This window comes from uncultured Parasphingopyxis sp. (genome assembly GCF_937129435.1).
GTDB lineage: Bacteria > Pseudomonadota > Alphaproteobacteria > Sphingomonadales > Sphingomonadaceae > Parasphingopyxis.
Window position 1 is genome coordinate 1 of the sequence record NZ_CAKZNF010000074.1, and the last position, 52,859, is coordinate 52,859.

Annotated in this window: 49 protein-coding genes, 2 tRNA genes and 1 pseudogene; 24 read left to right on the plus strand and 28 right to left on the minus strand. The window is 63.6% G+C overall.

Annotated features, from left to right (window positions below; translation table 11 throughout):
* A pseudogene (locus Q0139_RS11700) lies at positions 1 to 2,805 on the plus strand (DNA-directed RNA polymerase subunit beta'); the annotation flags it as partial.
* A 172-nt stretch (positions 2,806 to 2,977) separates the two neighbouring features.
* Positions 2,978 to 3,598, plus strand: a complete 621-nt coding sequence (locus Q0139_RS11705) for a LysE family translocator (RefSeq protein WP_298021996.1) — start codon at positions 2,978 to 2,980, stop codon at positions 3,596 to 3,598.
* Positions 3,599 to 3,605: 7 nt separating this feature from the next.
* Here the strand turns inward: Q0139_RS11705 and Q0139_RS11710 are convergent, their stop codons facing one another.
* Positions 3,606 to 3,929 (minus strand): zf-TFIIB domain-containing protein, encoded by a 324-nt coding sequence (locus Q0139_RS11710; protein ID WP_298021997.1) that lies wholly within the window; start codon positions 3,927 to 3,929, stop codon positions 3,606 to 3,608.
* A 14-nt stretch (positions 3,930 to 3,943) separates the two neighbouring features.
* Complete coding sequence (locus tag Q0139_RS11715) at positions 3,944 to 4,177, minus strand: DUF2945 domain-containing protein (RefSeq protein ID WP_298021999.1); 234 nt, start codon at positions 4,175 to 4,177, stop codon at positions 3,944 to 3,946.
* Between the two features lie 86 nt (positions 4,178 to 4,263).
* Here Q0139_RS11715 and Q0139_RS11720 point away from each other — a divergent pair, with 86 nt between their 5' ends.
* From Q0139_RS11720 to Q0139_RS11750, 7 genes are all read left to right on the plus strand, one after another.
* Positions 4,264 to 5,445, plus strand: a complete 1,182-nt coding sequence (locus Q0139_RS11720; protein ID WP_298022136.1) for a glycosyltransferase family 1 protein — start codon at positions 4,264 to 4,266, stop codon at positions 5,443 to 5,445.
* A gap of 7 nt (positions 5,446 to 5,452) precedes the next feature.
* Positions 5,453 to 6,763, plus strand: coding sequence for a replication-associated recombination protein A (locus tag Q0139_RS11725; RefSeq protein ID WP_298022001.1), 1,311 nt, complete (start codon positions 5,453 to 5,455; stop codon positions 6,761 to 6,763).
* Positions 6,764 to 6,835: 72 nt separating this feature from the next.
* Entirely contained in the window at positions 6,836 to 8,092 is a 1,257-nt protein-coding gene (locus Q0139_RS11730; protein WP_298022004.1) for a mechanosensitive ion channel, read from the plus strand.
* Complete coding sequence (locus Q0139_RS11735; RefSeq protein ID WP_298022006.1) at positions 8,092 to 8,982, plus strand: hypothetical protein; 891 nt, start codon at positions 8,092 to 8,094, stop codon at positions 8,980 to 8,982. The genes Q0139_RS11730 and Q0139_RS11735 overlap by 1 nt, the downstream gene beginning before the upstream one ends.
* 32 nt (positions 8,983 to 9,014) lie before the next feature.
* On the plus strand, positions 9,015 to 9,590 hold the full coding sequence (locus Q0139_RS11740; protein ID WP_298022009.1) for a cupin domain-containing protein: 576 nt from the start codon (positions 9,015 to 9,017) through the stop codon (positions 9,588 to 9,590).
* 54 nt (positions 9,591 to 9,644) lie between these two features.
* A tRNA-Thr gene (locus Q0139_RS11745) sits at positions 9,645 to 9,720 on the plus strand.
* A gap of 205 nt (positions 9,721 to 9,925) precedes the next feature.
* A complete protein-coding gene (locus Q0139_RS11750) occupies positions 9,926 to 11,752 on the plus strand; it encodes a gamma-glutamyltransferase family protein (protein WP_298022012.1) in 1,827 nt (608 codons plus the stop codon).
* A gap of 88 nt (positions 11,753 to 11,840) precedes the next feature.
* Here Q0139_RS11750 and Q0139_RS11755 read toward each other — a convergent pair whose 3' ends face one another.
* Positions 11,841 to 14,192 carry a serine/threonine-protein kinase gene (locus Q0139_RS11755; protein ID WP_298022015.1) on the minus strand — a complete coding sequence of 784 codons (2,352 nt, stop codon included), beginning with the start codon at positions 14,190 to 14,192 and terminating at the stop codon, positions 11,841 to 11,843.
* Between the two features lie 2 nt (positions 14,193 to 14,194).
* Positions 14,195 to 14,749, minus strand: coding sequence for an ECF-type sigma factor (locus Q0139_RS11760; RefSeq protein WP_298022018.1), 555 nt, complete (start codon positions 14,747 to 14,749; stop codon positions 14,195 to 14,197).
* Between the two features lie 253 nt (positions 14,750 to 15,002).
* Here Q0139_RS11760 and fghA point away from each other — a divergent pair, with 253 nt between their 5' ends.
* The 4 genes from fghA (at position 15,003) to Q0139_RS11780 (ending at position 18,483) form a co-directional block, all read left to right on the plus strand.
* A complete protein-coding gene (gene fghA, locus Q0139_RS11765) occupies positions 15,003 to 15,854 on the plus strand; it encodes an S-formylglutathione hydrolase (protein ID WP_298022021.1) in 852 nt (283 codons plus the stop codon).
* Positions 15,855 to 16,047: 193 nt separating this feature from the next.
* Entirely contained in the window at positions 16,048 to 16,962 is a 915-nt protein-coding gene (locus tag Q0139_RS11770) for an NADPH:quinone oxidoreductase family protein (protein ID WP_298022023.1), read from the plus strand.
* 60 nt (positions 16,963 to 17,022) lie between these two features.
* Positions 17,023 to 18,075, plus strand: coding sequence for an AI-2E family transporter (locus Q0139_RS11775; RefSeq protein WP_298022026.1), 1,053 nt, complete (start codon positions 17,023 to 17,025; stop codon positions 18,073 to 18,075).
* 27 nt (positions 18,076 to 18,102) lie between these two features.
* A complete protein-coding gene (locus Q0139_RS11780; protein ID WP_298022029.1) occupies positions 18,103 to 18,483 on the plus strand; it encodes a VOC family protein in 381 nt (126 codons plus the stop codon).
* A 10-nt stretch (positions 18,484 to 18,493) separates the two neighbouring features.
* Here Q0139_RS11780 and speD read toward each other — a convergent pair whose 3' ends face one another.
* From speD to Q0139_RS11830, 10 genes are all read right to left on the minus strand, one after another.
* Positions 18,494 to 18,916 (minus strand): adenosylmethionine decarboxylase, encoded by a 423-nt coding sequence (gene speD, locus Q0139_RS11785; protein ID WP_298022032.1) that lies wholly within the window; start codon positions 18,914 to 18,916, stop codon positions 18,494 to 18,496.
* On the minus strand, positions 18,909 to 20,447 hold the full coding sequence (locus Q0139_RS11790; RefSeq protein ID WP_298022035.1) for a polyamine aminopropyltransferase: 1,539 nt from the start codon (positions 20,445 to 20,447) through the stop codon (positions 18,909 to 18,911). The genes speD and Q0139_RS11790 overlap by 8 nt, the downstream gene beginning before the upstream one ends.
* Positions 20,448 to 20,519: 72 nt before the next feature.
* A complete protein-coding gene (locus Q0139_RS11795; RefSeq protein WP_298022038.1) occupies positions 20,520 to 20,735 on the minus strand; it encodes a DUF350 domain-containing protein in 216 nt (71 codons plus the stop codon).
* A gap of 21 nt (positions 20,736 to 20,756) precedes the next feature.
* On the minus strand, positions 20,757 to 20,924 hold the full coding sequence (locus Q0139_RS11800; protein WP_298022041.1) for a hypothetical protein: 168 nt from the start codon (positions 20,922 to 20,924) through the stop codon (positions 20,757 to 20,759).
* A 17-nt stretch (positions 20,925 to 20,941) separates the two neighbouring features.
* Complete coding sequence (locus tag Q0139_RS11805) at positions 20,942 to 22,324, minus strand: DUF4178 domain-containing protein (RefSeq protein ID WP_298022043.1); 1,383 nt, start codon at positions 22,322 to 22,324, stop codon at positions 20,942 to 20,944.
* Positions 22,314 to 22,991, minus strand: a complete 678-nt coding sequence (locus Q0139_RS11810; protein ID WP_298022045.1) for a DUF4178 domain-containing protein — start codon at positions 22,989 to 22,991, stop codon at positions 22,314 to 22,316. The genes Q0139_RS11805 and Q0139_RS11810 overlap by 11 nt, the downstream gene beginning before the upstream one ends.
* Positions 22,992 to 23,018: 27 nt before the next feature.
* The gene (locus tag Q0139_RS11815) at positions 23,019 to 24,035 is read right to left on the minus strand and encodes an SPFH domain-containing protein (RefSeq protein WP_298022048.1); all 1,017 of its coding nucleotides are present in this window, start codon (positions 24,033 to 24,035) and stop codon (positions 23,019 to 23,021) included.
* 172 nt (positions 24,036 to 24,207) lie between these two features.
* Entirely contained in the window at positions 24,208 to 26,937 is a 2,730-nt protein-coding gene (locus Q0139_RS11820; protein ID WP_298022051.1) for a TonB-dependent receptor, read from the minus strand.
* Positions 26,938 to 27,015: 78 nt separating this feature from the next.
* Positions 27,016 to 28,593: a hypothetical protein gene (locus Q0139_RS11825; protein ID WP_298022054.1), complete on the minus strand. Its 1,578-nt coding sequence runs from the start codon at positions 28,591 to 28,593 to the stop codon at positions 27,016 to 27,018.
* A 185-nt stretch (positions 28,594 to 28,778) separates the two neighbouring features.
* The gene (locus Q0139_RS11830; protein ID WP_298022057.1) at positions 28,779 to 29,579 is read right to left on the minus strand and encodes a type II secretion system protein N; all 801 of its coding nucleotides are present in this window, start codon (positions 29,577 to 29,579) and stop codon (positions 28,779 to 28,781) included.
* 105 nt (positions 29,580 to 29,684) lie between these two features.
* Between Q0139_RS11830 and acs the strand changes: the two genes are divergently transcribed.
* The 3 genes from acs to Q0139_RS11845 are packed head-to-tail and all read left to right on the plus strand — an operon-like array spanning position 29,685 to position 33,745.
* Complete coding sequence (gene acs, locus Q0139_RS11835; protein WP_298022060.1) at positions 29,685 to 31,625, plus strand: acetate--CoA ligase; 1,941 nt, start codon at positions 29,685 to 29,687, stop codon at positions 31,623 to 31,625.
* Positions 31,626 to 31,638: 13 nt separating this feature from the next.
* Positions 31,639 to 32,784: an FAD-binding oxidoreductase gene (locus Q0139_RS11840; RefSeq protein ID WP_298022063.1), complete on the plus strand. Its 1,146-nt coding sequence runs from the start codon at positions 31,639 to 31,641 to the stop codon at positions 32,782 to 32,784.
* 55 nt (positions 32,785 to 32,839) lie between these two features.
* Complete coding sequence (locus tag Q0139_RS11845; RefSeq protein WP_298022065.1) at positions 32,840 to 33,745, plus strand: sulfotransferase domain-containing protein; 906 nt, start codon at positions 32,840 to 32,842, stop codon at positions 33,743 to 33,745.
* Positions 33,746 to 33,748: 3 nt separating this feature from the next.
* Here the strand turns inward: Q0139_RS11845 and gorA are convergent, their stop codons facing one another.
* From gorA to Q0139_RS11880, 7 genes are all read right to left on the minus strand, one after another.
* Positions 33,749 to 35,098 carry a glutathione-disulfide reductase gene (gene gorA / locus Q0139_RS11850; protein ID WP_298022068.1) on the minus strand — a complete coding sequence of 450 codons (1,350 nt, stop codon included), beginning with the start codon at positions 35,096 to 35,098 and terminating at the stop codon, positions 33,749 to 33,751.
* A gap of 181 nt (positions 35,099 to 35,279) precedes the next feature.
* Positions 35,280 to 36,656, minus strand: coding sequence for an RcnB family protein (locus Q0139_RS11855; protein WP_298022070.1), 1,377 nt, complete (start codon positions 36,654 to 36,656; stop codon positions 35,280 to 35,282).
* A gap of 146 nt (positions 36,657 to 36,802) precedes the next feature.
* On the minus strand, positions 36,803 to 37,291 hold the full coding sequence (locus Q0139_RS11860; RefSeq protein ID WP_298022073.1) for a GAF domain-containing protein: 489 nt from the start codon (positions 37,289 to 37,291) through the stop codon (positions 36,803 to 36,805).
* Between the two features lie 43 nt (positions 37,292 to 37,334).
* Complete coding sequence (gene arfB / locus Q0139_RS11865) at positions 37,335 to 37,742, minus strand: alternative ribosome rescue aminoacyl-tRNA hydrolase ArfB (RefSeq protein WP_298022077.1); 408 nt, start codon at positions 37,740 to 37,742, stop codon at positions 37,335 to 37,337.
* A 27-nt stretch (positions 37,743 to 37,769) separates the two neighbouring features.
* Positions 37,770 to 38,279 (minus strand): DUF421 domain-containing protein, encoded by a 510-nt coding sequence (locus tag Q0139_RS11870; RefSeq protein WP_298022080.1) that lies wholly within the window; start codon positions 38,277 to 38,279, stop codon positions 37,770 to 37,772.
* A 52-nt stretch (positions 38,280 to 38,331) separates the two neighbouring features.
* Complete coding sequence (gene wrbA / locus Q0139_RS11875) at positions 38,332 to 38,931, minus strand: NAD(P)H:quinone oxidoreductase (protein ID WP_298022082.1); 600 nt, start codon at positions 38,929 to 38,931, stop codon at positions 38,332 to 38,334.
* A 69-nt stretch (positions 38,932 to 39,000) separates the two neighbouring features.
* Positions 39,001 to 39,699 (minus strand): pirin family protein, encoded by a 699-nt coding sequence (locus Q0139_RS11880; RefSeq protein WP_298022089.1) that lies wholly within the window; start codon positions 39,697 to 39,699, stop codon positions 39,001 to 39,003.
* A 103-nt stretch (positions 39,700 to 39,802) separates the two neighbouring features.
* Here Q0139_RS11880 and Q0139_RS11885 point away from each other — a divergent pair, with 103 nt between their 5' ends.
* The 3 genes from Q0139_RS11885 to Q0139_RS11895 all read left to right on the plus strand — a co-directional run bounded on the left by Q0139_RS11885 (position 39,803) and on the right by Q0139_RS11895 (position 42,927).
* On the plus strand, positions 39,803 to 40,717 hold the full coding sequence (locus Q0139_RS11885) for a LysR family transcriptional regulator (protein ID WP_298022095.1): 915 nt from the start codon (positions 39,803 to 39,805) through the stop codon (positions 40,715 to 40,717).
* Between the two features lie 141 nt (positions 40,718 to 40,858).
* On the plus strand, positions 40,859 to 41,560 hold the full coding sequence (gene ctrA / locus Q0139_RS11890; RefSeq protein ID WP_298022099.1) for a response regulator transcription factor CtrA: 702 nt from the start codon (positions 40,859 to 40,861) through the stop codon (positions 41,558 to 41,560).
* Positions 41,561 to 41,706: 146 nt separating this feature from the next.
* The gene (locus Q0139_RS11895) at positions 41,707 to 42,927 is read left to right on the plus strand and encodes a tetratricopeptide repeat protein (RefSeq protein ID WP_298022103.1); all 1,221 of its coding nucleotides are present in this window, start codon (positions 41,707 to 41,709) and stop codon (positions 42,925 to 42,927) included.
* A gap of 5 nt (positions 42,928 to 42,932) precedes the next feature.
* Here the strand turns inward: Q0139_RS11895 and Q0139_RS11900 are convergent, their stop codons facing one another.
* Positions 42,933 to 43,697, minus strand: coding sequence for a glutaredoxin (locus tag Q0139_RS11900; RefSeq protein WP_298022107.1), 765 nt, complete (start codon positions 43,695 to 43,697; stop codon positions 42,933 to 42,935).
* Between the two features lie 10 nt (positions 43,698 to 43,707).
* The gene (locus tag Q0139_RS11905) at positions 43,708 to 44,217 is read right to left on the minus strand and encodes a DUF305 domain-containing protein (RefSeq protein ID WP_298022110.1); all 510 of its coding nucleotides are present in this window, start codon (positions 44,215 to 44,217) and stop codon (positions 43,708 to 43,710) included.
* Positions 44,218 to 44,296: 79 nt separating this feature from the next.
* Here Q0139_RS11905 and Q0139_RS11910 point away from each other — a divergent pair, with 79 nt between their 5' ends.
* From Q0139_RS11910 to Q0139_RS11920, 3 genes are read left to right on the plus strand one after another with little or no spacing between them, the layout of a single operon-like run.
* Positions 44,297 to 44,569, plus strand: coding sequence for a metal-sensitive transcriptional regulator (locus Q0139_RS11910; protein ID WP_298022114.1), 273 nt, complete (start codon positions 44,297 to 44,299; stop codon positions 44,567 to 44,569).
* Positions 44,570 to 44,573: 4 nt separating this feature from the next.
* Positions 44,574 to 46,322 carry a copper resistance system multicopper oxidase gene (locus Q0139_RS11915; RefSeq protein ID WP_298022117.1) on the plus strand — a complete coding sequence of 583 codons (1,749 nt, stop codon included), beginning with the start codon at positions 44,574 to 44,576 and terminating at the stop codon, positions 46,320 to 46,322.
* Entirely contained in the window at positions 46,319 to 47,341 is a 1,023-nt protein-coding gene (locus tag Q0139_RS11920; RefSeq protein ID WP_298022120.1) for a copper resistance protein B, read from the plus strand. The genes Q0139_RS11915 and Q0139_RS11920 overlap by 4 nt, the downstream gene beginning before the upstream one ends.
* Before the next feature lie 30 nt (positions 47,342 to 47,371).
* Here Q0139_RS11920 and Q0139_RS11925 read toward each other — a convergent pair whose 3' ends face one another.
* The 4 genes from Q0139_RS11925 to Q0139_RS11940 all read right to left on the minus strand — a co-directional run bounded on the left by Q0139_RS11925 (position 47,372) and on the right by Q0139_RS11940 (position 50,103).
* Positions 47,372 to 47,938, minus strand: a complete 567-nt coding sequence (locus Q0139_RS11925; RefSeq protein WP_298022123.1) for a 2OG-Fe(II) oxygenase — start codon at positions 47,936 to 47,938, stop codon at positions 47,372 to 47,374.
* A gap of 128 nt (positions 47,939 to 48,066) precedes the next feature.
* Complete coding sequence (locus tag Q0139_RS11930) at positions 48,067 to 48,915, minus strand: methyltransferase domain-containing protein (RefSeq protein WP_298022125.1); 849 nt, start codon at positions 48,913 to 48,915, stop codon at positions 48,067 to 48,069.
* A complete protein-coding gene (locus tag Q0139_RS11935; protein ID WP_367180748.1) occupies positions 48,905 to 49,729 on the minus strand; it encodes a class I SAM-dependent methyltransferase in 825 nt (274 codons plus the stop codon). The genes Q0139_RS11930 and Q0139_RS11935 overlap by 11 nt, the downstream gene beginning before the upstream one ends.
* Positions 49,730 to 50,017: 288 nt before the next feature.
* Positions 50,018 to 50,103, minus strand: a tRNA-Tyr gene (locus tag Q0139_RS11940).
* Between the two features lie 98 nt (positions 50,104 to 50,201).
* Here Q0139_RS11940 and rlmB point away from each other — a divergent pair.
* Both rlmB and Q0139_RS11950 read left to right on the plus strand, forming a co-directional pair.
* The gene (gene rlmB / locus Q0139_RS11945; RefSeq protein ID WP_298022128.1) at positions 50,202 to 50,948 is read left to right on the plus strand and encodes a 23S rRNA (guanosine(2251)-2'-O)-methyltransferase RlmB; all 747 of its coding nucleotides are present in this window, start codon (positions 50,202 to 50,204) and stop codon (positions 50,946 to 50,948) included.
* A gap of 44 nt (positions 50,949 to 50,992) precedes the next feature.
* On the plus strand, positions 50,993 to 51,877 hold the full coding sequence (locus Q0139_RS11950; protein WP_298022131.1) for a hypothetical protein: 885 nt from the start codon (positions 50,993 to 50,995) through the stop codon (positions 51,875 to 51,877).
* A gap of 5 nt (positions 51,878 to 51,882) precedes the next feature.
* On the opposite strand, the gene Q0139_RS11955 is transcribed toward Q0139_RS11950, so the two are convergent.
* Positions 51,883 to 52,650 carry an IS5 family transposase gene (locus Q0139_RS11955; protein WP_298022133.1) on the minus strand — a complete coding sequence of 256 codons (768 nt, stop codon included), beginning with the start codon at positions 52,648 to 52,650 and terminating at the stop codon, positions 51,883 to 51,885.
* Positions 52,651 to 52,859 lie beyond the last annotated feature (209 nt).

The window sequence follows — 52,859 nt, forward strand, 5'->3', positions numbered from 1 at the left end:
CTGATGATGTCGACCAACAACATCCTCTCGCCCGCCAACGGCAAGCCGATCATCGTGCCTTCGCAGGACATGGTTCTCGGCATCTATTATCTGTCGATGGACCGCGAAGGCGAGCCCGGCGAGGGTTCGATCCTCGCCGACATCACCGAGGTGCATCAGGCGCTCGAGGTCGGCGCGGTCACGCTCCACTCGAAGATCACGACCCGGGTCCCGCAGACCGACGAGGACGGCAATGAGTATCTCATGCGCGTCGAGACGACGCCGGGCCGGATGCTGATCGCCGAGAAGCTGCCGAAGAGCCACAAGGTGCCGTTCGAAACGATCAACAAGCTTCTCACCAAGAAGGAGATCGGCGACGTTATCGATATCGTCTATCGCCACACCGGGCAGAAAGACACGGTCCTGTTCGCCGACGGCATCATGGCATTGGGCTTCCAGCATGCATGCAAGGCCGGCATCTCGTTCGGCAAGGACGACATGATCATCCCGGACGCCAAGGAAGGCCTGGTGGAGGAAACGCGTGCGCTGGTCGCCGATTACGAGCAGCAATATCAGGACGGCCTGATCACGCAGCAGGAGAAGTACAACAAGGTGATCGACGCCTGGAGCCGTTGCGGCGACCAGGTCGCGGACGCCATGATGGACGAAATCCGCGCCACGCCGAAGGACGAGGACGGCCGCGAACGCGAGATCAACTCGATCTACATGATGTCGCACTCCGGCGCCCGTGGTTCGCCCGCCCAGATGAAGCAGCTCGCCGGCATGCGCGGCCTGATGGCCAAACCGTCGGGCGAGATCATCGAGACGCCGATCCTGTCGAACTTCAAGGAAGGCCTGACCGTTCTTGAATATTTCAACTCGACCCACGGCGCCCGCAAGGGCCTTGCCGATACGGCGCTCAAGACGGCGAACTCGGGCTATCTGACCCGCCGTCTCGTCGACGTGTCGCAGGACTGCACGATCGTCGAGGAAGACTGCAAGACGAAGAAGTCGCTGGAAATGAAGGCGATCGTCCAGGGCGGTTCGACCATCGCAACGCTCGCCGAGCGTATCCTGGGCCGCACGGCGGCCGAGGACATCGCGGGCGGCAAGGACGACGAGATCATCGTCAAGGCCGGAACCCTGATCGACGAGCCGATGGCGCAGGCGATCGAGGATTCGGGCGTCCAGTCCGTCCAGATCCGCTCCCCGCTGGTCTGCGAATCCAAGGTCGGCGTCTGCGGCAAATGCTACGGTCGTGACCTCGCGCGCGGCACCCCGGTGAACATCGGCGAGTCGGTGGGCGTCATTGCCGCCCAGTCGATCGGCGAGCCGGGCACGCAGCTGACGATGCGGACCTTCCACATCGGCGGTGCGGCGCAGCTCAACGAGCAGTCGAACCTCGAAGCGCCTGCCGACGGCAAGCTCGAATATCGCGATCTCAATCCGATCAACGACAGCAAGGGCCGCAAGCTCGCCCTGTCGCGCTCGGGCGAACTCGCGATCCTCGACGAGGACGGCCGCGAAGTCGGCGTGTTCCGTATTCCCTACGGCGCGCGCCTGCTTCACGACGAAGGCCATGTCGTTTCCAAGGGCGACCGGATCGCCGAGTGGGATCCGAGCTTCGCACCGGTCATCACCGAAAAGGGTGGCGTGGTGAAGCTGCAGGACGTCGTGGACGGCCGCACGGTCAAGGAAGAGACCGACGAGGCGACGGGCATCACCCAGCGCGTCGTGACCGAGGACCAGGCCAAGTCCAAGAAGGACGACCTCAAGCCCCGCATCACGCTGCTCGACGAGGACAGCGGCGAGGCGGCGGTCTACCGCCTGATCCCCGGCGCGGTCATCTCGGTCGAGGACGGCCAGCAGCTGAACGAAGGCGATATCGTCGCCCGACTTCCTCGCGAAGCCGCCAAGACGCGTGACATCACCGGCGGTCTGCCGCGTGTCGCCGAGCTGTTCGAGGCCCGCGTGCCGAAGGACAATGCGGTGATCGCCAAGATCGACGGCCGCGTCGAGTTCGTCCGCGACTACAAGGCCAAGCGCAAGATCGCGATCGTTCCGGACGAGGGCGATCCGGTCGAATATCTGATCCCCAAGACCAAGATCATCGACGTGCAGGAAGGCGATATGGTGAAGAAGGGCGACGACCTTGTCGCCGGTTCGCCCGATCCGCACGACATTCTAGAGGTCATGGGTATCGAGGCGCTGGCCGAGTATCTCGTGGCGGAGATCCAGGAGGTCTATCGTCTGCAGGGCGTGAAGATCAACGACAAGCACATCGAGACGATCGTTCGTCAGATGCTGCAGAAGGTCGAGATCACCGAAAGCGGCGATTCCACCCTGCTTCCGGGCGAGCAGATCGACCGCGAAGAGATGGACGAGATCAACGCGGAGCTGAAGAAGTCGCGCAAGAAGCCGGCGGAGGGCAAGCCCGTTCTGCTCGGCATCACCAAGGCGTCGCTGCAGACCCGCAGCTTCATCTCGGCAGCCTCGTTCCAGGAAACGACGCGCGTGCTCACCGAAGCCGCGGTTCAGGGCAAGTCGGACACGCTCCTTGGTCTCAAGGAGAATGTGATCGTCGGCCGCCTGATCCCGGCCGGCACGGGTGCGGGCATGAACCGCATGCGTGTCACCGCCTCGTCCCGCGATGCGGCCCTTCGCGCCCAGCAGAAAAAGCTGCAGGAAGCGATAATCGCAGCCCAGACGGCCGAGGAAGAGCATGAGGCCGAAATGAAGCAGGATCCCGCCGCCTCGACCGGGGACGATCCGATCGCCGAGGTCGTGGCCGAAGGCGAGAATGCGGGCGAACAGCCGGAAGAATAGGCTCGTTCGTCAGCAACATGAAAAAGCCCCGCCGGAGCGATCCGGCGGGGCTTTTTGTTGGCATTATTGGCGCCACGCAACGTTCGCGCCGAAGCCAGGCGCGGAATATCCTCGCTTTTGCCGTCTCGTCGAGGCTAGGTCAGACGCGAGGCAATTGGGGAGCACGGCACCGATGGAAATGCATCTCTGGCTCGGCTTCGCCGCCGCTTCGTTCGTGCTCGCGATCGTTCCGGGACCCGGAGTGGCCAGTATCGTCGGTTTCGCAATGAGTTCCGGCCAACGCGTCGCATTGATCTCCGTCGCGGGCATGGCGCTCGGGAACACCATAGCTATCAGCGTATCGATGGCCGGCGCAGGAGCAATCCTTGCGACCTCGGCGATCGCCTTTACCGTCCTGAAATGGACAGGCGCGCTTTACCTGATCGCAATCGGCGTGATCGCGATCCTCCGAAGCCGGGAAACGCGGCGGGCGGAGATGCCGTCGAGGCCAATTTCTGGCCGGACGGCATTTCTCGCCAATGTCCTTGTCGGGACCTTCCATCCCAAGACAGTCCTGTTCTTCGTCGCCTTTGCCTCGCAGTTCATATCGGTCGACCGACCCTTCCTTCCCCAGGCGGCGATTCTGATCGCGACCTTTACGGCAATCGCAGCGGTGACCGACACGGCCTATGCCATCGGCGCCTCGCGCGCGGCGCATGCGATGCGAAATTCCAGATTGCGCCGCTGGTTGCAGCGTGCCGGTGGCGGCGTGTTGATCGCCGCAGGCGTCGCTACCGCCGCAACGCGGCGGTAGCCGCCGGCTAGTCGAAGAAATCCGACAGGAACGACCGCTTGCGCCGTTGGCCGTGATGGCCGCCGCCGCGATAGCCGCGATCGTCGTCGCCATAATAGCCGCGCTCCGGCCGGCGCACCGTTTCGACGCCGCGGGCGGGCATTCCGCTGCCCGGCATCTGCTGCATCTGTTCGCTGTTCCGCTCGATGATCTTGTCGAGTTCGCCTCGATCGAGCCATACGCCGCGGCATTGCGGGCAATAATCGATTTCGACCCCCTGCCGGTCGCTCAGCGCCAGCCCCGTTTTGCAGACGGGGCAGAGCATCGACGATACGGTTGCTTCATCGCGCATTGTCTTCAGTCTCCTTACTTCGATTGGGTCCCCGACAGTTCCGATCCCAGCTTCAGGACCTTGCCGCCATCCTCCTGCCTGATCAGATAGGCAGGATTTTCGGAATCGCCATCCCGCGTGATCTCTTCGCCCTTCAGCATCCGTGTGACCTTGCGTTCGAAGCGCTCCGCGACCTGCCCCCTGCCCTTGCCGCTGCCCCAGTCCCATTCGACATGCTGGTCCTTCTGAAAGCTGTTCGATCTCGCCATGATGGTCTCCTTCGGGAGAAAGAACGGCGAACGGCGCGGCCGCGTTCCCATTGGCCTTTCCCGCGCAATTCTCTATCTGCCTGCCGATGGATGTGAGCGATCTGCGCATTGCCCTCTTCAGCGGCAATTATAACTATGTCCGGGATGGCGCGAACCAGGCGCTGAACCGGCTGGTCGGCTATCTGCTGCGCCAAGGCGCGGCCGTGCGGATCTACTCGCCGACGGTCGAGGAACCCGATTTCGAGGCGACAGGCGATGTCGTCGACGTCCCCGCCCTCCCCCTGCCCGGCCGCGGCGAATATCGGGCGCCATTGCGGCTGCCCGGCAGAATAAGGCGCGACATTGCCGACTTCGCGCCGAACATCTTCCACGTCGCCAGTCCGGAAATCCTCGGCCATCGCGCCGTGACGCTGGCCCGCCGCTGGGACGTGCCGGTCGTCGCTTCGGTCCATACCCGGTTCGAGACCTATCCGCGCTATTACGGCCTGGCATTCCTCGAGCCGCTGACGCTCGCCATCCTGCGCCGGTTCTATCGCCGCTGCGATGCGATTTTCGCGCCGTCGGATTCGATGGCGCAGATCCTGCGCGAGCAGCGGATGAGCTATGATGTCGGCATCTGGACGCGCGGGATCGATCGGGAGGTGTTCAACCCAGGCCGCCGCGATCTCGAATGGCGGCGGGGCCTTGGAATCAACGACGACGAAGCCGTGATCGGGTTCGTCGGACGGCTCGTGATGGAGAAGGGCCTCGACGTGTTCTCCGACACGATCGACCATCTCAAGCAGCGCGGCGCGCCGCACCGCGTGATCGTCGTCGGCGAAGGGCCGGCGCGCGAATGGTTCGAACGGCGGCTGCCCGATGGCGTCTTCGTCGGCTTCCAGACCGGCGCCGATCTCGGCCGCGCAGTCGCGTCGATGGATATGCTCTTCAACCCCAGCGTCACCGAAACCTTCGGCAATGTAACACTGGAGGCAATGGCGGCGGGCTTGCCCGTTGTGGCAGCCCGCGCGACGGGCAGCGAGAGCCTCGTCACCGACGGTGTGACCGGCAAGCTGATCCGCCCCGGCGCGATCGATGCGTTCGCCGATGCGCTCGCCCATTATTGCGCCGATAAAGACGCGCGCGCGGCGGCGGGCCAGGCCGGGTGTGAGGCGAGCGAGCGATATGGCTGGGACCAGGTGAACCAGGCGTTGGTCGACGGCTATCTGCGGATCGTCCGCCAGCACGAGGCAGGAGGAGCGACGCCGCCCCGCAGCACGGCGCCCTGATCGATCGATGGCCGATCTCTTCGCCTCCGACGAGACCGACGACGCGACCGCCGATGCCGCGCCACTCGCTGATCGGCTTCGCCCGCGAACGCTAGGGGAAGTCGTGGGACAGGAGCATCTCACCGGCCCCGACGGCACGATCGGCCGGATGGTCGCGGCCGGAAAGCTCGCATCGCTCGTCCTCTGGGGACCGCCGGGCACGGGCAAAACCACCATCGCCCGGCTGCTCGCCGATGCGGTTGGGCTGCGCTTCGTGGCGATTTCAGCGGTCTTTTCCGGCGTTGCCGATTTGAAGAAGGCCTTTGCCGAGGCCCGGCAGATGGCGGGCACGGGCAAACGCACATTGCTCTTCGTCGACGAGATTCACCGCTTCAATCGCACGCAGCAGGACGGCTTCCTGCCCTATGTCGAGGATGGCACGGTGACGCTAGTGGGCGCGACGACGGAGAATCCGAGCTTCGAGATCAACGCCGCCTTGCTGAGCCGGGCGCAGGTCGTGATCCTGAACCGGCTCGACGCCGAAGCGCTCGGCACGTTGCTGGATCGCGCCGAAGAGCAGGAGGGAATTGCCCTCCCCCTAACCGCCGAAGCCCGACAGGCGCTGATCGCCTCGGCCGACGGAGACGGGCGCTTCCTGCTCAACCAGGCCGAAACGCTGTTTTCCATCGGCGCGGAGGAACCGCTCGATCCCGCTGCGCTGGCCGATTTCCTCCACCGCCGCGTCGCCGTCTACGACAAGGACCGCGAAGGCCATTACAACCTGATTTCCGCGCTCCACAAATCGATGCGCGGTTCGGATCCCCAGGCATCGCTCTACTATCTCGCGCGCATGCTGACGGCGGGCGAAGAGCCGCTTTACGTCCTGCGCCGGATCACCCGCTTTGCCAGCGAGGATATCGGCCTCGCCGACCCGCAGGCGCTCGTCCAGTGTCTTGCCGCCAAAGACGCTTACGAGTTTCTCGGCAGCCCCGAAGGCGAGCTTGCCATCGTGCAGGCCTGCCTCTACTGCGCCACCGCGCCCAAATCGAACGCCGCCTATGCCGCGCAAAAGGCGGCCTGGCGATCGGCGAAGGAGACGGGTTCGCTGATGCCGCCGATGAACATCGTCAACGCGCCGACCAAGCTGATGAAGGATGTCGGCTACGGCAAGGGCTATGCCTATGACCATGACGACCCCGAGGGCTTCTCCGGCGCAGACTACTGGCCGGACGAGATGGACCCGCAAAACTATTACCGGCCCCGAGAGCGCGGATTCGAGGCGAAGGTCGCCGAACGAATTGCCTATTGGGAACGACTTAGGGCGGAACGAAACGATTGATTCGCGCTTTTCTCCTGTAGGGTTTAGGATGCGCGTCGCGACATTCGAATCTGTTAAACAGGGGAACGCACCATGAATTTCGATCTCGAGAGAGACATTAACTGGGAGCTTGTGTGGGAATGGGGATTCAAGATCCTCGCCGCCCTCGCGATTCTGCTCATCACCCATTTCATCGCCAAGGGCGTCAAATGGGCCATCGCCAAGATGGTCGACCGCGTGCCGGCCTTGCAGAAACACAGCACTGCCGAGCCGGGGGAGACCGTCGGTAGCCAGATCGGCACCCTCGCCTACTGGATCGTCTGGCTCGTCGGTCTTGTGGTTGCGCTGCAGCCGCTCGAACTTTCCGGCGTGCTCGATCCCGTCCGCGAACTGACCACGGGCATCTTCGGTTTCCTGCCGAACATCCTCGCCGCAGGCCTGATCCTGTTCTTCGGCGTGATCGTCGCGACCATCGTGCGCCGCATCGTAGAAACCGCGCTGGCCGCGATCAATGCCGACGGGTGGTTCGCCAAGGCCGGTGCTGGCAACATCACCGGGGCCGACGCCGTCCCGGCCTCCGATGCCTCCGGCGCCGCGCATACGACGCTCAGCAAGGCGATTGGTATCATCGTGTTCGTCCTGATCATCATTCCGGTCGCGACGGCAGCGCTTGAAGCGTTGCAGCTCGACTCGATCTCGACGCCGCTGATCGCGATCCTGCAGGATGTCGCCTATTTCATCCCGCGCGCCATCGCCGCGACGCTGATCCTCGGCGTGGCCTATTTCATCGGCCGCTGGGTGAAGGGCTGGCTGCAGCAGGTGCTCGAGGCGCTCGGTCTCGACAATGCCGCTTCGGGCTCGGGTCTGCTTCCCGGTTCGGTAAGGCTGACCCGCGTCATCGGCACGGTTGCGTTGACCGCGATCATGCTCGTTGCCGCCATGGCCGCGATCGAGGTGCTGGAAATCCGCACGCTCGAAGCCATGGTTGCCGAAGTCGTCGCACTGGGCGGCCGGGTGATCTTCGGCCTGGTGATCATCGCCGTGGGCATCGTGCTCTCGCGCGTGCTCGTCAGCATCATGTCGAGCGGCACCGGCGAGACCGGCATGCTGGCGACGCTGCTGAAGTATCTGATCATCGCGCTGTTCGTCGCCATGGGCCTCAAGTTCATGGAGATTGCCGACGAGATCGTCGTGATCGCCTTCGGATCGATCGTGATTTCGGCAGCCGTGGCCGCCGCGATCGCCTTCGGCCTTGGCGGTCGCCCGACGGCCCACAAGCTCCTCGAGCGGTGGACCGACGGCGAAGCCACGAAGAAGAACCCGGGCGACACCACGCCTCCCGGGATCTAGTGCGGACGTTTCGCCGCTTCGCCTGTTTCGACTGGTCGGGACAGGCGGTGGCGAGACCGGCCGGCATCCAGCTGGCCATGACGAGGGCGGGAGCCGATGCTCCCGCCCTTGTTGCGTCGGGGCATGTGTCGGGCCGATGGTCCCGTGCGAAAGCGCTGGGCTGGCTTCACGAATGCGCGGCCGAAAAGGCCGACATGCTGATCGGTTTCGATTTCTCGACCGCCCTGCCCTTCGCCGATGCCGATGCCTATTTCCCGGGCCTGAAGGACAATCCGGGAGACGCCAAGGCGCTCTGGGCGATGGTCGACCGGCTCTGTCTTGACGAACCGCACCTCGCCGCCAATGCCATTCCCGCCCATCCCGAATTGTCCGCGCATTTTCGCCAGCGCGAAGCCGGTGCGACGCTGACCGGCGATCGCTTCGAAGCCGGGCTGGGCCGGCTTCACATCACCGAGCGGGCCTGCCGCGAGCAGGGCAAGGGCAATGCCGCTTCCTGTTTCAACCTGATCGGCGCCTCGCAGGTCGGCAAATCGAGCCTGACCGGCATGCGCGTACTCCATCGCCTCGCCGGCGCCATTCCGGTCTGGCCGTTCGATCCCGTGCCCGAACGCGGCCCGATGCTGGTCGAAATCTATACCGGCATCGCGGCTCGGGCGGCGGGGCTGACCGGAACGACCAAGGTGCGCGATGGTCAAGCGCTCGACCGCGCCTTATCTTCGCTGGGCAGCGCGCCCCACACGCCCCTCCCTCGCTATGACGACCATGCAACTGATGCGATGCTGGGCGCGGCCTGGCTGCGGCAAGCAGCGGAAGAGGCGGCGCTATGGTCGCCCGCCGGGATGACAGCGGAGCTCCGCCGCACCGAAGGCTGGACTTTCGGCGTCGCCTGACGGACTGCTGATAGGCGAGAGGAGAGCCCGCCATGCCCGAAACCCTACCCCCGGTCCGCCGCATCGTCACCGGCCACGATGCCGATGGCCGTGCGATCATCCAGGAAGACGGCGCCCCGCCCCGCGCGCAACGTTTCGGCGACGACGACCGCGCAACGCAGTTCGTCGAACTGTGGAACACCCGCGCGACGCCCGCACCCATCGACGCGGCATCGGGCGAGCCCTCCGAGGACGGCATCAACCTCCATCCGCCCGCCAATGGCACCCGCATCAGGATCGTCGATTTCGCGCCCGAGGATCCCGACGCGATCGTCCCGCCGGAAGCGGCAAAGGCGGCTTTCACCGCGATCGGCGCGGCCGACGCCCTTCGCCATGAAGGCGAAGCGCCGCGTCACCCCTTCATGCATCGTACCGAATCGATCGACTACGGGATCGTTCTGGAAGGCGAGATCACGTTGCTCGTCGAAAATGGCGAAACCGTCGTCCGCGCCGGCGATATCGTGATCCAGCGCGGCACCAGCCATGCCTGGTCGAACCGGTCGGGCAAGCCGTGCCGCGTCTGCTTCGTGCTGATCGATGGCGAATTCGATCCCGCGCTTGGCTTCTGAAACGCTCTGGATTTCACCGCCGCTTTGCCGCATAGGCGCGGCGCATGGCCCCGGGCCGGATTAGCTCAGCTGGTAGAGCAACCGCCTTGTAAGCGGTAGGTCGTCCGTTCGAGTCGGACATCCGGCACCATACAGTCTTCAAATGCGAAAGCGTGATCGAGCGCTCATCGGTCGCGTTGACGCGGGCGAAACAGACAGCCGCGAAGGTCATCTGCGAGGTTCCGTACGATTCTGCGCGGCCCAAAGAGGAATGCGATCCCTGCCCGACGTCGCCTGGGCCTTTGCAGGCGGTTTTCGCTCGCCTACGCTCAAGGCTCACCAAAGGGACAAGCAATATGCGATCGATCACGACATTGGCCGCGGCCATCTTACTCTTTGGCAGTCCTGCGCTGGCGCAGCCATCGGACAATGTTGCCGATACGACGGCCGAGGCGACGCAGGGTATCGGCCCCGGTGCGCGGCCGGTCGGTGCGCAATGGAGCCGCAGTCCGGTCGTCGCACCCAATGGCATGGCGGCCACCGCACATCCGCTGGCGACCCAGGTCGCGCTCAATATCCTGCAGGACGGCGGAAGTGCGGTCGATGCGGCGATCGCGGCCAATGCCGCGCTCGGCCTGATGGAACCGACGGGGAACGGCATCGGCGGCGACCTGTTCGCGATCGTCTATGACCCTGAAACCGAACAGCTTTACGGCATCAACGGTTCCGGCCGATCGCCCGCCGGGCAGACGCTGGATCAGCTACGCGAGCGGCTCGGCCCCGACGCGACGTCGATTCCGCCGGTCGGGCCGCTTCCGGTCACAGTGCCGGGTACCGTCGATGCATGGTTCGCACTGCACGAGCGTTTCGGCCGGTTGCCGATGGCGCAGAACCTAGCCCCGACGATCCGCTACGCGCGAGAGGGCCATCCGCTCGCCCCCGTCATCGCCATGTATTTCGGCCGCAACCTCACCCGCTTTGAGGAGAACCAGCAACGGTACGGCTTCGATTTCGACAATGGCCGCGCAACCTATTTCGCGGGTGGCGCACCGGAACCCGGCGACACGTTCCGCAACCCGGATCTGGCGGACACGCTCGAGAGAATCGGCGCGAACGGCCGGGACGAGTTCTACGAAGGCGAGACCGCGCGGACGATGGTCGATTATCTGCGCCGTCAGGGCAGCGCCTTCACGCTCGACGATTTTGCCACCCACGAAAGCGAATGGGTCGACGTCGCCTGCGTGGCCTATCGCCGGGGTTACGAACTGTGCGAGTTGCCGCCGAATTCGCAAGGCTTCGCGGCCCTGCAGATGGTCAACATCCTGCGCAACGTCGATCTGTCGCAATGGGAGCGCGGCTCTCCGGAGGTGCTGCACTACATCACCGAAGCGAAGCGGCTGGCGTTCGAGGACGTGGCGCGCTTCTACGCCGACCCCGCCTTCTCGGCCGCACCCGAAGGCCTGCTGACGCCAGAATACGGCCGCGCCCGCTTTTCCGAAATCGATCCGGCGCGCGCCACACCCGCCTTCTCCCCCGGCACGCCGGACGCCCCCGAACTCGAAGGGCCGGGCGATACCACCTATCTCACCGTCGCCGATTCGAGCGGCATGATGGTGAGCCTGATCCAGTCCAATTATCGCGGCATGGGCAGCGGGCTCGTCGCCGACGGGCTGGGCTTCATGTTCCAGGATCGCGGCGAACTCTTCAGCCTCGATCCAGACCACCCCAATGCCTATGAGCCGGGCAAACGGCCGTTCCACACGATCATTCCGGCCTTCGTCATGCACGACGGCGAACCCTTTATGAGCTTCGGGCTGATGGGTGGCGGGATGCAGCCGCAGGGCCATGTCCAGATCCTCGTCAACCTGGTCGATTATGGCATGAACCTTCAGGAAGCGGGCGATGCGGCGCGGCTGATGCACGACGGCGGCCGCCAGCCGACCGATGCGTTGAGCGGCAGCGCCGCGGACACCGTCCCGATCGACGATCTCGGCACGCTCTATGTCGAACCCGGCGTGCCGGCCGAGACCATCGAGGCGCTGCGCGCGATGGGGCACAATGTCGAGGTCGAGGAGACGGGCATGCCCTTTGGCGGCTATCAGGCCATCGCCCGCCATCCCGAGACCGGCGTCTATATCGGAGCCACTGAGATGCGAAAGGACGGGCAGGCTGCCGGGTGGTAGGCTGATCACGGCCCATTCCGGAGGAAAACAGTCGGGCAGAAACTCTCTTGGTACCGGCGCGGCGGCCGGGGATCGGTCGCTGGAGGCCCTAGCAGGAGCGCAACGCTTCGTTCGCCCGGGCATAGGTGTCGCCGCGATCGAAATCGGACATTTCGCCTCGCGCGTCCAGAGCGTCGAAACGTTCGATCGTCTGGCGAAAATAACGACAGGCAGCGGCCTGGTTGCCGGCACGAACATGAATGTCGCCCAGACCGTTCAGCTGGATCGCAACGTCACGGAAGTATCCCTGCTGGTCCGGCTGCATACGCGACAGTCTTTGCCGAATGGCGAGCGATGCTTCCGCCGATGCAATCGCCTCGGGAAATCGGCCGGCCGACGAGAGGGTAAGGCCGCGCTGGCCGCCGATCACCGCGAGCAATCTGAGCGTGCCCTCGTCGTCGGGATCGGCTTCGACCAGTCGTTCCACGATCGCATAAGCCTCATCGAGTGCGGCGACCGCGTCGTCGACACGATCGAGTTCGTCGAGCGTCCCACCACGCGACCAGTGGACCAAGGCGAGGTCGCGCCGAATATTGGGATCGTTCATACCGGCGCGCCTCGCGGACTGGAGGATCGAGATAGCGCGTTCGTAATCCTCGTTGGCCGCCGATAACTCATCCAGATAATAGCGCGTGTCTCCACGAAGACGCAGCGCAAGCGCGCGCAGCCGCGTAACGTCGCGCGTGCGCCGCCTGTCAGGCGACATCGATTCCAACGCCGCGATCGCGCCGCTAAATGCGTCGAACGCAGTATCGAGATTATCGAGCCAGTATTGACTGTTCGCCTGTGCGATAAGTGCCTGTGCACGGCGCTGGATACAGTCGTCGCCCTCTCCGCAAACCCTCTCCAATATGGGCGCAATGCTGTTGGCGATTTCCAGGCCCCGCTCCATGTCGTCGCTCGTCTGAACGACAAAGATCGACCGTGCATATCGAAGATCCGCGAGCGCGAGCGCCACCTCCCGATCGTCCGGTATCTCCTGGTGAAGCGCCGTGAGGATGGTGTCGGAACGCTCATAGTTTCGCTCGGCGGCTTCGCGCAGCCCGAGATTGCCCCCACCGGCGCCGCCCATCACATCGGCGAGCCGCATGAATCCGCGCCCGGCATCCAGCCGGACGCTGGGCGGTGCGTCCGGATCCGACGCAAGCGCATTGAGATATTCCTGCGCGGTCGATGCCAGCATGCGCCTCGCCGAAGTCGACCCCGGGATCGCGTCAACCTCGTCATATATGTCGAACAACAATCTGTTCGACAGGGAGCGTATCTGGTCGAATCGCTCTTCGGCCTGCGCCTGCGCGACCCGGGCGCGCTGGAAACCGATCGATGTCGCTATGAGCCCGCCAACGAGGAGAACGAGCATCGCTGCGGCGACCGCGACCGCCAATTTGCGCCGCTTCAGGAATTTGACAATGTGATAGCCGCGCCCGCCCTCGCGCGCAGCCACCGGGCGGCCGTCGCGCAATCGCTGAACGTCGTCGATCAGCGCATCGGCGGAACGGTAGCGCTGTTCGGGGTCCTCCGCCGCCGCCCGGCCGATCACGGCGGCGATGTCGCTATCGCCCTCGTCCGGTTCCATGAGAAGCGCCAGCACCTTGCCGAGCGAATAGATGTCGGTCAGCGTCGTCGCGGGTGCTCCGTATTTCCGCTCGGGCGCGGCAAAGCCGGGGGTCATGCTCAGCGCGATGACCTCCTGTTCGGGCTCGGCATCGACCTGTTCCAGTTCGGTCGGCTTGGCGATGCCGAAATCGATGAGCTTGGGCTGCCCGTCGGGCGTCACGAGAATGTTGGCCGGCGTAATATCGCGATGGATGACGAGATTCTGGTGTGCGAAGCGGACGGCGCCGCAAACCTGTTCGAACAGCGCAAGCCGTGCGTCGCGATCGAGGTCTTGCTCGGCGGCCCAGCGATCGATCGGCATGCCATCGATCAGCTCCATGACGATATAGGGACTGCCGCCCTCCATCGTGCCGCCGTCGTAGAGCCGCGCGATATGGGGGTGCGAGAGGTTCGCGAGCAATTGCCGCTCGCGCTCGAACCGGTCCTTCAGCGCGCCGCCAAGTATGCCGGGCCGGACGATCTTGATCGCGACTTCATGATCGAAATCGCCGCTGTCGCGTACCGCGCGATAAACCGCGCCCATACCGCCTTCGCCCAGCGCCTCGACGATACGATAGGCGCCGACTTGCTCGGGCGCGGGCGCGTCGGTGACGACATGGGCGACGCCGCCAGTCGGCAGCCAGTCGCCCTGCTCGTCCACCGCGCCAAGTAGCCTGAGCGTGCGTTGCCGCAGCGCGTCATCGCCATCCGTTTCGCGCCGGACAAAGGGTTCGCGTTCCTCCGGGTCGAACCGAAGCGCTTCTTCGAGAAGAGCCAGCGCGCGCTCTTCGACGCCGGCATCCATGGTTACGCCGCCGCGTCGATCGCGTCGACGAGCCAGGCCCGCGCCGCGTTCCAGCGCCGCTTGACGGTCGGTTCGGACAGGCCGGTGACGATCGAAACATCGGCCACCGTCATCCCGCCGAAATAGCGCATCTCGACGATATAGGCCTTTTCCGTGTCGATCGCCGACAGCCGCTGCAGCGCGTGGCTCAATTGCAGCAAATCCTCACGCGGACGTTCGGCGATGTTGGTCACCAGCGTGACGCGCCGGTGCGCGCGCTTGTTCGCCTGCTTGGCCCGCGCGTGGTCGATCAGGATACGGCGCATCAGCCGCGCCGACAGCGCCTTCACATGGGCCCGGTCCTGCAACTCCAGGCCATCGATGCCGATCAGGCGCACCACCGCCTCGTTGACGAGATCGCCGATCGTCAGGGTTACATGGCCCTCGCCGCGCAGAATCTCCGAGGCTGTCCGCTCCAGCCAGCCGTGCAGCTGCTCTATCAGCGTGTTGCGCGCCTCTTCGTCACCGCGGCGCCACAGCGCTACCAGCGTTCCATTTTGCGTCTGAGACTCGATCACATCGTCCCCCCAAACGTTTCCTTGCATATCGAGAGCCATAGGCAAATTCCCCCCAACCCTCGCAGATGACAACCCTTCGCGAATGCGGAAGCCATTGTCAAAAAAGCGGTATTCGGCAAGCGCTATTGTCGAGGCCAAGCATCGAAGGCATCATCTGTCATGGTTCCGGAAACGCCATTATGATCGCCGATTCCGCCTTCTGCGATGTGGATTATCACCGGCCGATATTGTTAGGATCGCGCAAGGAGGTTTCATGACGAACACGATACGAACGGAGTCGGAAAACAGGGCGCATGGCGGCGTGCAGGGCGTCTACAGCCATGACAGCGAGGCGACAGGGACGGCGATGACCTTCTCGGTCTTCGTCCCTCATCATGATGAAGGCGCGCGGCTGCCGGTCGTCTGGTATCTCTCCGGCCTCACCTGCAATCACGCCAACGTGACCGAGAAGGGCGAGTTTCGCGGCGCCTGCGCCGAACATGGCCTGATCTTCATCGCGCCGGACACCAGCCCGCGCGGCGAGGAGGTGCCCGACGACGAGGCCTATGATTTCGGCAAGGGCGCCGGCTTTTACGTCGATGCGACCGAGGAGCCGTGGTGCGAACATTATCGCCTGCGCAGCTATATCGAGGACGAGCTGCCGACGCTGATCGCCAAGGAATTCCCGATGGCCGATCTGCAGCGAGAGGGGATTATGGGCCATTCGATGGGCGGCCATGGCGCGCTGACCATCGGCCTGCGCAATCCGGACCGGTTCAAAGCCGTTTCCGCCTTCGCCCCGATCGTCGCGCCGCTCGAATGCCCATGGGGCGAAAAGGCACTGACCGGCTATCTCGGCGAAGATCGCGCGGCGTGGCGCGCCTATGACGCCTGTGCGCTGATCGCCGATGGCAACACGGTCGACGAACTGCTCGTCGACCAGGGAACCGCCGACCAGTTCCTCGACGAGCAACTCAAGCCCGAGCTGCTCGAAAAGGCCTGTGCTGACGCCGGGATCGCGCTCACGCTCAACCGGCGCGAAGGGTATGACCACAGCTATTATTTCATCTCGACATTCATGCTCGATCATATCGCCTGGCATGCCGAACGCCTGAAACGCGGTTGATTGCGCGTCTCGACAATTGCCGAAGACCCTTCGACAGGCTCAGAGTGAGCGCCTAGGATCGGCGCCATCTATTTCCATCAGGCGCATTGCAGGAGCCGCCGGTATGACAACGACGACGCCGAAGACCATGAGGGTTCTCGAGGTCCGTGATCTGGCACCGGGATTTTCGGGATGCGCGCTCACGGAACGTGACATGCCGAAGCCGGGCGATGGTGAGGCTCTGGTCGAAATCCGTGCGGCCGCTCTGGGCTTTCCCGACCTGCTGATGACCGAGGGCAAATATCAGCACAAACCCGATCTGCCCTTCGTGCCGGGCAGCGAATGCGCGGGGATCGTCGTCTCCACGGGTGGCGATGTGACGGATATCGCGCCGGGCGACGAAGTGGTCGTCATGTGCGGCACCGGCGGCTTCGCCGAATATGGTGTCTTTCCCGTAAGTGCATTGCGCCGGAAACCGGCCCCGTTCGATTTCGGTCAGGCCGCCGCGTTCAGCGCCGCTTATCTGACGGCCTATGTCTCGCTGGTCAGACGCGCGCATCTCCAGCCGGGCGAGTGGGTCCTCGTACATGGCGCGGCGGGCGGCGTCGGGCTGGCCGCGGTCGATCTCGCCAAGGCGCTGGGCGGCCGCGTCATCGCCGCTTCGGGGTCGGACGAAAAGCTCGCGGCCATCGAAAGGAATTATGCGCCCGATGCATGCCTGAACATTTCCGAGGGATTTCGCGAACGGGTCAAGCAGATTACCGGCGGCGGCGCGGACATCATCTACGATCCGGTCGGCGGCGATATATTCGACGAGAGCACGCGCTGCATCGCATTCGACGGGCGTTTGCTTGTTGTCGGTTTCACCTCGGGCCGGATCGCAACCGTCCCCACCAACATCCCGCTGATCAAGGGCTTTTCGGTCGTCGGGGTGCGCGCCGGCGAATATGGCCGGCGCTTTCCCGAGCGCGGACAGGAGAATTTCGCCGCGATCTGGGCGCTGGCCGAGGCGGGCCGGCTGACCCCGCACGTCCATGCCAGCCTGTCGCTCGATCGCTGGCGCGACGCGTTCGAGGAAATGCGAAATCGCCGCGTCGTCGGCCGCGTTGTGATCGCTCCGCACGATTGAGAATGCTGGCGCAGTCAGGCTGCTTCGGATAGACAGCTGCGATGACGAGGGGGTTCGTGCATGACGGATGACACGCCTGCTGGCTTTGCGCGCAAATGCCTGATCGTTCTGGCCTTTGTCGCGCTGGGCGCGGCGATCTACATGCTCGGCCAGCTATGGATGATGATCTTCGCCTCGATCGTCGTGGCAGTGATCGTTCGGGCCATGGCGAGACTGTTTCTGCGGTTCGGGATTCATGACGGGATCGCGGTGACGCTTGCCGTGCTGTCGTTGTTCGCGATCATCGCCGGGCTTGTCTGGATATTCGGAGGCCTGATCAGCGGCCAGTTCGTGGCGCTCGCGGAACGCATCCCCGAAGCGATCGACGCCACGCAGCGCCAGTTCGACAGCTGGGGGATCGACTATGATGTCGAACAGGCCAGCCGCGATCTCAGTGAACAGATCTCAGGCATGTCGGCGCGCGCCGGCGCGTTCGCGATGTCGGCCGGGGGCGTCATCACCAATATCGTCCTCGTACTGGCAGGCGCGGTCTTCTTCGCCGCCCAGCCCTCGCTCTATATCGAATCGATCCTGCGCCTCGTCCCGCGCGGCCGGGAAGCGGTGGCCCGCATCGCCATCGCCGACAGCGCCAAGGCGCTCGGCCTCTGGTTGCAGGCGCAGCTGCTCTCTTCGCTCACCGTCGCCATTCTGACGACGATCGGGCTCTGGGTCATCGGCGTCCCGTCCGCAACGGCGCTCGGCCTGATCGCCGGCGCGCTCGATTTCATCCCGTTCATCGGACCGGTCGTCGCCGGTATCCCGGCGGTGCTCGTCGCGTTCAGCGAAAGCCCGCAGACCGCGCTCTGGGTCGTCGTCCTGTTCCTGATCATCCAGCAGATCCAGGGCAATATCCTGCAGCCGCTGATCCAGAAACGCTCGGTCGACCTGTCGCCCGCCGTGCTGCTCTTTGCCGTTCTCGGCGCGGGCATGGTTTTCGGGATCATGGGTGTGATCCTGTCGGCGCCGCTGACGGTGGTCGGCTTCGTCCTCGTGCAACGCCTCTATATCGAACAGGTGCTCGGCAAGACCGCGAAGACGCCGGGGCCCGAGCCCGACGAAATCGAACAAGCATAAAACCAGTATAAAGAAGGAGATAACGCCATGTATTCGCACGTGATGGTCGGCAGCAACGATATCGAACGCTCGAAGCAATTTTACGACGCGACCTTCGGCGCCTTGGGAGGCAACCCCGGGATGCAGGACGACAAGGGCCGGCTGATCTACATGCACAATGGCGGCATCTTCCTCGTCACGCCGCCGATCGACGGTCAGCCGGCGACGCACGCCAATGGCGGCACGATCGGTTTTGCGATGGACAGCAACGAGCAGGCCGATGCCTGGCACAAGGCCGGTGTCGAAGCTGGCGGCACGGCGATCGAGGATCCGCCCGGTGTGCGCGAAAGCGGCATGGGCGATCTGTATCTCGCCTATCTGCGCGATCCCGACGGCAACAAGCTCTGCGCGTTGCGGCGGATCGGGTAGGAGTTTTCCGTCAGAATTTGGCTGGCGCCAAATCGACAATCAACGCCGAACAATCTCCATTTTCGGCGCCATAGCCCCGCTCAATGGCGTTGGCGCGGACCCGTTCAGGCTCGAGCACGTCGATGAACACGGCGAGCGCGGCATCGAGGTCGTGCTTCTTCCCGCACAGGAAGAAATCGAGCGCGGCGTAGCGATGTTCGGGCCAGCTGTGGATCGAGATGTGCGATTCGGCGAGGAGGGCGACGCCGGTCACGCCCTGCCCTTCGCCGAACGGATGGACGTTGACCTCGAGCACCGTCGCCCCGGCCGCCTCGGCCGCCTCGCGCAGCGCCGTCGCGATCTCATCGGCATCGTCGAGCGGCCCCGCACAGCTGTGCAAGTCGGCAAGCAGGTGCATTCCCTCATAGGGTTCGGCGCTATGGTGTTCAGCCATCGTAGCGCCGCCATTCATCGGCAAAGGTGCGCACGAGCCGCTGATTGTCGAGCCGGTTGGGTTCGGCCGGCCGCCGGGCCATGTCGGGCGGAAAATCGAACAGCGCAGGCTCGCTCTCCTGCGTCACGAAGCGGCCGCCCGGCCGGATATTCGATTGTTCCGGCACCGCGCCATTGGCGGCGAGGATAAAGCCCCAATCGCCAAAGCTCGGCACATAAGCATGATAGGGCCGCGTTGCGAAACCCGATTCCTCCAGCGTCGCGGCGATCGTCCAATAGGCTTGCGGCGCGACGAAGGGGGAGCCGCTCTGCACGGACATCACAGCCCCCGGCGCGAGACGCGGGCGCAATGCGCTATAGAAGCTGGTCGAATAAAGTTTGCCGAGCGAGAAATCGGTCGGATCGGGAAAATCGACGATCACGGCATCGTAACTCCCTTCATCCTCGCGAACCCAGCGAAAGCCGTCGGCGTTGATCACCGTCATGCGCGGGTCGGTCAGCGATTCCTCGTTGAGCCGCGACAGCATCGGCGAATTGCGAAACAGCTCGGTGATCGCGGGATCGAGATCGACGAGCGTCACGCGTTCGACGCGCGGATCGCGCAGCACCTCGCGTGCGGCCAATCCGTCACCACCGCCGAGGATCAGGACATTGCGCGGCTCTTCCACCCGCCCGAGCACCGGCATCACCAGCGCCTCGTGATAGCGATACTCGTCGAGCGACGAAAATTGGAGATTCCCGTTGAGGAAGAGCGAGATGTTCTCTCCCCGGCGCGTGACCACGATCCGCTGATAGGGGGAGGAGACGGCATGGACGATCGGTTCTTCCAGGCTCGCCGTCTCGGCGAAGCGCTGGAACCGTTCGGAGCCGGCAAAACCCGCGATCAGCGACAGCGCCACGAGAATCCCCGCGAGCAGCTCCGGCGCGTATTTGCGCCGCGCCGGCTGGATCCAGACGAGCGCGATCGCGACGGCGGCGTTGGCGAAGCCGAACAAGAAACCCGTTCGCATCATGCCGATATAGGGCATCAGAATCAGCGGGAAGAGCAGCGATGCCGCGAGCGCGCCGACATAGTCGAAAGTCAGCACGGTGGAGACCGTCTCGCGGAAATCGAAATCGCGGCGCAGGATGCGCATCAGCAGCGGAATTTCGAGGCCGGAAAGGAAACCGATGCCGACGACCAGCGAGTAAAGCAGGATCCGGAAATAATCGACGACGGGAAACAGCAGGAACAGCAAGGCCGCCGCCCAGCCGCCGATCAGCGCGATCAGGATCTCGGCGCGGATGAACAGCCGCATCTCATCCTTGCGGACATAGCGCGAAACCCAGCTTCCCAGTCCCATCGAAAACAGGAAGACGCCGATGATCGTCGAAAATTGCATGACGCTGTCGCCGAGCAGGTAGCTGGCGATGGTCGAGGCAAGCAGTTCGTAGATCAGCCCGCACGTCGCCACGACGAAGACCGACGCGATCAGCGCCATCGCCATGGTGCGATTGTTCGCGGCCGGGCTATCGGTCGTTATCGTTGCCATGTCTCGATCCGGTGCAGCAACACCCGGCGTCCGGGCGGTCGAACGGGTGACGGTCTAAGAATGATCGGCAGATCAGCCAACGATGGCCGCGGCCACGATCACCGCCAGCCCGATGGCAACGCAACCGGCGAAGATCGCCACGGCGCTGTTTTGTTTCGTCTCGATCTCTTCCCACAAGCTGCCCGGCGTCAGCAGGTCGAGCAGGATGAAGGCAACGATCATCACGACGATGCCGATGCCCGCGTAGAGCAATGTCGCGCCGACGAGATACCAGCTGAACAGTTCCATAAATAGTCTCCCTTGATTCCGTTATTTGTGGCGCGGCCCGCCGCGACCGATGAAAACGCCGCCGGGTCCCCGTGCCCCGGAAGCGCGCTGCCCGTCGGCGAAGGGCGAATATCCGGCGAAGGACGCATAGGCGAAGCCCGAGGTGACGAGCAGGCACCAGGCGGCGAAAATCATGATTCCTCGGCTCATCGGATTATCCTCTCCCCTTAGTCGTCGTCATCGTCGTCTCCCGCAAAATCGCTGTCCGATTTCCGCCGGGACTCAAAACTCAGATGCCGGATCCAGACCCAGATCGCCGGCACGAAAACGACGATCAGCGCCAGGATGATGTTCGAATAGAATGTTGCGCCCCTGGCGATCGACACTTCGACGACGGCATTGCGGGTGGCGGCATATTGCCCTTCGAGCCATTGGCTGCCGGCAGCGTCGACCGTCAGGTCGTAGGTCCCGGCCGGAACCATCGAAAACTTGCTCGACGAGGAACGGCTGCCTTCGGTCCAGTTCCCCTCGGCGTCATATCCCGAATAATGTTCAACGACATTGCTGGCTTCGTAGACATCGCCGGTATCGCGATCGGTGAGCGTATAGGCGAGATCGATCCAGGCATTGTCGATGCCGGGTGCGCGTGCCGAAACGGTCACGGCCTGGCGCGGCCGGGTGAGTTCGATCGGCCCGATCTTCGCGCTCTGCTCGACGCCGTTGGTGGCAAGGTTGACCCGGGTGGTTTCGGGATCGCTCGTGCCGCCGAACATGATCGCGAACAGGATGATCGCCGCGGCTGCCAGCCCCGCGATCTTCATCATCTGGCCCGATTGCTTCTTATAGGGCGAAGGCTGGTGGGGGAGCGGCAGCCCACCGCCGGTCAGCGGCTCGACCCCGAAGGCATCGGGCACCTCGTTCGGCTCGAGCAGCTCGCCAAGCGTCCATTCGGTCTCGTGCTTCGACGATTCCCAGCTCAGCATCTTGCCGGGGCGGACATAGTCGGCCGTGAGCGCCTCTTCGCCGACCTGCACCTGCCAGTAGAATTCGCCGAGCACGAAATCGACCTGGTTGCGGGTCTGGGCGTAGAAGGGCTCGTAGAACTCGCCATCGACCGTGAAGCCGAGCAGGCCGTTCTTCGCCGGCATCTCGGTCAGCTGGCGCCCCAAAGTCCAGCCGCGACCGTCGGTATCGAGGAAGCGGTAGCCGTAATAGGGATTGAACAGCAGATATTCGTCCCAGGGATAGGTGCCGTTTTCGGACCGGCGCATATAGCCGATCACCTCCCATTCGATCCCGCGCAACTTTCCGCGCGAGCCGAGCGGCAGATCGAGCTTGCGGACCTCCTCTTCGTAGCGCTGGATAATGCGGACATCGGGATCGGTGACGTCGAGCGTCGAGCCGCAATATTGGCAAGCGACCGTCACGGTGTAGCCCGCCGCCTTGATCTCGATCGAGCCGCCGCAATTGGGACAGTTGAATTGCTCGGCCGCGGCGGCCTTGTCGCCCTCAGCCGTCACCACCGTGCGTGGAGATGTCGGGCCGGCGGCCCCGCTTTCGCCTGCGCCCCAGGGATTGGGGCGATCGCTGTCGGGCGGTTCAGGCGGCATATTCGGGCCTTGCCCATCCCTGGATCTCGCGCAGATAGCGAGGTTCCAATTCGGCCAGCGACACATAGCGGCCCATATAGAAACCCGGCGGCTCGCCCTCCTCACGCTCAACGTTGGCCGACAGGCCCGCCGGATTGCGGAAGTCGACATTGTAGACGCTCCAGCCCGTCGTCGCGGCGAAGGGCAATTCGCCTTCCGCCGATATGCACCGCGCCCAGCGCGCATCGGCCACGAAATAGGGTTGGCCGTCGATTTCCGTCCGGTCGCCGGGAACCGCATCCCCGCCCGCCGCAATCCGCTGGACGAGATCGGAGTGCGAGCTTTCGAGCGGCTGTTCGATCACCATCTGGAACTGGCCGTCGCTCTCGCTGAGCCAGCCATGCGTCATGTCTGAAAACAGGCAGAGCCAGTCGTTCCACGAACCCTGTTCATAGCCGAGCCGGATGCGGCCGATCACCTCGAAATTGCGGCCGTCATATTTGCCGGTCGTGCCGCGCTGGATCGGGCTGACGTCGAAGGGGAGCGCGGCAACTTCGCCGATCTTTTCCAGCGCCTCGCCGATCCGTTTGACCGTGCTGTGGCAATAGTCGCAGATCACGGCGGGCAGGCCGGACGAGCGGAAGACGACTTCCGCACCGCAATTCGGGCAGTTCTCGGATTTCGCCACGCGCTCTCCCCCTTGGCCGAGCGCGACCTAGACCTTGCTCAGCAGCTCGGCCTTCTTGGCCTCATATTCCTCGGCAGACAATGCTCCCATCTCATGGAGTTTGTGGAGCTTTTCGATCTGCTCGAACGGGTCGACCTCGGGCGCCGCCGGGGCCGCAGGCGCAGCGGGAGCCGCCGGGGCGGCAGCGGGTTGCTGGGCGAGCGCGCCCGCCATCGTCTGCCCGATCGCCATGCCCGCACCGGCGCCGGCGCCGAGACCGGCCATTCCGCCCTCCTGCTCCGCCGCCTTTTCGATCGCTTCGGCCGCCTGGAACTTGGCATATTGGTCCAGATCGCCAAGCACACGCATCGAGCTCCGCTTGTCGAGATGCTCCTGCACCGCTTCCGGGAGCGAGACGCTTTCGACGAAGAAGGTCGGCACTTCGAGACCATATTGCTCGAACGCCGGCCCGACAGCGTCCTTCAGCGCATCGGACAGCTTCTGCTGGTTGGCTGCGAGATCGAGGAACGGTACGCCGCCTGACCCCAGACCGGTCGCGAGCGCCGTCATGATCGCGGCGCGCAGCTGCGGCTCGATATCGGAGACCATGACCTTGCCCTGGGTGCCGACCAACGTCGCATAGAAGGGCGCGATGTCCTTCACCCGGAAGGAATAGCTGCCAAAGGCGCGGAGCCGGATCGGGCCGAGTTCGGCATCGCGGATGGTGACCGGCTGCGCCGTGCCCCATTTCAGATTGATCTGCTCCTTCTGCGAGAAGAAATAGACGTCGGTCTTGAACGGCGATTTGAACGCCTTGTCCCAATTCCGGAGGTTGGTCAGGACGGGCATGTTCGACGTGTCGAGCGTGTGCAGCCCGGGGCCGTACATGTCAGCGAGCACTCCTTCGTCGACGACCACGGCCGCCTGAGTTTCGCGGACCGTCAGCTGGGCGCCGTTCTGAATCTCGTTATCGGCGAATTCGAGCTTCTCGGCGAGTTCGCCGGACTCTTCCTCCCATTCGATGACGTCGATAAATTGCTTCGAGATGAAATCGCGTAGGCCCATGGATGAATCTCCTTCCCGCGTCCCGGCATGATGATAGCGCAGCCGTCCGGTCCCGCCAACTGCCTAGCTGATATAGGTAGGCAACACAGTCGATTCCAGATGCGCCGCATCAAAAAGAAGGCCCGCCGCGCCAAATGGCGAAGCGGGCCCAGGTGCGGGATCGCACAGTGCGTCAGAAAGTCGTGCTGAGGCCGAAGGAAAAGCTGCGTCCACGCTGATAGCCGAGCGCCTGGATCGACGATCCGTCGGGCGCGCGATAGGCCTCGTTGAAATCCTCGTTCAGGATATTGCGGATTTCGAGGTTCGCCTCGAACTCCTGGCCGAAAAGATAGACGCCCTGCCGCGCGATGAAATCGAGCTGCCAGCGGCCATCCTCGGTGATATCCGGCGCGTCGCCGATCGGCGAACGGTTGGTGATCCGGTCCGAGAAATAGCTGAGCAGGATCGTCTGCTGCGACAGCCGGTCCTCGTCTTCCAGGCTGATCTGGACGTTGAAGACGTGGTCCGATTGCCCGGTGAGGGCAACGCCGTCCTGGAAATAGTCCGAAGCCGGCGCTTCGCCCAGGAACGGTACGATGACGGTATCGCCCTGCCCCACCCGCACTTCGGAGTCGGTATAGGTATAGTTGAACTGCGTGCGCAGCCGCCGCGAGGAGAAGAACCCGCCCCAATCGTAAAGCGGGAAAATCTTCACGACATCGGCCTCGATGCCGTAGAGCGTCGCGGCCGGGGCGTTGAGGAACGTCACATTGACGTCATTGTCGCCGCTGGTCGCCAGCTGTTCGATCGGCCGCTCGATATCCTTGTAGAAGACCGCGAAGTTCACATACTGGTCGCGGTCGTAATACCATTCGAAACGCGCCTCGACATTGGTCAGTTCGGAATCGACGAGGTTCGGGTTGCCGAAGAAGGTCCGGTCATTATCGGGATCGGTATAGGGCGGCGGAGCGAGCTCGCGGAACTGCGGCCGGCCGATGGTACGCGACGCACCGATGCGCAACTGCATATCTTCGGCGAAGTTCCACGTCAGCGTGCCCGCCGGGAGCCAATAGTCGTTCGCAAGCGGCGGCGCGAAGAAGATCGGGTTGAGTATGTTGCCGAAGAACGGGATCGGCGTCACGCTCTGCGTCGCATCCTCGTAGCGGACACCGGCCGCGATATTGAAACCGTCGAACAGCTCGACCTCGACCTGGCCGTAGCCGGCATTGACTTCTAGTTCGGCCGTATAGGCGTCACCACCCTGTGCATCGGTCGTTTCCTCGACGAAGATGTCGTAGAAACCGACGATCGCGTCGGAGAACAGATAGTCCGGCCGAAGCTGCTGCACCGGGAAGGGCAAGCCGCCCTGGCGCTGGGTGCGGAAACGGAACGCCCGGCGCTCGAAATCGCGCTGGTTGAGGAAGTAGTAGTAGCCGGTGCTCAGCACGATACGCCGCGATGTCGGCAACGTGTAGCTGAGATCGATCTGTGCGCCATAGACATCGTCGTTCAGGTCGCTGAAGCTCAGCGAGTCGCCCTGGCCGTTGGTCCGCGTATCGTGGATGAAGTCGTTGGCGACCGGGTCGAACGCATATTGAATCTCGCGTTCATAGGGCGCTTCACGCTGGGCGTTCGCATAGTTGCCGCGAATGTCGACATTGAAATCGCCGAACTCGAACTCGCCGACGAGCTGCGTGCTCATCAGCTGGCGCTCGAACCATTCGGTGTTCTGATTGTTCTGGATCGTACCCGTGGCGCGCACCGGAGAAACCGACTGGCTGATCCGCGCTTCCTTCGCGGTGTCGCGAATATAGAGGTTGGTCCAGCGAATCTGGTGCTCGCCGAACTCGGCGCCGACGCCGATCAGGCCGTTGACGACGATCCGTTGCTGCGTCGACAGAAAGCGATAGTCGAAAACGTTGGGCGTGATCGTCTGGTCGCCATTGGTCAGTTCGCCGAATTGGCGCGTGCCGCCGCGCGTGTCCCAATCGGAACTGTATCCCGCCGTCGCGACGAAGCCGAGGCGGAAATCCGTGCCGAGATCGACATAGGTGCCGCCCGTAAGGCTTACCGACCCGTCGAACGGGATATCGCGGTTGCGCTGGACAAGGTTGATATTGGCGTTCTGGAAGCTTTGCGAAATCGTTCCGATATCGGCGATATAACCGGGATCGGTCGGATCGCTGTATTCGGGCTGGTCGAAGCGGATGCGAACGCCGCTGTCGAGCGCCGCCTGCACGACGTTCGGGATGTCGCGCGTACCGTCGTCGAAGCCGGTCCAGTCGCTGTCGGACCCGTAATAGGTGTAGCCGGTCTGTAGCGTCGTCTCGGAATTGCCGCCAAAGCTGCCGCCGATCGACAGGAAGGGCTCGTCGGGAACCGCGCGCGTTGTCAGGTTGATGACGCCGCCGCCGAATTCGCCGGTATAGTTTACCGAATATGTCTTCTGGACGAGCGAGCTGGCAAGGATCGAGGTGGGAAAGAGATCGAGAGGTACCGTGCGCTTGAGCGGTTCGGGCGACGGTAGCGGCGAACCGTTTAGCAATGCCAGCGAATAGCGATCGCCGAGCCCGCGGACATAGACGAAGCGCCCATCGACCAGGCTGAGACCCGAGACGCGGGACAGCGCGCCGGCGACATCGCCCTCGCCCGTTCGAGCAATATCCTCGCTCGAAAGGACCGAAAGCACCTCGGGGGAGGCACGAACCGGCTCCGGCGTGTAGCGGCCGATCACGACGATCGGCGCATTGCTGCCGCCCGGTGTCGAGATGTCGACCTCGTCCTGCGTGTCTTCGGCCGCGTCCTCCTCCTGAAGCGTCTCGGCGGAGGGATCGGAATCACCGGTGTCCTGAGCGTAGGCCGCCGGCGCCACGAGAGCGCTTGAAACCAGCAACAGGCTCGCAAGCGACATATATTTGGTCATGAAATGTCTCTCGATCGAAAATCAAAAGAAATGCCGGGCGGCGGACCCACATACCGCCGCCCGGCCGGGAGCATGGTCTTAACCGTAGAACGGCGTGACGAGGCAGGAGAGCAGCGAGTCGCCGGTATCCTGATCGTCCGAACCGAACAGGCCGCAGGTCCAGCCCTCCGTCCACGGCGTCGCGCCCTGTGCGACCGCGCCGATATAGGTCACGGTCTGGATCGAGGGGTCGGTGAACGCGGTCACGGCGGTCTCGGCCGGCCCGTTCACGAAGCCGTCGGTCAGCGAATTGTTGAAGTTCGCATTGTTGTTAGCGCCCATGTTGAACAGCGTCTGGATCTGCGCGACCGTGATGTTGCCATCGTCCGTGAAGGCGGTCGTGCAGTCGAGGACAACCGACTGATAGTCGGGCCCGGCCGCAACCGTCTCGTCGTCATCGAGATCGAGGCACTGGTTCTTGCCGACGATGACGCCGTTCCAAAGATTGCCGCGAATACCCTCGCGCTGCAGCACGCCGCGATCGCCGGTGCCACCGCCACCGTAGAAGGTAAAGTTGGCAAAGGTCGGGTTGGAGCGGGGCAGATCGTCGAACTTGGAGTCCGATTCGATGTAATGGTCGCCACCGGCCGCGCGCTGGCGGACGATGATGAACTGGTTGACGCCGGTATAGCCGGAGTCGACGTCGAGGCTGTCATCGTCGGCACCCGTGATGACGAGGTGATCGCCGTCCACCGTGCCGCCGAACCATTCAATGCCGTCGTCCGAGCTGTTGTGGACCTGGATGTAGCTGAACTCGGTGCCCGAACCGACGCCGCCCATCGAGATGCCGTTGAGTTCGTTACCGGTCGAAACCTCGAAGCCGGGATAGCGGACCTGGACGTAACGCATGGTGCCGCTGTCGTCGTTCGGCTGGTCGCCGCCGTAGAATGCGCCGGTCGTACCTTCGATCGCCGTCTGGCAATCCGCAGCACCACCCGTGGCACCCGAAGCGTCGCAGTCGTTGATCGGGCCGCGGCCGAGAATGACGAGACCGCCGAACAGGCCGATCGAGTCGGCGTTGACGGTGCCTGAACCATCGGTTTCATTGTTGAAGTTGGCGCGCGCCGTGAAGACGATCGGCTGCGACGCCGTACCGATGGCGTTGAGCTGCGAACCGCGCTGGACGAGCAGGAAGTCCGCCGTACCGGCGCCGATGAAGGTCACGCCGGGATCGACGTTGAGAACGCCCTGCGTACCGCCGGCCGCCATGCCGTCTCCGCCGACATCGACACCGACTTCGACGCGGCCGCCGAGCGAGTAGACGACGCCATCGAGGCGCTCGATGTTGACCGTGCCGGTAATGACGCCGGCGATCTGGCAGATGCGGAAATCGACCGAACCGTCGTCATCGCCGTCGATCGTGCCGGCGTTGGTCGTGCCCATCGGGCAGTCGGCTGCCGGGGTGATGTTCTCGAAACGCGCGCCGGTCGGCGTCGGCGTGGGAGTGGGCGTAGGGGTCGGGGTCGGAGTCGGAGTGGGAGTCGGCGTCGGGGCCGGAGGAGCCGGCGGCGTGACGACGATGATATTGCCTTCACCCGGCGATGCGACATCGTCGGCACCGCAGGCAGCAAGAGGAATGGCGGCGCTCATCAAGAGCAGAAGACGCGTGCGAGACATTTAATATACCCCTTTGTGGACCGGAATTCAGATCGGAACCGGCACGCGAATCCCTGAATGCGCCCCGTGTTCTGCGGCGCAGGTAGATGCGGGGAATGATGCTTTGATGACTCGTAAATGATGGTTGGATGACAGCGAATGCAACCTGGCTGTCACAAACGCTGCAGCGCAGCAGCAACCGGTCGTTAGCGCGGCTCGGCCATCACCGTCTGCCGCCGGCCGTCGCGAATTATTTCTATTGGCACCGGTTCGTCGCCGGCCAGCTCGCGGGGAATCCGCTCGACATCGTCGGGGCTTTCCAGTTCGGTGCCGCCGACTCGCAGGACACGGTCGCCCGGCTGCAGGCCCAGCGCGGCAAAGGCGGACGGCACGCGGCCGCGCGTGATCGTAAAGCCGGCGCCATCCTGCGCCGCCTGCATCCCGGCCTGATACTGTACGGCCTCCCGGCTCAGCGCGTCGGCGGTGCTCGGCCGGTTCGGCTGGCGTCCGCCCGGCGTCGCGCCCGATGCAACGGGCGAACGGGGAACGGCATCGAGAAAGGCGATGCGGACCTCCGTCCCGCGTTCATCGACAATGATGTGATCGGCGCCGATCGATACAAGACGCAAGCCCGGCTCGATATCGCGACCGACGCGCACGAGCCGCTGCGCGCCGCCAACCGAGACGATCGCCGATCCGTCCGTCGCCCCGCCCATCACGCCGTGGAGCACAACCTGCGACGACGAAGCGCCCGGTGCGGCGGCGGGAGAAGTGGTCACGGTTTGCGGTGCAGGCTGGGGCGGTGCAGGCGGCGGGGCGACGGCGGGTGCCGGTGCCCCTGCTTCGGACGCGGCCGTCTCGTCCCCGCCCATCGACCACAGAATCACCAGCAGCAACAGCGCCGCGACTCCGGCGAGGATCGCCAAACGCTTCGGCGATGTCGGCGCATCGGGATCGTAGGAGAGCCAGCCGCTCTTCGTTTCCCTCAAGGCGGGATCGGGAGTCATCGCATCGCGCTATAACGCCAAAATGACCGCGATGTGACGAAAACGCTCTTGCCATGGTGCGATGCGAAGCCACACTAAGGGACAGAGACGCAGCAGGAGCGCGGAATGAGCGAGCAGGATATCTACCCCGTCCCCGACGCATGGGCCAAGCGCGCCTATGCCGATGCGGCGGATTACGAACAGCTCTACGGCCGCTCGCTCGCCGATCCAGGGACCTTCTGGCTCGAACAGGCAAAGCGGCTCGACTGGATCAAGCGTCCCGAGATCGCCGGCGACTGGAGCTTCGATGCGTCGGACTTCCACATCAACTGGTTCACCGACGGCAAGATCAACGTGTCGGCCAACTGCCTCGACCGGCATCTGGCCGAGCGCGGCGACACCACGGCGATCATCTGGGAGCCCGACGATCCGGCGGAAGAGGCCAAGACCTTCACCTATCGCGAGCTCCATGCCGAAGTCTGCCGTTTTGCGAACGTCCTGAAGGCACAGGGCGTCCAGCGCGGCGACCGGATCACCATCTACCTGCCGATGATCCCCGAGGCGGCCTTCGCGCTGCTCGCCTGCGCGCGGATCGGCGCGGTGCATTCGGTCGTCTTCGGCGGCTTCTCACCCGAAGCGCTTGCCGGCCGGATCAACGATTGCGAGAGCACATGCGTCATCACCGCCGATGAGGGCCGGCGCGGCGGCAAGCCGGTGCCGCTCAAGGCCAATGTCGACAAAGCGTTCGGCCACGCACCGGGCATCAAGACCGTCATCACCGTGAAGGCGACGGGCGGCGATGTGGCGATGACCGAAGGCCGCGACGTCTGGTATCACGAAGCGGCGGCAGGCGTGGACGCCAACTGCCCGCCCGAACCCATGGGCGCGGAAGACCCGCTCTTCATCCTCTACACCTCGGGTTCGACGGGGAAGCCCAAGGGTGTGCTGCACACAAGCGGCGGCTATCTGCTCTGGGCGTCGCTAACACACCATTATGTCTTCGATTACAAGCGGGGCGAGATTTACTGGTGCGCCGCCGATATCGGTTGGGTCACGGGACACAGCTATATCGTCTACGGTCCGCTCGCGAACGGCGCGACGACGGTGATGTACGAGGGCGTCCCCAACTGGCCGACGCCGAGCCGGATATGGGAGGTGTGCGACCGGCACCAGGTCAACACCCTCTTCACCGCCCCCACCGCGATCCGCGCGCTGATGCGCGAGGGCGACGAGCATGTGACCCGCACATCGCGCGAGAGCCTGCGCCTTCTCGGCACGGTCGGCGAGCCGATCAACCCGGAAGCGTGGCGCTGGTATTACGAAGTCGGCGGCGACAGCCGCTGCCCGATCGTCGACACCTGGTGGCAGACCGAAACCGGCGCGGCGATGATCACGCCGCTTCCCGGCGCGACGGCCCTCAAGCCCGGTTCGGCAACCAAACCGTTCTTCGGCGTCGAACCGCAGATCGTCGATGCCGAGGGGCAGGTCCAGCACGGCGCCACCGAGGGCAATCTGTGCATCACCCGCAGCTGGCCCGGCCAGATGCGGACCGTCTATGGCGATCACAAGCGTTTCTTCGACACCTATTTCACAACCTATCCCGGCAAATATTTCACCGGCGACGGCTGCCGCCGCGACGAGGACGGCTATTACTGGATCACCGGCCGCGTCGACGACGTCATCAACGTGTCGGGTCACCGGATGGGCACCGCCGAGGTCGAAAGCGCGCTTGTGCTCCATGAACAGGTGTCCGAAGCAGCCGTCGTCGGTATGCCGCACGAGGTGAAGGGACAGGGCATCTACGCCTATGTGACGCTCAAGGCCGACGCGGAGCCCAGCGAAGATCTGCGCAGGGAACTCGTCCAATGGGTCCGCACCGAAATCGGCCCGATCGCGACGCCCGACGCCATCCAGTTCACCCCCGCCCTGCCCAAGACCCGCTCGGGCAAGATCATGCGCCGCATCCTCCGCAAGATCGCCGAGGGCGACACGTCGAGTCTCGGCGACACGTCGACGCTCGCCGATCCCGCGGTGGTCGACGAGTTGGTGGCGAACAGGGTCGGTTAGGGAGCGGCGCGCAATGCGCCAGGTCGACACCCTCATCATTGGCGGCGGCATTGCCGGGCTTTCGGCAGCCGCCCGATTGGCGCGGCATGGCGAGACGGTGGTGCTCGAGGCTGAAAGCCAGCCCGGCTATCACGCGTCGGGGCGCAGCGTAACCTTCTGCCATTTCGGCCTGGGCGATGGTCTTGTGAAGGCGCTGACCGCTGTCAGCCGCGAGACTTTCGCCGCGCCAATATCGGAGGGTGAGACGCCGGTCGCACATCGCCACCCTGCGCTGCACATCGCGCGGGCCGATCAGGCGGCCGAGGTCGACGCGCTCGAAAAGGTCCACCGCGCCCTGTCGCCCGATTATCACCGGTTGAGCGGCAAAGAGGCGGCGAAGATCGTGCCGCTGCGAACCGGCGGCGAAGCGGCGACAGCCTTCGCGCTGCTCGATCCGAACGGTTTCAAGCTCGACCCTCACGCGATGCTCCAGCGCCATATCGCGGCGCTGCGCGAGGCGGGCGGCACGCTCGTCACCGATGCGCGCGCCACCGCGATTCGCCGCGACGGCGGGCGCTGGGTCGTCGACACGATGGACGAGAGCTATGCGACCACCCGCCTGATCAATGCCGCTGGCGCATGGGCCGACCAAGTCGCCGCCATGGCCGGCGTCGCGCCAATCGGTATCGAACCACGCCGCCGAACGGTGATCTCGTTCAACGGGCCGGGCGATACGGATGTCTCCGCCTGGCCGTTCACCAAGACGATCGGCGAGGGCTTCTATTTCCTGCCCGAAGGCACCGACCGATTGCTGGCATCACCGCAGGACGAGACCGTTTCCGAGCCGTGCGATGCCAGCCCCGAGGAGATCGACATCGCGACCATTGCCTGGCGGATCGAGGAGGCGACGACGATGACCGTCCCGCGCATCGCGCACCGCTGGGCGGGGCTTCGAAGCTTCGCGCCCGACGAGCGCCCCGTGGTCGGCTACGATCCCGACGCGCCCGGCTTTTTCTGGTTGGCCGGCCAAGGCGGGTTCGGTCTGCAAACCTCCCCCGCCCTATCGCTAGCCGCCGAAGCGCTGGCGATGGAGCTGGAATGGCCCGAAAACCTGAAACGGGGAGGTATCGGTATGCAGGACCTCGAACCGAAAAGACTCCGCGAACGACGATCTGCGTGATAAAATGTCAGCCGCGAGCGGGAGCGCATTCTCCCGCCGGGGGAATTGCCGGATCATGGAACATGCCATCGCCTGGCCCGTGAAGACGCGGGAGATGCACAGCCATCATTTCGATTCGACCGTTTGGAACGACTTAACATTCCGCGACGATGACATCGTCATTGCGACTTATGCCAAATCCGGCACGACTTGGGTCCAGCAGATCGTCTCGCAGCTCATTTTTCAAGGCGACGTGCCGGGGGCCATCGGCGATATCTCGCCTTGGGTAGATCTACGAGTGCCGCCCAAAGAGGTGAAGCTCGAGGCGCTGGAAGCGCAAACGCACCGGCGCTTCCTGAAGACGCACCTCCCCGTCGATGCCCTGCGCTTTAGTCGAGACGCCAAATATATCTATATCGGACGCGACGGACGCGACGTCGTCTGGAGCTTCTTCAACCATTTCCGCAACGGCAACGACGAACTCTACGCCGCGCTCAACGACACGCCCGGCCTCGTCGGCCCGCCGATGCCGCGGCTGCCCGACGATGTCCACGCCGTTTATCGCGAATGGTTCGACCAAGACGGATCGCCCTTGTGGTCGTTCTGGGAAAATATTCGCAGCTGGTGGGAAATCCGCAATCTTCCCAATGTCATGCTGCTGCACTTCGCCGACCTGAAGTCGGATATGGAACGCGAGATGCGGACGATCGCGAACTTCCTGGAAATCACGATCCCCGAGCAACTGTGGCCAACGCTCGTCGAACATTGCGGTTTCGCGCATATGAAGGCGAATGCAGACCAATCCGCGCCTCTCGGCGGCACATTATGGAATGGAGGCGGCGCGACCTTCATCAACAAGGGCACCAACGGCCGCTGGCGCGACACACTGACAGCGGAGGAATGTGCAGCCTATGAGGCACGGGCCGTGGCCGAACTCGGGGAGGACTGCGCACGCTGGCTACGTGACGGCAGCATCGCCTGACCGTTATTTCAGCAACACCAGCTCTTCCGCCATCGTCGGGTGAAGCGCGACGACGTTGTCGAAATCGGCCTTGGTCAGCCCCGCCTTCACCGCGACCGCCGCCGCCTGAAGGATCTCCGGCGCGTCGGGCCCGATCATGTGCAGGCCGACGATCTTGCCGGTCTCGGCATCGGTGATCATCTTGTAGAGCGCGCGCTCGTTGCGTTCGGCCAGCACGTTCTTCATCGCGCGGAAATCCGATGTGTAGACCTTGATCGATCCCAGCGTGTTGCGCGCCTCGCCTTCGGTCATGCCGACGCCGGCCATGGGGGGGTGGCTGAACACGGCCGAGGGGATGCAGTCATAGTCGACCGTGGTCGGCTTGTCGTTGAACACGGTGTCGGCAAAGGCCTGCCCCTCGCGGATTGCGACCGGCGTCAGCTGCACCCGGTTGGTCACGTCGCCGACGGCATAGATACTGTCGCAGCTGGTCTTCGAATATTCGTCGACCGTGATCGCACCCTTGTCGTCCAGTTCGACATTTGCGCTGTCCAGGCCGAGATTTTCCGTATTCGGAACCCGGCCGGTCGCGAACAGGACGAGATCGACATCCATGTCCGAATGGCCCGGCATCGTGACGTGGAGGCTGCCGTCCTCGTTCTTCTCGATCTTTTCGATTTCGCAATGAAAACGGAAATCGATGCCCTTGGTCATGGAGAGCTGCAGCAACCGGTCGCGGATCGACTGGTCGTATTGGCGCAGGATGACGTCGGAGCGGTTCACCAGCGTCACTTCGCAGGCGAATTCGTGGAGGATACCGGCGAACTCGTTGGCGATATAGCCGCCGCCCGCGATCAGAGCGCGCTTCGGCATCTCGTCCAGATGGAACATCTCGTTCGAGCTGACGGCATGTTCGATGCCGGGGATATCGGGCATATGCGGCCGCGCGCCGACGGCGACGAGGATGTATTTCGCCGTCTTCGTCTCGCCCGACGCCAGCTTCACCTCGTGCGGACCGGCAACGGTTGCGCGTTCGAGGATGATCTCGACATCATGGCTTTCGAGCGTGTTCGTATAGGCGCCGTTGAGCCGTTCGACCTCTGCGAGCACATTGTCTCGCAGAGTGGGCCAGTCGAACGCGCAGTCCTCGGGCACCTGCCAGCCGAAACGGGTCGCGTCCTTCAGGTCCTCGGCGAAATGCGCCCCATAGACGAGCAGCTTTTTCGGCACGCAGCCGCGGATGACGCAGGTCCCGCCGACCTGATGATCCTCGGCGATCGCGACCTTTGCGCCATGCGCGGCGGACACACGCGCCGCGCGCACGCCGCCCGATCCTGCGCCAATCACGAAAAGGTCATAGTCATAATCTGCCATTGTCGGCCCCTGCTGGTGTTCCGGTCGCGTTCGATCTGGGGAGCGTGGCGGTTACACGCAATGCAATTCTCCCGATCAGTGTGAACGGTTGCGGCCCAACGCAAAAAAAGGGCGGCGGGATCGAACCCGCCGCCCTTGTGCGAGGCGCTTCCCCCCAGACGCGCCTCCTTATGATGTCCGCCTATCTACAGACGCACTGGCACTGGACCTGACACGTCCGCTGCGGCGGTGCCGCACGGCGCGGCGTCGACCGCCGGGCCGGACGCGCACGGCGGCGCGGCGCGACATATTCGACTTCCTCTTCGATGAAGGTGGTCGTCGTGGTCGTCGTCGCCGGGGCAGAGTGCAGCACGATATTCGTGGTCGCCGACTGGGCCGGCGTATTCGAATAGGAAATCGCGCTCGACGAACTGCCGCTGACATTGATGCTGGTCGTCACCGGCGGCTGATATTGAGGCTGCGGCGGATAATAGGCCGGAGCCGGCTGTTCGTAATAGCCGCCGCCATGGCCATAGGCCGGGCCGTCCTGCCCATAGGTTTCGTAATATTCCATCCGCGGCGCGTAATCGCCATTGCCGACATATTCGGGGATCGGCCCGCTGTGATGATCGGGTCCGCGATATTGGCTCTCGCCATAATAGCGGTTGTCATAGGTCGCACCCGGGCGGTCGTAATCATAATAGCGGGTGTGACGATAGACGCCGTACTCGTCGCGATCGTCATAGCGATCGTAACGATCCCGGCGATCGCCCGCCGCCGCGCCCAGCGCACCGCCTGCGATCGCGCCGATCCCGGCTCCGATGATCGTGCCTTCGGTGCGGTTGCCGCGGCCTGCGATCCGGTTCCCTGCAATCCCGCCGATCACGCCGCCGATAATGGCACCGGCAGCCGCGTCGCCGCGATTGTCACGCCGGTCGTCATAATAGCCGCCGCCATAACCCCCGCCATGGCCGCCGCCATAGTAGGAGCCGCCGCCCCCGCCATAGGCATAGCCGCCGTCATAAGGGACGCCGTAGCGCGTGTCGGCAATATAGCCGCGTCCGTCGACCATATAGGCGTCGTCATAATAGCGGACCCAGCGATAGCCGGAACGCGGCTGGGCCAGGCCGTAGCTCGGATAGTTCACCACATAATATTGCGGTGCGAGGAAATAGCTCGGCAGGAAGCCGCCGACGAAGAAGCGCGTGCCGCTGCTAAATCCGCCGCCGTGACCGCCGCGCCAGCCATAGCGGTTGCCACCGCGATAGACGACCGTGCGGCTGCCGCCGCCATGGTTACCCCAATTGCCGCCCCAGTTTCCGCCACCGCGCCACACATGCGTGCCGCCACGATTGCCGCCGGACCAGCTGCCGCCGCTCCAGCGATGGCCGCCACCGAAATTGCCGCGCCAGTTGCCGCCCGTCGTGCCACGCCAGCTTCCGCCGCCGCGATGGCCGGCCGCACCGTTCATGGCGCCGGCGGTTACCGCCGTTCCGGCCGCCGCATTGCTCTGCGCCGACACCGTTGCCGGGATCAGCGCCATCGAGGCTGCCAGCCCCCACATCACGAAGCTACGCATCTCTCGCTCTTCCTCCACACACCTGTTGGGGCGCCGCACGGAAACGGCACACGTCAACACTTTGTTAACATTTCGGAAGGGCCCGCGCCACGCCGGGATCGGGCGATTCCTGTCCCGATTTGGCGCAAATTCGTGGAGAAAGATGGTTAACGCGCGGCCAGACGCGGTGCCAGCAGCGAAACCAGCGCTTCGCAGCCCTTTTGATCGGCCGAGTCGAAACGCGCTTTGGCCGGGCTGTCGATATCGAGAACGCCGATCAATTCGCCGTCCACGACGATGGGAACGACGATCTCCGACCGCGAAGCCGCATCGCACGCGATATGACCGGGAAAGGCGTGAACATCCTCGACCAGCTGCGTCTCGCGCGTTCGGGCGGCCGTGCCACAAACCCCTTGCCCCAATGGTATCCGGATGCAGGCCGCCTTGCCCTGAAACGGCCCGAGGACGAGTTCGCCGTCGACGAGCCTATAGAATCCGGCCCAGTTGATTTCGGGCAGATACTCCCACAGCAGCGCCGCCGCATTGGCCATATTGGCGATGGCGTCGGGCTCGTCGGCGGTCAGCCCGTCGAGCGCCGAGAGCAGATCGCGATACAGAGCGGGCTTGTCGGAGGTCTCGATGGTGAAGCTATGCATCGCGGTGATATAGGCGGCGCGGCGCCGATCGTCACCGGCCCGATCAATCGAGACGCGGTTTTCCCCGCGCCTTCTTCACCGCACTGCGCTGCTTCTTCGCATCGACCCGCTTCGCCTTGGCGGCGCGGCTCGGTTTGGTCTTGACGCGATATTTCGGCCGCTGCCGCGCCTTGGCGAGCAAGGCTTCGAACCGGCCCATCGCCTCGCGCCGGTTGGCTTCCTGCGTACGATGCGACCGCGCCGTCAGCAGGATCGCGTCGTCATTGGTGAGCCTTGCACCCGCGAGGCGCCGCAACCGGGACAACACGGGCGGCGGAAGATCGAGCCGGGCAAGGTCGACACGAAGCTGGACGGCCGTCGCCACCTTGTTTGCGTTCTGGCCGCCGGGCCCGGTGCCTGCCAGATGAGTCTCCTCGAACGCGTCGTCCGGCAAGGCATGGTCTGGCGGCATCCCTCGATTATGGTGGCAATGACGGTATCAGTCGAGATCTGCGGTCAATTCCTTGGCGACCTTTTCCTCGTGCAGGATCGAAATATCGCCCGTCGCCTCGAGCACGACATAGCGGACCTCTTCGAAATTCCCGGCATTGGCCTCGCGCATCTTAGCGATCACATCATTGCGGGAGACGCGGGTGCGGGTCAGCGCGTCCTCATCGAACACGCCGTCGCGCATCAGGATCGTCGGACGGTTGTCGACGAGCTTGCGGAACGGCTCAAAGCGCCGGCGCAGGCTGGCGAGAATCACCTGGAAGAGGAAAAGCGCCGCGATCGCAACCATCGACTGGGCAAAGCCTTTGAGGTCGGTCGCCACGGCGGCGTTGGCCAACAGCGAACCCGTCGCGATCGTCGCGACGAAATCGAATGCGGTCATCTTCGAGAAGGACCGGAGTCCCACGATCCGGGCGAGGATCAGAACCCATAGCAGCCCGGCGCCGGTCAGAATGGCGCCGCGCAGCACGGCATCGGTCAGCGGCGGATCGACAAACATCGCCCCAGCATAGAGAAGCGGCGGGGCGATGAAACCCCGCCGCCAGAATTGTTTAGGCGGAAAGTTTCGCCGCCGTTTCCGCGACCCGCTTGCCAAGGTAGCGCGCGCCGTCGAGATCGATGTCGCTCGGCTGGCGGCTGCCGTCGCCGCCCGCCAGCGTGCTGGCACCATAGGGTGAGCCGCCATGAGCGCCTTCCAGCGTCATCTGCTCCTGAAAGCCGTAATCGAGACCGACGATCGTCATGCCCATATGGAGCAGGTTGGTGATGGTGGAGAATTGCGTCATCTCCTGCCCGCCATGCTGGGTGGCGGTCGAGGTGAAGCTCGCGCCGACCTTCCCGATGAGCGCACCCGATTGCCACAGCTTGCCGGTGCGGTCCCAGAACGACGCCATCTGGCTCGACATCCGGCCGTAGCGCGTCGGCGTTCCGACGACGATCGCGTCATAGTTCTTCAGGTCGTCGACCTCGGCCACCGGATGGCCATGGTCCGACTTGAAACCCATCGCTTCGGCGACTTCCTTCGGCGCGGTTTCGGGCACGATCTTGATATCGACCTCCGCGCCGCCGTTGCGCGCGCCTTCGGCGACGGCTTCGGCCATTTGGCCGACATGGCCGTAAGAGGAATAGTAGAGGACGAGGACTTTGGTCATGAGATGATCTCCCTGTGTAGTGAAAAGAAAGGGCCGCCGGTCGGGGGGAAGACCGGCGGCCCGGGGGCGTCAGGCGGCGTCGACGAGGACGAGTTCGCTGTCCTCCAGCGCCTTCAGTGTGACGGTCGTACCGCCCGAGATCGCCGCGCCGTCACGGGCGGCGAATTCGTCATCATTGGCGGCGATGCGGCCCGTCGCGGGCACGAGATAGGCATGCCGCCCCTCGCCCACCGCATAGTCGAGGCTTTCGCCCGCCTTCAACGTCGCGCCGAGCACGCGAGCCGGCGTCTTGATCGGCAACGCGTCCGCGTCTTCGGCGAACCCGCTGGCGAGCGTCACCCAGCGACCCGAGCGATCGCCCTTGGGAAAGGGTTTGGCGCCCCAGGCGGGTTCGGCACCGGGTTGAGCCGTCTCGATCCAGATCTGGAACAGCGTGGTCATCTCGTCCTCGAGGTTATACTCGCTGTGGCGGACGCCATGGCCCGCACTCATTACCTGGACGTCGCCGGCCTCGGTCCGGCCGCGATTGCCCATGCTGTCTTCATGGGTAATCGCACCGGTGCGAACATAGGTCACGATTTCCATGTCGCGATGCGGGTGCGGCGGGAAGCCGGAGCCTGCAGCGATCTTGTCATCGTTCCAGACGCGGATCGTGCCCCAGCCCATGCGCTTCGGGTCGTAATAGTTGGCGAAGGAAAAATGGTGCCGGGCGTCGAGCCAGCCATGATCGGCATGGCCAAGGCTGTCGAAGGGACGTTTCTCGATCATCACTCGTCTCCTGTTGGCTGTAGGTTACAGCTGGTTGACAGCCGAGATAGGAGGGCGGCATAGGCTCATAAATAGAAACATTCGAAACCGATCGTTTCCAGTTATGAGCAAACTGCCCAACTTCGAGGCCATCGCGATCTTCGCCACCGTTGCCGAGCGGGGCAGCTTCAGCGCTGCGGCCGACGAACTCGGCATCACCAAGGCCACCGTCTCGAAAGCGATCTCCAAACTGGAAACGTCGCTCGGCACCACTTTGTTGCGCCGGACCTCGCGCCGTTTCTCGTTGACCGAGGCGGGACGCGAGGTGGCCGAGCATGGCCGCGCGCTGCGAGAGATGGGCGTCGACGCCGAGGAAGTCGCACGTGCCGATGCCGAGGCGCTTTCGGGCACGATCCGGATCGCGGCCCCGCTCGCTTTCGGCATCGCCACGCTTTCGCCGATGCTCGCCGAGTTCCAGCAGGCGCACCCCGCCATCCACCTCGATATCGATCTTTCCGATGCCCGGATCGACATCGTCGCCGACGGCTTCGACCTCGCGCTGCGGATCTCCAATCTGGAGGACAGCTCGCTACGCGCGCTGCGTCTCGGCGGCATCCGATCGCATCTCGTCGCCGCGCCGTCCTATCTCGAATCCGCGCCGTCGCTGCAGCACCCCCGTGACCTCCCGGCGCATCGCTGCATCACCTATGCCAACGCCTCGCAGCCGGAGATCTGGCATTTCGACGGGCCCGATGGCGAGGAGGAGACAGTGCGCGTCATCTCGGCGCTCTCGTGCAACGAGGGCAGCGCGATGCTGCCCTTCCTCCGCGCGGGGTTGGGAATCGCGATCCTGCCGCACTTCTTTCTCGACGAGGATCTGGCAAAGGGCAGTCTCGTCGACCTGCTGCCCGACTGGACGCGGACGACGCGCGATCTCAACCTGATCACCCCGCCCGGCCGCCACCGGCCGCGCCGCGTCGCCGCGCTCATTGAATTTCTGGAGCCAAGGCTGCGCAAGATTTGCCGCGAAACCGGGTGAGTCTTTTGCGCAACAGTTTCGCGACTCGTGGAGTTAACTGGCCTTTAACCTTTTGCCTTCATACCCCTCATGGTTAATGAATTGCACCGATCCGTTCGGGACGGCGTTCTCGTTCGGTGCCACAGTAAAGGGGTTTGCCTGATGCGCGTGCTGCTGATCGAAGACGAGCCGACCACGGCCAAAAGCATCGAGATGATGCTGACCACCGAGGGCTTTAACGTTTACACGACCGATCTGGGCGAAGAAGGCCTCGATCTGGGCAAGCTCTACGATTACGATATCATCCTGCTCGATCTGAATCTGCCGGACATGCACGGATACGACGTGCTGAAGAAGCTGCGCATTTCCAAGGTGCAGACGCCGGTCCTGATCCTGTCGGGCATTTCGGAAATGGACAGCAAGGTGCGCAGCTTCGGCTTCGGCGCCGACGATTACGTCACCAAGCCCTTCCACCGCGAAGAGCTGGTCGCCCGCATCCACGCCGTGGTGCGCCGCTCCAAGGGTCATTCGCAGTCGATCATCAAGACCGGCAAGCTCTCGGTCAATCTCGACGCCAAGACGGTCGAGGTCGACAGCAATCGCGTCCACCTGACGGGCAAGGAATATGCGATGCTCGAGCTGCTTTCGCTGCGCAAGGGCACGACGCTGACCAAGGAAATGTTCCTGAACCACCTGTATGGCGGCATGGACGAACCCGAACTCAAGATCATCGACGTCTTCATCTGCAAGCTGCGCAAGAAGCTCAGCCTGGCGGCGGACGGCGACAACTACATCGAGACCGTCTGGGGCCGCGGCTATGTGCTGCGCGATCCGGAAGAGGAAGAAGAGAAGAAGGTCGCTTAAGGCACCTTCACGCAACAGGACAAACGGGGCGGGCCGCGGAAGGAAACTTCCGCGGCCCATTCCGTTTGTAATCAACACTTTCGCCGCCCATCCAACCATGTCATGTTGGGATCGAAAGTAGCGGATTGTGAAGGCAAGTAGGACCTATGGCGAGATCGGCATTGGTGGCGCTATTGTTTGCGATGGCCATGGTTCAGGCTGTTTCCGCCACTGCTCAAAAGCAGCAGGAAGATCGTCTGACCACAGCCGCCGCGCTGACCGAGCAGGCACTCGAATTGTCCGGCTCCGGGAATGCCGCCGAGGCCGAAGGGCTTTTTCTTCGCGCTGTAGATATCTATCGCGAGGACGTTGGCGACGATCACGAATTCACGCTGATCGCGGAATATAATCTGGCGAACTTCTACAGCATCGCGGGCCGCTATGCCGAGGCCGAGGCGATCTGGAACCGGCTGGCCGCGTTGCCGGCCGGTCCGACCATGCAGAACTTCGATCCGCTGATCGTCGGTGGCGAACTCGCGACACTCTATCGTCGGCAAGGGCGTTATACAGAGGCGGACGAGACCATCCGGTCGGTCGTTGAGGCGCGGCTGGAATCCGACGGCCCGGATCACGAGGAGACACTGTTCGCGCAGGTCGTTATGGCGGGCATAGCGCATCTGCGCGGCGATTATGCCGCCGCCGAAGGGCAGTATCAGCACGTCATAGACCGCGGCGCAAGCGCCATCGGCCCGCGATCCTATCCCGTCCTCGTCGCGGCCGCCAATCTCGGCCTGATGTATGTCGAGCAACAGCGGTTCGCGGAAGCCGAACCCCTGATCCTTCATGCGGCGGAAGCCGCTCAAGCGGTCTATGGCCCGGACAATATCGACACGCTCACAACCCGGTCCAATATCGCGATGCTTTACGACGCGATGGAGCGGGACGAAGAAGCCGTCGAAGTCTATCGCGACGTGCTCGAACGATCGCGCGCCATGCTGGGTGCCGAACATCCGCAGACACTCATCACCGCGAACAATCTCGGGGCGCTGTATCGCGACCTGGGGCGTCTCGATGAGGCCGAAACACTTTTGTCCGCGACGCTGGAGTCGCGCGAGCGCATCCTTGGCGCGGATCATCCGCATTTCCAGTATACGCGGAACAACCTAGCGCTCATCTACCAAATGCGCGGCGATCTCGGCCGGGCGGACAGGCTCTTCCGGACGACGCTGGAATCCCGCCGGAATACGCTGGGTGTCGCGCACCGGGACACAGGGCTGTCAGCGGCCAATCTCGTCCGGCTGCACCTCGAAGAAGGCTATCGCGCAGAACAAGCCATCAGCCCTGCCCGCCTCATGGTCGAAAGCGTGCGGTCCCGCCGAGGCGGATAACTTCGCTAGCCCAGAACAGCCGGCTTCATAACCATCCACACCCCCATGCCGATCATGAACACGTTCTCCGTCAGCGAGATGAAGCCGAGCGGGACGTTGCTGTCGCCGCCGACGCACGCGCATTTGAGTTCGCGCTTGTCGACATAGACCGCCTTGAACACGCTGACGGCGCCGATGGTACCGATGACGAGCGCGATCGGCGCCGCGATCAGACCGAAAATCCCGCCGGCGATCATCAGCACGCCAGCCGCGCCCTCCCCGAACGGATAGACATAGCCATAGGGCACCCAGCGGCGGGCCAGCAGGTCGTAGTTGAGGAACATCGTCGAAAAGCTCTCGACGTCGCGCAGCTTGAGATAGGCTAGGCCGCACATGCTGAACGCGACGAACCATTCGGTCGTGCGCAGGCTGAACCACCGGCCTTCGGCAACAAAGGCAGCCGCGATAGCCATCAGCAACGTCATCGCGAACAGCGCAATCACCGGTTGGTAGGTCGTCTCGTCCGGATCCTTGACCGACTTGCCGAAATGCGCGCGAAGGTCGTCATAGCCGCCGACCCGCTCGCCATCGATGAAGGTCTGCGGCGTCGTCTTGACGTCGTGCTTCGCCTTGAATGCGTCGGTTTCCGCACGCGTTTCGAGGTGGTGATCCTCAACCTCGAAGCCCTCGCGCTGGAGCAGGTCGAGCGATTTGAGGCCGTAGGGGCAGACATGGTCGGGCATGACCATGCGATAAAGCTGGGCGGTTTTGATCTTGGTGGAATCGAGCATGAGAAGCTCCTCAGCCTTGGCTGTCGAATTCGGGGACCGGACGGGAAGCCGCCTCGGCCTCGGTAGTCGCGCGACCGTTTTCGGCAATGTCGTCGATCAGCCATTTCATCTCGTCGATCTCGCGGCGCTGGGCCCGGATGATCCCGTCGGCAAGTTCGCGGACGCGAATGTCCTCGATATTGGCCCGCTCGCTTGTCAGGATGGCGATCGAATGATGCGGGATCATGCCCTTCATATAGGCGGTGTCGGCGATCGTATCCTGGCTGCGCAGCGCGTAGAGCGAGCTTGCGAACAGCACCGCCGCTCCCGCGAAAATCGCGATATTGACGCGCGTCTTTTTGTACATGCCGAGCATGAAGGCGAGCATGACGACCGCCATCATCGCGCCCATATAGAGCGCCATCCAGAAGCGCGTCTCGCTGAACAAGACGTGATCGAGGGCGTAGGTGTTGAGGTACATCATGCCGAACATGATCACCGTCGAGGTGACGATCATGGCGGCGAAACGGGTATAGGACATCACGGAATCTTTCGGTTGCAAATCTTGCGGATTGCCCAACCATATACTATACCCCCCTCTAGTATCAAGGAGAGACCCGTTGCCCTGCAAGTTCGACAAGGAAATCGCGCGGATGAAGCGTATCGAGGGTCAGGCCCGCGGCATCGCGAAGATGATGGAGGGCGATCGCTATTGCATCGATATCCTCCAGCAGGTCACTGCCATGGAAGGCGCGCTGCGCGCCGCAAAGTCGAAGATCCTTTCGATCCATGCCGGCCATTGTGTCGAAGATGCGCTGCAAAGCGGCGACCCCGTCGAACAGCGGCAGAAATTTACCGAACTGGTCGACCTGTTCCAGAAAGCCGGAAAATAGCCTCATGACATCGCTGAAAAGACGAGACGTGCTGAACGGCGCGCTGGCGCTCGGAGGTTCGCTGGCTGCGACGAGCCTGTTGCCGGGATGGGCCCGCGCACAGAGCCATGCGCACCATCAACCCATGGCCCCCGCCTCCCCCGGTGTGCTTTCCGGCGAGGACATCGCGCTGTCGATCGGCGAGACGCCTTTTACCGTGGGCGGGCGCACCGGCCATGCCATCACCGTCAACGGCACGCTGCCCGCGCCGCTGATCCGATTGCGCGAGGGGCAGAATGTCCGCCTGTCGGTGACCAACCATCTCGACGAGGACAGTTCGATCCATTGGCACGGCCTGCTCCTGCCGTTCCAGATGGATGGGGTGCCCGGCATCTCCTTCCCCGGCATCCGGCCGCACGAGACCTTCGTATACGAATTCCCGGTGCGTCAGGCCGGCACCTATTGGTATCACAGCCATTCGAACCTGCAGGAGGCGATGGGGCATTACGGGCCGATCGTCATCGATCCGCATCACGATCCCGTCGCCTTCGACCGTGAACACGTTCTCGTGCTCTCGGACTGGAGCTTCATGCATCCGCACGCGATCATGGAACGGCTGAAACAGAGTCCCGACTATTTCAACCGGCAGCAGAACACGCTGTTCGACGGCCGCGAGATGAGTGCAGGCGAGCGTGCCATGTGGGGCGGCATGCGGATGATGCCGTCCGACATCGCCGACGTGACCGGCGCGACCTATACCTATCTGATCAACGGTCACGGTCCGCAGGAGAACTGGACCGGCCTGTTCGAACCGGGCGAGCGGGTGCGGCTGCGCATCATCAACGCCTCCGCAATGAGCATCTTCAACGTCCGTATTCCGGGCCTGCCGATGACGGTCGTCAACGCCGACGGCGAAAATGTCCGTCCGGTGGAAACCGATGAAATTCAGATGGGTGTCGCCGAAACCTATGACGTGATCGTCACGCCGCGCGACGGCGCCTACAGCTTTATCGCCGAGAGCATCGACCGTTCCGGCATGGCGCGCGCGACGCTGGCACCGCGCCAGGGCATGGAGGCCGCCGTCCCGCCGCTGCGCGAACGCCCGACGCTGACGATGCGCGACATGGGCATGGGCGGCATGGCGATGGGCGACATGGAGGGCATGGATCATTCCGCCATGGGCCACGACATGTCGGGCGATGCCGGTAGCGGGATGGATCATTCGATGCGCGAAGGCTCGGTCGCGCCGGAGGTGGACCTGAACCCCGGCGTCGACATGATCGCGCCGATGCCGGTCGACCGGACCGGAGATCGCGGCATCGGCCTCGACGATGTCGATCACCGCGTGCTCGTCTACACCGATCTTGTCGCGCTCGACGCCAATCCCGATCCGCGCCCGCCCAGCCGCGAACTCGAAATCCACCTGACCGGCAATATGGAGCGCTATATGTGGTCGTTCGACGGCCGCCGCTTCAGCGAGGTGGTCGAGCCGATCCGCTTTGCGCGCAACGAGCGGGTGCGGGTGAAACTCGTTAACGACACGATGATGACGCACCCGATCCACCTGCACGGCCATTTCTTCGAGGTGGTGAACGGCCATCCGGGCCGCCAGCCGCGCAAGCATACCGTCAACGTGCTTCCCGGCGGCTTCGTGCAGTTCGACCTGACCGCCGACGCGCCGGGCGACTGGGCGTTCCACTGTCACCTGCTGATGCACATGCATTCGGGGATGTTCAACGTCGTCACGGTGCGGCCGATGGGAGATGCCGCATGATCCGGCACCTCCTCCTCCTCGCCTCCACCCTGATACCCGCGCCGCTGCTCGCCCAGCATGAGGGGCACGACATGTCGGGCCATGACGGTCACGCCATGGAGCGGCCCGCCGACCCGCATGCCGGCCACGCCATCCCGATGGAGCCGGCCGCCGGAAGCGAAGATGCGCACGCCGGTCACGGTTCGATGGATCACGAGACGATGGACCATGGATCGATGGACCACGGCTCAATGAGGCACGAGGAGATGGATCACGGCGCTCCTGCCCTGCCCCGCTCCGGCCCGCCTCCCGAAGCATTTAGCGGCCCCGAGCACGCGGCCGACGGGCTCTTCCCGCCCGCCGAGATGGCCGAAACACGCGATCAACTCCGCCGCAACCAGGGCGGGATGACGACACACCTTTTCATGTTCGACCGGCTCGAAGCGCAGATCACGGAGGGCGAGGACATCTATCTGTGGGACGCGAACATCTGGTTCGGCGGTGACATCGACAAATTCTGGGTCAAGAGCGAGGGCGAGGGCGAATTCGGCGGATCGTTCGAGGAAGCCGAAACCCAGGCACTGTGGAGCCATGCCATCGGCCCCTATTTCGACCTCCAGACCGGCGCCCGATACGACATCCGCAACGATGGCCCCGATACCGCGCATCTCGTGCTCGGCGTCCAGGGGGTCGCACCCTATTGGTTCGAGATCGATGCCGCAGCGTTTCTTTCCGACGAAGGCGACGTGACGGCGCGCTTCGAAGCAGAATACGACCAGCGGCTGACCCAACGCCTGATCCTGCAACCGCGTTTCGAGGCGAGCTTGTCCGCGCAGGACATCCCCGAACTCGGCATCGGCGCGGGACTGTCGAACGTCGAGGCGGGGCTAAGGCTGCGCTACGAGATCGCTCGCGAATTCGCGCCATATGTCGGTGTCGAATGGCACCGCGACATCGGCGACACGGCTGACTTCACGCGCGCTACCGGCGGCGATCCGGATCGCTGGGTCTTTCTCGCGGGCGTTCGGGCCTGGTTCTAGAGAAGTCCAGCGGCACAAGGCCCTGCGTCGTCAGACAGCGTGGCCGTCGTGCCAGTTCTTGTCGAAGGTGTAGAAGCAGCTGTGCGTGTAGCGCATGCCCGAGGTGATCTTCTTCACCCCGTGCAGATATTCGTGCGTCGAGGGGAAGAAGGCCATCATCCGCGGCTTTATCTGCGGTTGCAGGCCCAGCGTCGGGAAATGAATCTCGCCGCCTTCGAATTCGTCGTTCAGATAGATGATCGAAGCGAAGGCACGCCACGGAAATTCGTTCGGCCGGCCGTCGGGTTGCTCGCAATCCGCGTGCGGCGCCTGATCGTCGCCCGGTTTCCAACGGACCATCTGCAGCGTATCGGCATAGACCGGTTCGGTGATCTCGTAATCCTTCTTGATCGCCTTGGCCGCGCGCTTGCGGAGCCGCTCCATCAGCCGCAGCACCTTGGGCGGCATGCTCCGCGGATTGATCATCCGGCCATACCAGACGTCGTTTTCCGGCAGGTAGGTTTCCCATGCCGCATTGGGTGACTTGGCGTAGAACAGCAGTTGCTTGCGCTCCTGTTCGGTGATGAAGTTCTCGCGGATCCCGACCGGTTTTCCCACTAGTGAACGCGCTGTAAGCATGGCGCCCTGATCCCCATCCCGATTTATTGAGTTAGGAGGGTCTTAGTCCATCGCCTTTTCAATTGACTAGTCCCAATCGACGCCATGCGGAGCGGGACGCGGCGCGTTCAGCTCCGCTTGCGATAGTGCATGATGCCCCAGGCCAGGCGACCGGCGGCCGCACCATCGACCCAGTGCTTCAATCCGGCGAGCATTCGGTCGCGAAATGCGGCGTCGATGCCCTCTTCCGCAGCCCGTTCGGCCAGTTCCTCGCGCACGCGCGCATAGTGATTGCCGAGCTGATCGGTCAGCTTTTCGACCTCGATCTTCTCGAACCCGCGCTTGCCGAGCGCTTCGTCGTAAAAGCCGAACGAAGCCAGATCGGGCAGGTGGATGCGGTCGTAGATCGGCTGGAGCGCTTCGCGGTCTTCAAGGCCGTCGGCCTGCATCGGATCGGTGAAGATCAACTCGCCGCCCGGCTTCAATACGCGCGCCACCTCGTCGAGCACAGCCAGGCGATCGGGCGCGTGCAGGATCGCATCCTGGCTCCACGCAATGTCGAAGCTGGAATCGTCGAATATCATATTGTCGAACGAACCGCCGACGATCTTGATCCTGTCGCCAAGCCCGGCCTCTTTGGTCAGCGCCCGGTTCCGCTCGTTTTCCACGGACGAGAGATTGATGCACGTGACATGCGCGCCATATTCGCCGGCAAGCACGCGCGCCGCTCCGCCATAGCCGGCGCCGAGATCGACGACGCTCTTGCCCGAAATGTCGCCAAGCTTTCCGGCCATCCGATCGACTGTCCGGCGGCTGGCGACCGCGATGTCGGTCTTGCCGTCATACAGGCCGACATGGATATCCTCACCGCCCCAGATGGCACTGTAGAAGGAATCGGCCTCTTCGCTGTCATAATAGTCGCGGGCGACGCCAACGCCTTCGTCATAGTTCGAGGCAGCGGTCCGATTATCGGTCATATTCTTTCTCCGCGAGATGCACGAAGAAGTCGGGATCGGACTCCTCGCCCTCCTCCATGAAATCGCCATAGCTATGCAGTTTCTGGAACCCCGCTTCCCGCAGAAGGTCGCGCACGTAATTCTTCCGCAGCGGGAACATGTTCAGGTTGTGCTTCGATCCGTCCGGGAAGGTATATTCGAAGCGTGCGAGCCCCTCATCCACATGGACGGGCTCGGCCGTCACCTGGTCGCCGCAATAATAATATTTGTGCTTGGTGCTGAAGCCGTTGTCGAGGATCCCGTCATAGTTGCGCTGATCGATGATCAGGATGCCGTCATGCTTTAGCGCGGCATAGAATTCGGCCAGCGCCCGGCGGCGGTCATGCTCGTCGAACAGATGGGTGAAGCTGTTGCCGAGGCAGATGATCGCGTCGAACTTGCCGTGGACGTCCTTGTTGAGCTTGCGCCAGTCGGCATGGACGGTCTTGAGCACCACGCCGTGCTCGCGGCCGTTGTCGAACGCCTTTGCGAGCATCTCCGCAGACCCATCGGCCGAAGTCACGTCGAACCCCGCCTTGGCGAGCTGGATCGAGTGAAAGCCCGTGCCGGCCGCGACGTCGAGCACGCTGTGCTTGCCGCGCGCCTTCAGCACATCGATGAAGAAGCGTCCCTCGCTCTCGGCGCGGCTCTTCCAGTCGATCAGCTCGTCCCACTTGTCGACGAAACCGCGAATATATTCGGAGACATATTTGTCAGATTCCCGGACGGCGGTCGGATCGTCCCCGTAATCCTGTCTTTCGTCCGGCTGAAATACGACGGTTTTGTTGGGCGTGATCGCTCTTCTCCCTTTTGGCTTTTCCTGCGCTTGCGATGATACCCGGCACGACCCCTGTTAGGGTGAACAGCCGCGGCGGCGAGGGTTCTATCCTATGGGCTGGGCGACGGCTTGGCTACCGGATCGCGAAATTTCTTGTCGCAGTGCAGCAAACTTTCCCGCTAAGTCATTGCGGACGGACGCCAATCCAGCCAAAATGAATTTAGATAGCTGCGGACGAAAGGCCCTCGCTTGCGATCTGGAGATTACGGGAGAATGTCTCCCGGACATTCTCATATTCCGGAAAACTGGTGGACGGGGCTGGATTCGAACCAGCGTACGCTAACGCGGGCAGATTTACAGTCTGCTGCCTTTAACCACTCGGCCACCCGTCCATTCCAGGAGGCCTTGGCGCCGTGCGGCGCGGCAAGAGGGCGGCTCAATGGCGAAACGCCGCTTGCCTGTCAACGCCGCGCTGTGGAAAGGGTTGCCGATGGCAAAACGACGCAAGGCAAAGCAGCGCGACGCGCGGCACCCGAGGCTCTGGGGACGGCATGCCGTGGAGGCCGCGCTGGCCAATCCGGCGCGGCGCTTCCGCAAGATCTGGGCGACGCATGAGGCACTGGCGGAACTCGATATGCCAGAGGGGTTGCCGGTCGAAATCGCCGGCGTGCAGGATCTGGCTCGCCATGTTCCGCACGACGCCCCGCACCAAGGAATCGTCGCCGAGGTCGAGCCGCTCGAAGACATCGCCATCGAGGACCTGCTCGACGGCGCGGCTGATGGCCGGCCTCTCGTCGTTCTCGATCAGGTGACCGATCCGCACAATGCCGGCGCGATCATGCGTTCCGCCGTTGCATTCGATGCGCTGGGGATCGTCACGCAGGACAGGCACGCGCCGCCGGAATCAGGCGCGCTCGCCAAGGCGGCGTCGGGCGCGCTCGAGATCTTGCCCTGGTGCCGGGTCGTCAATCTTTCGCGCGCGCTCGACCAGATGGCCGATGCCGGGTTCTGGCGCATCGGGCTAGCCGGCGAGACCGATATGACGATCGGCGAAGCGCTCGGTCCGGCCAAGGTAGCACTTGTGCTGGGCGCCGAGGGAGAGGGCCTGCGTCCGAATGTCGCCCAGCATTGCGATGCCCTTGCACGGCTGCCGATTTCCGACCGGATGGAGAGTTTGAACGTATCCAATGCCGCAGCGATCGCGCTATATGCGGCGCGAGAGGGGAACGGGTCATGACGCTTCCGATTCGCTTGATTTTCGTTCTGTTGGCACCGCTTTTTATGACCGGTTGTTTCCTGACACCGGGCGATTTCGAATCCGAGCTCACGATCGAGAATAGCGGCCAGTTCACCTTCGCCTATCGAGGGGAGATCGTCCTCAATCTGCCGAACCGCGCTGGCTCGAACACCTATGATGTCGAGGCCATCTACGCCGATATTGAGCCGACCTGCTATAATGAACCCGCAACGGTTGCCGAACCGGATGCGGTTGTCGAACCAGATACGGCCGCCGACGCGGCGGATGGAGCCGACGACTGGTCGATCGGCATTCCCGACACCGCCTATGAGCCTCGTGAATGCACGCCGGAGGAAATTGCCGAACAAAGGGCCGAATGGCAGGAAACGATCGACGCCATGCGCGAGAATGAACAGCGTCAGGCCACGATCATGATGCAGTTGCTCGGCGGCATTAATATCGATGACGATGAAACGATGCGCGCCTATGCCGCCAGGCTGCAACAGCAGCGCGGATGGAATTCTGTCGTCTATCGGGGCAATCGCGTTTTCGAAGTCGATTACCGGATTACCGGCAGCGTCGATCAGGGCTTCGTCTTTCCCGTGCTCGACGGTTTCGAGGTTTCGCAGCCGATGGTCGTGATCACGGCGGCCGAGGACGGCACCGTCCGCGTCCAGGCCCCCGGATTCGCCAGCGATCGTGGGCTGGCCGGCATGATGCTGCTGTCCGGCATGGGAGAGATGGCCGACGCGGAAAGTCCTGTGCAAACGACCGCCAACGGCCGCTTCGTCGTAAGGACGAACGGCGATATTCGGACGAACAACACCGAAAACGGCCCGGCCGACGAAGCTGGAATGCGGGTATTGGCCTGGATGGTGGATGGGCTGTCGCGGCCCAAGCCGGAGACGCTGATCCGGCTTTCGCGCTAGAGAGCTTAGGTCACCGACTCATTATGCCGCAACCATATTCTGATGGAAGCGAGCTGGACTGAGGCGAGATAGTTATCGTCGCGCTTGTCGAAACGTGTGGCGATGGCCCTGAAGTGTTTGAGTTTGTTAAAGAAGCGTTCGATCAGGTTGCGATAGCGATAGAGGAACGGGCTGAACGCTGATCGGCGGACCCGCTGTGGCATGGGCGGGATGTTGGCGAAAGCGCCCTTGTTTGCGATGGCCTCGCGCAGCTTATCGGCATCGTAGGCGCGGTCTGCCAGCAGGATCGAACCGGGCACGAGCGTGTCGAGCATCAGGTGCGCGCTGTGTCCGTCATAGGCTTGGCCTTCGCTCAGGCGCAGGCCAATCGGCAAGCCATTGGCATCGACCATGGCGTGGATCTTGGTGGTCAGCCCGCCGCGCGAGCGACCCATGCAACGGGTCTTCCGTCTTTTTTGGGCGTTGCCACCATGTTGGTGAACGCGGATCGAGGAACTGTCGATTATCTGGATATCGCCTTCATACGCCGCTGATACAGCACCCAATATCCGCGCCCAATGGCCAGCCTTGCGCCATCGGATTAAGCGGTTCACGCACGTCGTATACGGCCCATAGCGTGCCGGTATATCCGCCCATGGCGCGCCCGTGCGCAGTCGCCAGAATATCCCGTTCAATACCCGCCGGTCGTCGACCCGCTTAACCCCGCGAACCTTCGTCGGCAGCAAAGGCTGCATCACCGACCGTTCAAAATCCGTCAGATCAAAACGTCCCATCAGCGTCTCCCTTCTCGGAAAAACACTGAATCAGAACTCTCGCCTCTTGTGAATCCCAGTTATGGGTATGCGACCTAGGGCCAGGCCCCATAAAGTGGATTCCCAAATGCTCTGACCTGTGATTCAAGCTCTTTGGAAGGAGAGCAAGAATGGCAGGCGAGTTCTGGTTGAGCGAAGATCAGTTTGCGCGGTTGCAGCCGCTTTTGCCG

Bases quoted from the DNA above. Each gene is read 5' to 3' on its own strand.
- Q0139_RS11705 (WP_298021996.1), top strand. From the start codon at position 2,978: ATGGAAATGCATCTCTGGCTCGGCTTCGCCGCCGCTTCGTTCGTGCTC.
- Q0139_RS11710 (WP_298021997.1), bottom strand. From the start codon at position 3,929: ATGCGCGATGAAGCAACCGTATCGTCGATGCTCTGCCCCGTCTGCAAA.
- Q0139_RS11715 (WP_298021999.1), bottom strand. From the start codon at position 4,177: ATGGCGAGATCGAACAGCTTTCAGAAGGACCAGCATGTCGAATGGGAC.
- Q0139_RS11720 (WP_298022136.1), top strand. From the start codon at position 4,264: ATGGATGTGAGCGATCTGCGCATTGCCCTCTTCAGCGGCAATTATAAC.
- Q0139_RS11725 (WP_298022001.1), top strand. From the start codon at position 5,453: ATGGCCGATCTCTTCGCCTCCGACGAGACCGACGACGCGACCGCCGAT.
- Q0139_RS11730 (WP_298022004.1), top strand. From the start codon at position 6,836: ATGAATTTCGATCTCGAGAGAGACATTAACTGGGAGCTTGTGTGGGAA.
- Q0139_RS11740 (WP_298022009.1), top strand. From the start codon at position 9,015: ATGCCCGAAACCCTACCCCCGGTCCGCCGCATCGTCACCGGCCACGAT.
- Q0139_RS11750 (WP_298022012.1), top strand. From the start codon at position 9,926: ATGCGATCGATCACGACATTGGCCGCGGCCATCTTACTCTTTGGCAGT.
- Q0139_RS11755 (WP_298022015.1), bottom strand. From the start codon at position 14,192: ATGGATGCCGGCGTCGAAGAGCGCGCGCTGGCTCTTCTCGAAGAAGCG.
- fghA (WP_298022021.1), top strand. From the start codon at position 15,003: ATGACGAACACGATACGAACGGAGTCGGAAAACAGGGCGCATGGCGGC.
- Q0139_RS11770 (WP_298022023.1), top strand. From the start codon at position 16,048: ATGCCGAAGCCGGGCGATGGTGAGGCTCTGGTCGAAATCCGTGCGGCC.
- Q0139_RS11775 (WP_298022026.1), top strand. From the start codon at position 17,023: ATGACGGATGACACGCCTGCTGGCTTTGCGCGCAAATGCCTGATCGTT.
- Q0139_RS11780 (WP_298022029.1), top strand. From the start codon at position 18,103: ATGTATTCGCACGTGATGGTCGGCAGCAACGATATCGAACGCTCGAAG.
- speD (WP_298022032.1), bottom strand. From the start codon at position 18,916: ATGGCTGAACACCATAGCGCCGAACCCTATGAGGGAATGCACCTGCTT.
- Q0139_RS11790 (WP_298022035.1), bottom strand. From the start codon at position 20,447: ATGGCAACGATAACGACCGATAGCCCGGCCGCGAACAATCGCACCATG.
- Q0139_RS11795 (WP_298022038.1), bottom strand. From the start codon at position 20,735: ATGGAACTGTTCAGCTGGTATCTCGTCGGCGCGACATTGCTCTACGCG.
- Q0139_RS11800 (WP_298022041.1), bottom strand. From the start codon at position 20,924: ATGAGCCGAGGAATCATGATTTTCGCCGCCTGGTGCCTGCTCGTCACC.
- Q0139_RS11805 (WP_298022043.1), bottom strand. From the start codon at position 22,324: ATGCCGCCTGAACCGCCCGACAGCGATCGCCCCAATCCCTGGGGCGCA.
- Q0139_RS11815 (WP_298022048.1), bottom strand. From the start codon at position 24,035: ATGGGCCTACGCGATTTCATCTCGAAGCAATTTATCGACGTCATCGAA.
- Q0139_RS11820 (WP_298022051.1), bottom strand. From the start codon at position 26,937: ATGACCAAATATATGTCGCTTGCGAGCCTGTTGCTGGTTTCAAGCGCT.
- Q0139_RS11825 (WP_298022054.1), bottom strand. From the start codon at position 28,593: ATGTCTCGCACGCGTCTTCTGCTCTTGATGAGCGCCGCCATTCCTCTT.
- Q0139_RS11830 (WP_298022057.1), bottom strand. From the start codon at position 29,579: ATGACTCCCGATCCCGCCTTGAGGGAAACGAAGAGCGGCTGGCTCTCC.
- acs (WP_298022060.1), top strand. From the start codon at position 29,685: ATGAGCGAGCAGGATATCTACCCCGTCCCCGACGCATGGGCCAAGCGC.
- Q0139_RS11840 (WP_298022063.1), top strand. From the start codon at position 31,639: ATGCGCCAGGTCGACACCCTCATCATTGGCGGCGGCATTGCCGGGCTT.
- Q0139_RS11845 (WP_298022065.1), top strand. From the start codon at position 32,840: ATGGAACATGCCATCGCCTGGCCCGTGAAGACGCGGGAGATGCACAGC.
- gorA (WP_298022068.1), bottom strand. From the start codon at position 35,098: ATGGCAGATTATGACTATGACCTTTTCGTGATTGGCGCAGGATCGGGC.
- Q0139_RS11855 (WP_298022070.1), bottom strand. From the start codon at position 36,656: ATGCGTAGCTTCGTGATGTGGGGGCTGGCAGCCTCGATGGCGCTGATC.
- Q0139_RS11860 (WP_298022073.1), bottom strand. From the start codon at position 37,291: ATGCATAGCTTCACCATCGAGACCTCCGACAAGCCCGCTCTGTATCGC.
- arfB (WP_298022077.1), bottom strand. From the start codon at position 37,742: ATGCCGCCAGACCATGCCTTGCCGGACGACGCGTTCGAGGAGACTCAT.
- Q0139_RS11870 (WP_298022080.1), bottom strand. From the start codon at position 38,279: ATGTTTGTCGATCCGCCGCTGACCGATGCCGTGCTGCGCGGCGCCATT.
- wrbA (WP_298022082.1), bottom strand. From the start codon at position 38,931: ATGACCAAAGTCCTCGTCCTCTACTATTCCTCTTACGGCCATGTCGGC.
- Q0139_RS11880 (WP_298022089.1), bottom strand. From the start codon at position 39,699: ATGATCGAGAAACGTCCCTTCGACAGCCTTGGCCATGCCGATCATGGC.
- Q0139_RS11885 (WP_298022095.1), top strand. From the start codon at position 39,803: ATGAGCAAACTGCCCAACTTCGAGGCCATCGCGATCTTCGCCACCGTT.
- ctrA (WP_298022099.1), top strand. From the start codon at position 40,859: ATGCGCGTGCTGCTGATCGAAGACGAGCCGACCACGGCCAAAAGCATC.
- Q0139_RS11895 (WP_298022103.1), top strand. From the start codon at position 41,707: ATGGCGAGATCGGCATTGGTGGCGCTATTGTTTGCGATGGCCATGGTT.
- Q0139_RS11900 (WP_298022107.1), bottom strand. From the start codon at position 43,697: ATGCTCGATTCCACCAAGATCAAAACCGCCCAGCTTTATCGCATGGTC.
- Q0139_RS11905 (WP_298022110.1), bottom strand. From the start codon at position 44,217: ATGTCCTATACCCGTTTCGCCGCCATGATCGTCACCTCGACGGTGATC.
- Q0139_RS11915 (WP_298022117.1), top strand. From the start codon at position 44,574: ATGACATCGCTGAAAAGACGAGACGTGCTGAACGGCGCGCTGGCGCTC.
- Q0139_RS11920 (WP_298022120.1), top strand. From the start codon at position 46,319: ATGATCCGGCACCTCCTCCTCCTCGCCTCCACCCTGATACCCGCGCCG.
- Q0139_RS11930 (WP_298022125.1), bottom strand. From the start codon at position 48,915: ATGACCGATAATCGGACCGCTGCCTCGAACTATGACGAAGGCGTTGGC.
- rlmB (WP_298022128.1), top strand. From the start codon at position 50,202: ATGGCAAAACGACGCAAGGCAAAGCAGCGCGACGCGCGGCACCCGAGG.
- Q0139_RS11950 (WP_298022131.1), top strand. From the start codon at position 50,993: ATGACCGGTTGTTTCCTGACACCGGGCGATTTCGAATCCGAGCTCACG.
- Q0139_RS11955 (WP_298022133.1), bottom strand. From the start codon at position 52,650: ATGGGACGTTTTGATCTGACGGATTTTGAACGGTCGGTGATGCAGCCT.